The organism is Cellvibrio sp. pealriver (assembly GCF_001183545.1).
Classification (GTDB): domain Bacteria; phylum Pseudomonadota; class Gammaproteobacteria; order Pseudomonadales; family Cellvibrionaceae; genus Cellvibrio.
On record NZ_KQ236688.1, the window covers coordinates 1,842,935 to 1,900,204 of the forward strand.

General features: G+C 47.0%; 61 protein-coding genes and 2 tRNA genes (2 of these 63 only partly in view). 22 read left to right on the forward strand and 41 right to left on the reverse strand.

Annotated elements, in window-relative coordinates:
• On the reverse strand, window positions 1-29 hold the 5' portion of the coding sequence (locus VC28_RS07910; protein WP_049630170.1) for a metallophosphoesterase. Its footprint begins 976 nt before the window's first position; only the first 29 of its 1,005 coding nucleotides appear in the window; it begins with the start codon at window positions 27-29; its stop codon lies off the left edge, out of view.
• Window positions 30-47: 18 nt separating this feature from the next.
• Complete coding sequence (locus tag VC28_RS07915; protein WP_049630171.1) at window positions 48-947, reverse strand: NAD(+) kinase; 900 nt, start codon at window positions 945-947, stop codon at window positions 48-50.
• A gap of 122 nt (window positions 948-1,069) precedes the next feature.
• Between VC28_RS07915 and VC28_RS07920 the strand changes: the two genes are divergently transcribed.
• Window positions 1,070-2,062 (forward strand): DUF1853 family protein, encoded by a 993-nt coding sequence (locus VC28_RS07920; RefSeq protein WP_049630172.1) that lies wholly within the window; start codon window positions 1,070-1,072, stop codon window positions 2,060-2,062.
• Here the strand turns inward: VC28_RS07920 and VC28_RS07925 are convergent.
• From VC28_RS07925 to VC28_RS07945, 5 genes are all read right to left on the reverse strand, one after another.
• Window positions 2,059-3,210, reverse strand: coding sequence for a cyclic nucleotide-binding domain-containing protein (locus VC28_RS07925; protein WP_049630173.1), 1,152 nt, complete (start codon window positions 3,208-3,210; stop codon window positions 2,059-2,061). The genes VC28_RS07920 and VC28_RS07925 overlap by 4 nt on opposite strands.
• 113 nt (window positions 3,211-3,323) lie before the next feature.
• Entirely contained in the window at window positions 3,324-4,277 is a 954-nt protein-coding gene (locus VC28_RS07930) for a 1-aminocyclopropane-1-carboxylate deaminase/D-cysteine desulfhydrase (protein ID WP_049630174.1), read from the reverse strand.
• Between the two features lie 54 nt (window positions 4,278-4,331).
• Window positions 4,332-5,699, reverse strand: a complete 1,368-nt coding sequence (locus VC28_RS07935; protein ID WP_049630175.1) for a hypothetical protein — start codon at window positions 5,697-5,699, stop codon at window positions 4,332-4,334.
• A 572-nt stretch (window positions 5,700-6,271) separates the two neighbouring features.
• A tRNA-Asp gene (locus VC28_RS07940) sits at window positions 6,272-6,348 on the reverse strand.
• 62 nt (window positions 6,349-6,410) lie between these two features.
• Window positions 6,411-6,486: transfer RNA gene (locus tag VC28_RS07945), tRNA-Val, on the reverse strand.
• 237 nt (window positions 6,487-6,723) lie between these two features.
• Here VC28_RS07945 and VC28_RS07950 point away from each other — a divergent pair.
• The 3 genes from VC28_RS07950 (at window position 6,724) to trmA (ending at window position 10,042) form a co-directional block, all read left to right on the forward strand.
• The gene (locus VC28_RS07950) at window positions 6,724-8,127 is read left to right on the forward strand and encodes a two-component system sensor histidine kinase NtrB (protein WP_049630176.1); all 1,404 of its coding nucleotides are present in this window, start codon (window positions 6,724-6,726) and stop codon (window positions 8,125-8,127) included.
• A gap of 22 nt (window positions 8,128-8,149) precedes the next feature.
• Window positions 8,150-8,881, forward strand: a complete 732-nt coding sequence (locus VC28_RS07955) for a hypothetical protein (RefSeq protein WP_049630177.1) — start codon at window positions 8,150-8,152, stop codon at window positions 8,879-8,881.
• 69 nt (window positions 8,882-8,950) lie between these two features.
• Window positions 8,951-10,042: a tRNA (uridine(54)-C5)-methyltransferase TrmA gene (trmA, locus tag VC28_RS07960; protein WP_049630178.1), complete on the forward strand. Its 1,092-nt coding sequence runs from the start codon at window positions 8,951-8,953 to the stop codon at window positions 10,040-10,042.
• Window positions 10,043-10,077: 35 nt separating this feature from the next.
• Here trmA and VC28_RS07965 read toward each other — a convergent pair whose 3' ends face one another.
• Genes VC28_RS07965 through rmuC form a run of 3 tightly spaced genes read right to left on the reverse strand, consistent with a single transcriptional unit; the run spans window position 10,078 to window position 12,634 of the window.
• A complete protein-coding gene (locus VC28_RS07965) occupies window positions 10,078-10,593 on the reverse strand; it encodes a GNAT family N-acetyltransferase (protein ID WP_231591677.1) in 516 nt (171 codons plus the stop codon).
• Window positions 10,594-11,067 (reverse strand): DUF2489 domain-containing protein, encoded by a 474-nt coding sequence (locus VC28_RS07970; RefSeq protein WP_231591678.1) that lies wholly within the window; start codon window positions 11,065-11,067, stop codon window positions 10,594-10,596.
• A gap of 34 nt (window positions 11,068-11,101) precedes the next feature.
• Window positions 11,102-12,634, reverse strand: coding sequence for a DNA recombination protein RmuC (gene rmuC, locus VC28_RS07975; protein WP_053094171.1), 1,533 nt, complete (start codon window positions 12,632-12,634; stop codon window positions 11,102-11,104).
• Between the two features lie 130 nt (window positions 12,635-12,764).
• Between rmuC and murI the strand changes: the two genes are divergently transcribed.
• Complete coding sequence (murI, locus tag VC28_RS07980) at window positions 12,765-13,592, forward strand: glutamate racemase (RefSeq protein ID WP_082191448.1); 828 nt, start codon at window positions 12,765-12,767, stop codon at window positions 13,590-13,592.
• A gap of 175 nt (window positions 13,593-13,767) precedes the next feature.
• On the opposite strand, the gene VC28_RS07985 is transcribed toward murI, so the two are convergent.
• From VC28_RS07985 to VC28_RS08000, 4 genes are all read right to left on the reverse strand, one after another.
• Window positions 13,768-14,079: a BON domain-containing protein gene (locus VC28_RS07985; RefSeq protein WP_049630180.1), complete on the reverse strand. Its 312-nt coding sequence runs from the start codon at window positions 14,077-14,079 to the stop codon at window positions 13,768-13,770.
• A 57-nt stretch (window positions 14,080-14,136) separates the two neighbouring features.
• Window positions 14,137-14,895 carry an OmpA family protein gene (locus VC28_RS07990; protein WP_082191449.1) on the reverse strand — a complete coding sequence of 253 codons (759 nt, stop codon included), beginning with the start codon at window positions 14,893-14,895 and terminating at the stop codon, window positions 14,137-14,139.
• Window positions 14,892-15,293: a DUF4398 domain-containing protein gene (locus VC28_RS07995; protein ID WP_197085497.1), complete on the reverse strand. Its 402-nt coding sequence runs from the start codon at window positions 15,291-15,293 to the stop codon at window positions 14,892-14,894. Before VC28_RS07995 ends, VC28_RS07990 begins: the two co-directional genes overlap by 4 nt.
• A gap of 366 nt (window positions 15,294-15,659) precedes the next feature.
• Window positions 15,660-17,075, reverse strand: coding sequence for an MFS transporter (locus tag VC28_RS08000; RefSeq protein WP_049630181.1), 1,416 nt, complete (start codon window positions 17,073-17,075; stop codon window positions 15,660-15,662).
• A gap of 341 nt (window positions 17,076-17,416) precedes the next feature.
• Between VC28_RS08000 and VC28_RS08005 the strand changes: the two genes are divergently transcribed.
• Window positions 17,417-20,146 carry a PD-(D/E)XK nuclease family protein gene (locus VC28_RS08005; RefSeq protein ID WP_049630182.1) on the forward strand — a complete coding sequence of 910 codons (2,730 nt, stop codon included), beginning with the start codon at window positions 17,417-17,419 and terminating at the stop codon, window positions 20,144-20,146.
• Window positions 20,146-23,787 (forward strand): UvrD-helicase domain-containing protein, encoded by a 3,642-nt coding sequence (locus tag VC28_RS08010; RefSeq protein ID WP_049630183.1) that lies wholly within the window; start codon window positions 20,146-20,148, stop codon window positions 23,785-23,787. Before VC28_RS08005 ends, VC28_RS08010 begins: the two co-directional genes overlap by 1 nt.
• Here the strand turns inward: VC28_RS08010 and VC28_RS08015 are convergent.
• The 6 genes from VC28_RS08015 to VC28_RS08040 all read right to left on the reverse strand — a co-directional run bounded on the left by VC28_RS08015 (window position 23,735) and on the right by VC28_RS08040 (window position 28,811).
• Window positions 23,735-24,802, reverse strand: coding sequence for an NAD(P)/FAD-dependent oxidoreductase (locus VC28_RS08015; protein ID WP_049630184.1), 1,068 nt, complete (start codon window positions 24,800-24,802; stop codon window positions 23,735-23,737). The genes VC28_RS08010 and VC28_RS08015 overlap by 53 nt on opposite strands.
• Before the next feature lie 104 nt (window positions 24,803-24,906).
• On the reverse strand, window positions 24,907-25,332 hold the full coding sequence (locus VC28_RS08020) for a hypothetical protein (RefSeq protein WP_049630185.1): 426 nt from the start codon (window positions 25,330-25,332) through the stop codon (window positions 24,907-24,909).
• A 34-nt stretch (window positions 25,333-25,366) separates the two neighbouring features.
• On the reverse strand, window positions 25,367-26,200 hold the full coding sequence (locus tag VC28_RS08025; protein ID WP_049630186.1) for a hypothetical protein: 834 nt from the start codon (window positions 26,198-26,200) through the stop codon (window positions 25,367-25,369).
• Between the two features lie 67 nt (window positions 26,201-26,267).
• On the reverse strand, window positions 26,268-26,828 hold the full coding sequence (locus VC28_RS08030) for a peroxiredoxin (protein ID WP_049630187.1): 561 nt from the start codon (window positions 26,826-26,828) through the stop codon (window positions 26,268-26,270).
• 13 nt (window positions 26,829-26,841) lie between these two features.
• Window positions 26,842-27,492, reverse strand: a complete 651-nt coding sequence (locus VC28_RS08035; RefSeq protein ID WP_197085498.1) for a DUF1349 domain-containing protein — start codon at window positions 27,490-27,492, stop codon at window positions 26,842-26,844.
• A 215-nt stretch (window positions 27,493-27,707) separates the two neighbouring features.
• Window positions 27,708-28,811 (reverse strand): MBL fold metallo-hydrolase, encoded by a 1,104-nt coding sequence (locus tag VC28_RS08040; protein WP_049632254.1) that lies wholly within the window; start codon window positions 28,809-28,811, stop codon window positions 27,708-27,710.
• Window positions 28,812-29,029: 218 nt separating this feature from the next.
• On the opposite strand from VC28_RS08040, the gene VC28_RS08045 reads away from it, so the two are divergent.
• On the forward strand, window positions 29,030-29,626 hold the full coding sequence (locus tag VC28_RS08045; RefSeq protein ID WP_049630188.1) for a TetR/AcrR family transcriptional regulator: 597 nt from the start codon (window positions 29,030-29,032) through the stop codon (window positions 29,624-29,626).
• Window positions 29,627-29,801: 175 nt separating this feature from the next.
• On the opposite strand, the gene VC28_RS08050 is transcribed toward VC28_RS08045, so the two are convergent.
• A complete protein-coding gene (locus VC28_RS08050; RefSeq protein WP_049630189.1) occupies window positions 29,802-30,008 on the reverse strand; it encodes a cold-shock protein in 207 nt (68 codons plus the stop codon).
• A gap of 534 nt (window positions 30,009-30,542) precedes the next feature.
• Here VC28_RS08050 and fnr point away from each other — a divergent pair.
• The 4 genes from fnr to VC28_RS08070 all read left to right on the forward strand — a co-directional run bounded on the left by fnr (window position 30,543) and on the right by VC28_RS08070 (window position 33,151).
• Complete coding sequence (fnr, locus tag VC28_RS08055; protein ID WP_049630190.1) at window positions 30,543-31,301, forward strand: fumarate/nitrate reduction transcriptional regulator Fnr; 759 nt, start codon at window positions 30,543-30,545, stop codon at window positions 31,299-31,301.
• A 30-nt stretch (window positions 31,302-31,331) separates the two neighbouring features.
• On the forward strand, window positions 31,332-31,922 hold the full coding sequence (locus VC28_RS08060) for a DUF4202 domain-containing protein (protein WP_049630191.1): 591 nt from the start codon (window positions 31,332-31,334) through the stop codon (window positions 31,920-31,922).
• Between the two features lie 52 nt (window positions 31,923-31,974).
• Complete coding sequence (locus VC28_RS08065) at window positions 31,975-32,352, forward strand: SirB2 family protein (protein ID WP_049630192.1); 378 nt, start codon at window positions 31,975-31,977, stop codon at window positions 32,350-32,352.
• Window positions 32,353-32,632: 280 nt separating this feature from the next.
• Complete coding sequence (locus VC28_RS08070; protein ID WP_049630193.1) at window positions 32,633-33,151, forward strand: hypothetical protein; 519 nt, start codon at window positions 32,633-32,635, stop codon at window positions 33,149-33,151.
• An 87-nt stretch (window positions 33,152-33,238) separates the two neighbouring features.
• Here the strand turns inward: VC28_RS08070 and VC28_RS08075 are convergent, their stop codons facing one another.
• The 3 genes from VC28_RS08075 to VC28_RS08085 form a co-directional block, all read right to left on the reverse strand.
• On the reverse strand, window positions 33,239-33,577 hold the full coding sequence (locus VC28_RS08075; protein WP_049630194.1) for a hypothetical protein: 339 nt from the start codon (window positions 33,575-33,577) through the stop codon (window positions 33,239-33,241).
• A gap of 65 nt (window positions 33,578-33,642) precedes the next feature.
• A complete protein-coding gene (locus VC28_RS08080; RefSeq protein ID WP_049630195.1) occupies window positions 33,643-34,656 on the reverse strand; it encodes an oxygen-dependent tRNA uridine(34) hydroxylase TrhO in 1,014 nt (337 codons plus the stop codon).
• Between the two features lie 138 nt (window positions 34,657-34,794).
• A complete protein-coding gene (locus VC28_RS08085) occupies window positions 34,795-35,115 on the reverse strand; it encodes a BolA family protein (RefSeq protein ID WP_049630196.1) in 321 nt (106 codons plus the stop codon).
• Window positions 35,116-35,342: 227 nt separating this feature from the next.
• Between VC28_RS08085 and VC28_RS08090 the strand changes: the two genes are divergently transcribed.
• Entirely contained in the window at window positions 35,343-35,540 is a 198-nt protein-coding gene (locus VC28_RS08090; RefSeq protein ID WP_049630197.1) for a hypothetical protein, read from the forward strand.
• 25 nt (window positions 35,541-35,565) lie between these two features.
• Here VC28_RS08090 and galK read toward each other — a convergent pair whose 3' ends face one another.
• From galK to VC28_RS08105, 3 genes are all read right to left on the reverse strand, one after another.
• Complete coding sequence (galK, locus tag VC28_RS08095) at window positions 35,566-36,717, reverse strand: galactokinase (protein ID WP_049630198.1); 1,152 nt, start codon at window positions 36,715-36,717, stop codon at window positions 35,566-35,568.
• A gap of 7 nt (window positions 36,718-36,724) precedes the next feature.
• On the reverse strand, window positions 36,725-37,783 hold the full coding sequence (locus VC28_RS08100) for a UDP-glucose--hexose-1-phosphate uridylyltransferase (RefSeq protein ID WP_049630199.1): 1,059 nt from the start codon (window positions 37,781-37,783) through the stop codon (window positions 36,725-36,727).
• A gap of 170 nt (window positions 37,784-37,953) precedes the next feature.
• Window positions 37,954-38,325, reverse strand: a complete 372-nt coding sequence (locus VC28_RS08105; protein WP_049630200.1) for a diacylglycerol kinase — start codon at window positions 38,323-38,325, stop codon at window positions 37,954-37,956.
• 142 nt (window positions 38,326-38,467) lie between these two features.
• On the opposite strand from VC28_RS08105, the gene VC28_RS08110 reads away from it, so the two are divergent.
• Both VC28_RS08110 and VC28_RS08115 read left to right on the forward strand, forming a co-directional pair.
• Entirely contained in the window at window positions 38,468-39,010 is a 543-nt protein-coding gene (locus VC28_RS08110; protein WP_049630201.1) for a phosphatase PAP2 family protein, read from the forward strand.
• Window positions 39,011-39,073: 63 nt separating this feature from the next.
• Complete coding sequence (locus VC28_RS08115; protein ID WP_049630202.1) at window positions 39,074-40,138, forward strand: MJ1255/VC2487 family glycosyltransferase; 1,065 nt, start codon at window positions 39,074-39,076, stop codon at window positions 40,136-40,138.
• A gap of 2 nt (window positions 40,139-40,140) precedes the next feature.
• Here the strand turns inward: VC28_RS08115 and arfB are convergent, their stop codons facing one another.
• The 5 genes from arfB to rpoE form a co-directional block, all read right to left on the reverse strand.
• Window positions 40,141-40,557 (reverse strand): alternative ribosome rescue aminoacyl-tRNA hydrolase ArfB, encoded by a 417-nt coding sequence (gene arfB / locus VC28_RS08120; protein ID WP_049630203.1) that lies wholly within the window; start codon window positions 40,555-40,557, stop codon window positions 40,141-40,143.
• A gap of 1 nt (window position 40,558) precedes the next feature.
• Window positions 40,559-41,032 carry a SoxR reducing system RseC family protein gene (locus VC28_RS08125; RefSeq protein ID WP_049630204.1) on the reverse strand — a complete coding sequence of 158 codons (474 nt, stop codon included), beginning with the start codon at window positions 41,030-41,032 and terminating at the stop codon, window positions 40,559-40,561.
• Window positions 41,033-41,092: 60 nt separating this feature from the next.
• Window positions 41,093-42,142, reverse strand: a complete 1,050-nt coding sequence (locus tag VC28_RS08130; RefSeq protein WP_082191452.1) for a MucB/RseB C-terminal domain-containing protein — start codon at window positions 42,140-42,142, stop codon at window positions 41,093-41,095.
• A 76-nt stretch (window positions 42,143-42,218) separates the two neighbouring features.
• The gene (locus tag VC28_RS08135) at window positions 42,219-42,944 is read right to left on the reverse strand and encodes a sigma-E factor negative regulatory protein (protein WP_082191453.1); all 726 of its coding nucleotides are present in this window, start codon (window positions 42,942-42,944) and stop codon (window positions 42,219-42,221) included.
• A 213-nt stretch (window positions 42,945-43,157) separates the two neighbouring features.
• On the reverse strand, window positions 43,158-43,748 hold the full coding sequence (rpoE, locus tag VC28_RS08140) for an RNA polymerase sigma factor RpoE (RefSeq protein WP_049630205.1): 591 nt from the start codon (window positions 43,746-43,748) through the stop codon (window positions 43,158-43,160).
• Between the two features lie 367 nt (window positions 43,749-44,115).
• Here rpoE and nadB point away from each other — a divergent pair, with 367 nt between their 5' ends.
• A complete protein-coding gene (gene nadB / locus VC28_RS08145; RefSeq protein WP_049630206.1) occupies window positions 44,116-45,741 on the forward strand; it encodes an L-aspartate oxidase in 1,626 nt (541 codons plus the stop codon).
• 18 nt (window positions 45,742-45,759) lie between these two features.
• Here the strand turns inward: nadB and VC28_RS08150 are convergent, their stop codons facing one another.
• Window positions 45,760-46,194, reverse strand: a complete 435-nt coding sequence (locus VC28_RS08150) for a protein YgfX (RefSeq protein ID WP_156184301.1) — start codon at window positions 46,192-46,194, stop codon at window positions 45,760-45,762.
• Window positions 46,195-46,249: 55 nt separating this feature from the next.
• Window positions 46,250-46,504, reverse strand: a complete 255-nt coding sequence (locus tag VC28_RS08155; protein WP_049630208.1) for an FAD assembly factor SdhE — start codon at window positions 46,502-46,504, stop codon at window positions 46,250-46,252.
• Between the two features lie 216 nt (window positions 46,505-46,720).
• Between VC28_RS08155 and VC28_RS08160 the strand changes: the two genes are divergently transcribed.
• Together VC28_RS08160 and VC28_RS08165 are read left to right on the forward strand one after the other, a co-directional pair.
• Entirely contained in the window at window positions 46,721-47,677 is a 957-nt protein-coding gene (locus tag VC28_RS08160) for a CAF17-like 4Fe-4S cluster assembly/insertion protein YgfZ (protein WP_049630209.1), read from the forward strand.
• 18 nt (window positions 47,678-47,695) lie between these two features.
• Window positions 47,696-48,532 carry an HDOD domain-containing protein gene (locus VC28_RS08165; protein WP_049630210.1) on the forward strand — a complete coding sequence of 279 codons (837 nt, stop codon included), beginning with the start codon at window positions 47,696-47,698 and terminating at the stop codon, window positions 48,530-48,532.
• Window positions 48,533-48,608: 76 nt separating this feature from the next.
• Here the strand turns inward: VC28_RS08165 and VC28_RS08170 are convergent, their stop codons facing one another.
• The gene (locus VC28_RS08170; RefSeq protein ID WP_049630211.1) at window positions 48,609-48,989 is read right to left on the reverse strand and encodes a hypothetical protein; all 381 of its coding nucleotides are present in this window, start codon (window positions 48,987-48,989) and stop codon (window positions 48,609-48,611) included.
• A 25-nt stretch (window positions 48,990-49,014) separates the two neighbouring features.
• Window positions 49,015-49,713 carry a hemerythrin domain-containing protein gene (locus tag VC28_RS08175; RefSeq protein ID WP_156184302.1) on the reverse strand — a complete coding sequence of 233 codons (699 nt, stop codon included), beginning with the start codon at window positions 49,711-49,713 and terminating at the stop codon, window positions 49,015-49,017.
• Between the two features lie 399 nt (window positions 49,714-50,112).
• On the opposite strand from VC28_RS08175, the gene VC28_RS08180 reads away from it, so the two are divergent.
• Window positions 50,113-50,625: a hypothetical protein gene (locus VC28_RS08180; protein ID WP_049630213.1), complete on the forward strand. Its 513-nt coding sequence runs from the start codon at window positions 50,113-50,115 to the stop codon at window positions 50,623-50,625.
• Window positions 50,622-52,013, forward strand: a complete 1,392-nt coding sequence (locus VC28_RS08185; RefSeq protein ID WP_049630214.1) for a GAF domain-containing protein — start codon at window positions 50,622-50,624, stop codon at window positions 52,011-52,013. The genes VC28_RS08180 and VC28_RS08185 overlap by 4 nt, the downstream gene beginning before the upstream one ends.
• A gap of 18 nt (window positions 52,014-52,031) precedes the next feature.
• Here the strand turns inward: VC28_RS08185 and VC28_RS08190 are convergent, their stop codons facing one another.
• The 5 genes from VC28_RS08190 to VC28_RS08210 all read right to left on the reverse strand — a co-directional run bounded on the left by VC28_RS08190 (window position 52,032) and on the right by VC28_RS08210 (window position 56,645).
• On the reverse strand, window positions 52,032-53,054 hold the full coding sequence (locus tag VC28_RS08190; RefSeq protein ID WP_053094172.1) for a DUF4380 domain-containing protein: 1,023 nt from the start codon (window positions 53,052-53,054) through the stop codon (window positions 52,032-52,034).
• A gap of 101 nt (window positions 53,055-53,155) precedes the next feature.
• The gene (locus tag VC28_RS08195) at window positions 53,156-53,401 is read right to left on the reverse strand and encodes a TIGR02647 family protein (RefSeq protein WP_049630215.1); all 246 of its coding nucleotides are present in this window, start codon (window positions 53,399-53,401) and stop codon (window positions 53,156-53,158) included.
• Window positions 53,402-53,470: 69 nt separating this feature from the next.
• Window positions 53,471-54,760 (reverse strand): valine--pyruvate transaminase, encoded by a 1,290-nt coding sequence (locus VC28_RS08200; protein ID WP_049630216.1) that lies wholly within the window; start codon window positions 54,758-54,760, stop codon window positions 53,471-53,473.
• Between the two features lie 77 nt (window positions 54,761-54,837).
• Window positions 54,838-55,203: a response regulator gene (locus VC28_RS08205; RefSeq protein ID WP_049630217.1), complete on the reverse strand. Its 366-nt coding sequence runs from the start codon at window positions 55,201-55,203 to the stop codon at window positions 54,838-54,840.
• A 149-nt stretch (window positions 55,204-55,352) separates the two neighbouring features.
• Window positions 55,353-56,645: a YihY family inner membrane protein gene (locus VC28_RS08210; protein WP_049630218.1), complete on the reverse strand. Its 1,293-nt coding sequence runs from the start codon at window positions 56,643-56,645 to the stop codon at window positions 55,353-55,355.
• A 78-nt stretch (window positions 56,646-56,723) separates the two neighbouring features.
• Between VC28_RS08210 and arsC the strand changes: the two genes are divergently transcribed.
• Together arsC and wrbA are read left to right on the forward strand one after the other, a co-directional pair.
• Entirely contained in the window at window positions 56,724-57,080 is a 357-nt protein-coding gene (gene arsC, locus VC28_RS08215; RefSeq protein ID WP_049630219.1) for an arsenate reductase (glutaredoxin), read from the forward strand.
• Window positions 57,081-57,218: 138 nt separating this feature from the next.
• Window positions 57,219-57,270 carry the 5' portion of an NAD(P)H:quinone oxidoreductase gene (gene wrbA / locus VC28_RS08220; RefSeq protein WP_049630220.1) on the forward strand. Its footprint extends 545 nt past the window's final position, so 52 of the gene's 597 nt are visible here — the first part of the coding sequence; the start codon lies at window positions 57,219-57,221; the stop codon falls past the right edge of the window.

The following is a 57,270-nucleotide window of genomic DNA, read 5'->3' on the forward strand; positions in this document are numbered from 1 at the left end:
ATCGATTTATCTGGCGACTGTTTTATCATGCCGTTAGCCCCTCCATGCTACTCCTTCAATAGATGCCCGCCCCATCCCAACTTGGAACGGCAACGCTCATAAAAGTTGTAATCAAGAGGATGTAACAGCTCCAACATGTGGGGCTTTTTACGGATCAGGATTGTATCGCCCGTCTGCACATCAACATGCGAGTGCCCATCACAGGTCACCATTGGCTCGGCGCGGTTGTGCTCGCCCACGACAATGCTGATCGCACTGTGCCCCGCCACTACAATCGGACGACTGCTCAAGGTGTGGGGGTTCATGGGAACAACAACTATGGCATCCAGAGTCGGATGCAAAATGGGGCCACCACCACTCAATGAATAGGCCGTGGAACCGGTTGGCGTAGACACAATGACGCCATCGGAGCGCTGGCTGGTGACAAATACATCATCTACCGCTATCTCAAATTGCAGCATGTGGATGAATTGCCCAGGGTGCAAGACCACATCATTGAGTGCATCAGCCGTGGCGATCACCTGCCCGTCGCGTCTGACCTCCATATCCAACAAAAACCGCTTTTCCGATTTGAATTGGCCCGACAACACTTCATCGACCTTATTTTCAATATCTTCCGGGGTGATGTCGGTCAAAAATCCCAAGCGCCCACGATTAACCCCCAAAAGCGGCACAGCATATTTGGCAAGTGCACGCGCACCGCGCAGCAGGCTGCCATCACCACCGACAACAATAACCAAATCACACGCCTGCCCGAGCGTATCCATATCCACGATCTGGTGCGCAGCAGACAGCAAATCAGTATCAACAATGCGCGCAGCCGTTTCCGCCTCAAGGACAAAACGTTTATTGCGGAGCTGTAAAAAACGGATCAACCGTTTGATGGAATATACCGCGCGCTCATTATTGAGATGGCCAATCAGGCCTATGGTTGAAAAATGGGTCATAAAAGTCACTGCATAAAAGTCACGGAGAGTGCGGTTAGTAAAGCGTGCGGTTAATTAAATGAGGAAATATCCCTGGATTTTGTAAGCTATTATAGCCTCCAGATTCCCCAAGGCTGATATTTATGCCGAATTTACCTGATGATCCATCACTATTGTTTATCCATCAACTCCATCACCAGCATGTGCGTGATTTGGCCTGGTGCTGTTTCAGCGCGCCTATGATGCAGGAATTACCGGGCACAGCAACACAGATTTTTCCTTTTCAACAACCGTGTTCACACACCGGCTTTACACCATCAGACACGGCATTGTGGGATTGGTTGCGCACATTAGATGCCGCCCCAGAGGCATTGGATAAGCACCTCGCACAGCGAAAAAGCACACGGCTCGGAATTTATTACGAAGCTTTGTGGCAATTTTATTTTAACCATCACCCGCAATGGCAATTGTTGGATTACAACCTGCAAATTGATCATAAGGGAATAACATTAGGCGCATTGGATTTTCTATGCGGCCGCGATGGGCAGTATTTTCATATTGAGACTGCTGTAAAATTTTATCTATGCAATACACACAGCCAGAAAGATGCTACTGAGTGGAAAAACTGGATTGGACCAAACAACAATGACCGTTTGGATATCAAATTAACCCATCTCATCAATCATCAGTTGCCACTGCACCAATTCACCCAAACACAAAAAGTATTGCACGCGAAATACCCTCACATTCAAAACTGGCATAGTGCTTTGTGTTTGCAGGGTTATTTTTTTTCACCTGCATCTATGTGTTTAAGCCCTGATCATAGCCATCCACATCACGGCCATGGATATTGGTGGCACCTGCGCGATTTTCTGTATTTTTTACAGCAGACAGCACAAACAGAGACGGTCTGGACCCTGCTTGAACATCAGCACTGGTTATCCCCTGCGCACATTGATAGCCCTGATAGATTATTAACAGCGACCGAACTTTCCAAACACATACAATCGCAGCTGGAAAAAACAAAAAAGCCGCTCTTGATAGCGGCTTTGATCGAAATGAATAGCATTACAAAAACGGTGTGGCGAGAATCCATGCGGGGCTTTGTTGTACCAGATCACTGGCCAGATAACTAACCCTGCCCGAGAATGACATCACCATTGCGCAACACATAATTTTGCGTATCGGTTAAATATTGCTGAGCACCAGCAGGACTAAATAATTGCGCGCAATTATCTAATGCCAATGTGCGATAACCATGTTGTGCTAACAAATGCGCTGCCGCACGACTGCGCCGTCCGGTATCGCAATAAAAGACATACAATTTATCTTTAACCAGCAAGCGGGATTTAATGGAAAGTATATTTAATGGGATATTCACAGCGTGCGGTAAGTGCACCTCGCTGTATTCTTCTTCACTGCGCACATCAACCGCCACAACACCTTTTGCCATGGTATCCGCCAATTCGGCTAATGCCAGTGTCGCCACACTCGGTTCTTTCAATAATCGATAGAAATCCTGTTTTTCCAAACGCATCAAGACACCGTCTGTACGCATCATGACTGTTGCGTTACGCACAGTTTCATTTACCAGCGCATCTTCACCAAAACAACGACCAACACCGATGGTCGCTAGATGCTGACGTTTGTTATCCGTATGCCGGGTTACATCCGCCTCACCTTCTTTAATGAAATAACATTGGTCTCCCAATTCGCCTTGACGAATAATCACATCGCCCGCATACACAACCTGGGGAGTCAAACGCGAAAAAATTTGCTCAACATTCAAAGGTGGTACTTTGAAAAATAAATTGGACTTCAAAATAATCATCATCCAATCAATGTCTTCGTCCAGATCACGCTCACGCGAAATAATCAGTTGCAGATAATCAGCAACCTGGCTCCAGGTCAGCATTTTATCCAAGCGCTCGCTGTTGATACGCAACACACTGCAATCTGTTTCGGCCACAGCCGTATACTGGCGTGGTTGCTGATGGGCAATGGGAAGAAGGGATGATCGCCCTTTAATTTGCGTGCGGGTACCATCGACATTAACCAGAGCGACATCACCATGCAGAAGGTAGACATGCTGCTCATCATAACTGCCTGCAGAAAAAAGCGTTTGACCTGCACATACAGTATCGACAACTGCATCATCCAACAAAGCCAGCAAATGGCTTTCGCTCATGTCTTTTAGTGGCACCAATGTGCGTGTCAAGTTCAGATCGAATCCGACGGGGGCAGACACATCAACAGGAACTTGGGCATTTTTTTGAGCTTGCATAACAACATCCTTTAACAGGGAAGCAGTCTCTTATAAGACTACAAAAACGCATTACCAAAACAACTTTTACGGCACGTTATTCGCTGGCTTATCGCAACTCAAACTTCTGTGGTTTAGGGACATGTAAATCCTCTCCGCCCCTGTAATCCTCCTGTGTGTATTGCAATCACACGAGAACCACGCGCCCAATATCCCTGTTGCGCAAGACAATGAATTGCCCAAAACATTTTTAATGTGTACACAGGATCAAGTGATAATCCCGTTTCCTGCTCAAACGTTTGCCAAAAGCGAAACAGATAATCCGGGTGCCTCTTGGCATATCCACCTGCATGAAACCCACTGATCAGTCGCCAATTTTCGGGAGTATCAATACGCAGGCTATCACTAAAAAGTTGGCGATAGTAATACGCAACATTACGCCCCAAATTTCCATCACCTTTCAGACTGGAAAATCCCAATGCCTGCTTTTCCTGACTAATGCCTGCGGCCAAACCCGCCAAGCTAATACCTGTTCCACAGGGGATGCACACCGCAGTATAGTCAGCTTTTACCTGCTGCTCTAGCGCTTGCCCAAGCAACTGCATACCCTGCGCACCAGCGAGATTACCACCACCTTCAGGAATACTGTAAAACTCGCCAAACTGATTGCGCAACGCTTCAATCATTTGCAATTCATTTTTATCACCGTACTCCTGACGGCTGATAAACACCAACTGCATCCCCCAATTTTCAGCATCAATCAAGGTCGGACTTAATTGCACAGGGCGCTCACCGCGCACCACACCTATTGTTTTAAAACCGTATCGCTGCCCTGCAGCAGCCAAAGCATGTAAATGATTCGAATAGGCACCACCAAAACTCAGCAATGTGCTTATCCGTTTCTTGCCTGCCTCATGCAAATTAAAAAATAGTTTGTAGAATTTATTGCCCGATAACTGCTGGTCGAATAAATCATCCCGACGCACCAGTAATTCAACACCTGCAGCAGCCAATACTTTTGTGGTCATATTTTGTAATGGCACAGCACAAGCAGCGGCAAAAAAATCATCGCCAGAATCAATCAACACCGTTTTTTATACCTGCAATACACATCTATTGGTCACTGTTCTGTTTTTAAATATTTAACGCCGCTCTGCTACCAATGAAAAAGTGACCGTTTGATGTTGTGTGCAGCGATCACTTTCCCCAGAGTGAAACTCTAATGGAGTTTCAATCATTGGAATACTTCGGCCACACATATTGCCGCGCGAATCAACTGCACTGCAACAGGGCGATTTATGATGCTCCAGCCACGCAAAATAAACCGCTTGGCTTACGCCAGCTTTTTCTGCTGCATAAGCATCAGGATCTTCCAGATACCGGCCAATATCATCGAGCGCAATCGCAATCTCCCCCACTCCAGGCAGGAAAGCAACCAAATTAACACCCGCTTTAGTCAAACGCCCCAACAATTGATCGCTGCTATTTTTCAAAAGCTGCTGATTTTCACGCTTGATATTCACAATCTCTTCTTTTAACGCACTTTCATTTTGATGCCGATAAAATAGCTCAACTTCCCGCATGTCTAACATCTCACGTAACCCTGCAGTAGCAGCACGGATTTTTGTATCGAGCTCCAATGCAAAATTTTCTTGCAACACCTGCAATTGACTGGATTCATCTTGCTGTGCGGCCTTGAGTTTATGGGCAAAATATTCACGCATCCCTTCCACCTTGGTGGCTTGAATATCAAGACTTTCTTTTAAAGAACGGTTGCGCTCCTCAAGTTCCTTATTTTGCTGCTCTAATTGCTGATACTGCTGTTGATAGGCCAACAAACGGTGTTGGTGCTCATGCTGAAGTGAGTGAAATTTTGCCTGATGTTGATTCATTAGCGTGGCAATACGCAAGCGCTGCTCTTTGATCAATAGCGCCATTTTATCGCGCAACTCTTGCGCATAATGTTCATGTAATTTTTGTTCCAGCGCTGATTGCTCGCGCTCAACTTCAGCAACAGTACGCACAGCTTGAACCGACTTTGAAGCAACAGCCTGTGCCTCCGGTGCTTTTATCGCAAACCCCAATCGATTGGATTTCACGGCTTTGCGCATCGCCACAAAGCTATTACTGCCCGGCTGCATAAGCGGATCCCACAAATTCTTCTGGTGCCAGGCAACAGGACACTGGCTGTAACACACCAGCCGGATTGCCCCTGCCCCCATATCAGGCCCGGAACCAGCGGATTCCAACAACTGGCGTAACGGCACATTCCAACGGCGATCAACCATGCCTTTTGCATCGAACCCCAAAAGAAAAAACACTACGCCGGTAACATTTAGCGACGGGTTGATTTGCACATAAGCCGCCTTGGCTGATGTACCAGAAAAATCAGGAACAGGGATGAAGCCATCCAAAATTGCCTCAAACTCAGGGTAAAGCAACTCGCGTGCTATTTGCCCGTCCTGAAAAAGAAAGACAGCCTCAAGTTGCTCTGCAGGGGAATTGGACATAGGACAGTTGTCTCACACCGGGTGATTTGTGTGTAAAGTTGTAGGAAGTATAAGAAACACATTCACATGAAAACGTGAACAACTGCCATGAAGAGTGACTTTTGCACAGATTTGCGGCCTATTCGACTAAACGATACCACGCTGGTTCCGTCATCAAAACTACTGGTTATAGCGCGCACCAACAACACTAAATCAGGTTATCAAAATCACCGGGGAGATTTTATAAAGAAAGGAATAACCAAACAGAGAGAAAGCGAGGAGTTACCACGAGCCTGCAGCAAAATGCTGCATTAGCCCGGGTTAGATGTCTGAGTAATCTTCAGGGAAATCATCATCAACATCATCAAACTGAACGTCTAGCAGGTCTTCAACATAGTCTTGCATTGTCATTACTCCTTAGATTGGATATTTACTCTCAGGGAAACCCCAGTCTACAGACAGGTATATCGCCTGACTGGTTCCCGGGTTTTACTCCCTGAACTTCAATCTACCAACCAAAGATGACAATTTCATGTAGATCTGCGTTTCTAAGGCAATAAAAAAGCCCGCACATGGCGGGCTTTCTGAAATAGTGGCGGACCGGACGGGGCTCGAACCCGCGACCTCCGGCGTGACAGGCCGGCATTCTAACCGACTGAACTACCGGTCCGCGAAACTAACAACGATACACCTGCCATTTTGTTCAGGCTCTTGTTCAGGGAGCACAAAATGTGGTGGGCGGTACAAGACTCGAACTTGTGACCCATGCCTTGTAAGGGCATTGCTCTACCAACTGAGCTAACCGCCCCTCGTTGAGAGGTGCGCATTCTATCGAATTTGCTTTTTGTGTCAAACGTTTTTTGACGATTTACTTAAAACTTATAAGAGAGCGACCAAGAAGTAAGCTCCTGCGGACAAAAATACAGCGCCAACAGGTAAATTAGCTTTCATGGCACGCTCGAATCCTTATTTAGGTCTATATACTTTGCCAACGCGATATTTCATGGATCCAATTATCTTTATAACTTAATAACGCCCACTGCTTATGAAATCCCCTACTTTAATCACCCAACTGCCAAATAATGATTCCATTCCCTGGATGGGGATTGTGGTGATTCTTCTGTTGGTCTTACAGACGCTCTTGATCATCGGCTTACAGCGCAGCCGCTTGAGCAACAAGCGCGCACGAAAAGCGCTAAAGGAATCGCAAAAAGTATTGGAAGACAAGATCCTTGAGCGCACAGAAAGTTTGCACACCACCAATAATCTGTTGGTGGACGAAGTTGCCCGTCATGAACAAACAGGGCGGCAGCTACGCGAAACCAAGTTGTACTTACAAAGCATGATCAACTCTATGCCATCGATTATTATTGGCGTTAGCGCAAAGGGCGAAGTCACTCACTGGAACGCGGCTGCCGAAAACACGTTTGAAATTTTTTCAAACGAGGCGCTGGGAAAAAATATTACTGATTTATTGCCTTTATTCCCCGTCACAGTTGATTCTATTAAAAACTCGATCCGCAATGGCGAGCCTTACTCTACACAACACACGCAAAGTGATGACGAAAAAAAATGCTATTTTGAGATCACGATTTACCCATTAATTTCCAGCACGCAACAGGGTGCCGTTATTAGGATAGACGATGTCACCATGAAAGTAACAATTGAAAACTTAATGATCCAAAATGAAAAAATGTATTCACTTGGCGAAGTAGCAGCTGGAATCGCTCACGAAATCAATAACCCTCTCAGTGTTATTCTACAAAACGTACAAAATATTTCGCGCCGGACAGATATTAATTTTTCCACTAATCATACCCACGCCAATCAATTGAATCTGGATTTTCAGCAGGTACATACCTACTTACAAACTCGTGAAATACCAAAAATGCTCGACTCTATACGTGAAGCCGGCGAGCGCTCAGCAACCATAGTACGAAACATGCTAGAGTTTTCACACAACTCCCAACGAAAAACCAGCCTGGTTGAAATACAACACCTAATTGAACAGACTATTAATTTAAGCCAAAGCAATTATTCTTACAGCGGCCACAAGGTAAATATTGTTACTGAATTTGAATCGCCACTTCCTCCGGTACATGCATCCGCTCCAGAGTTACAACAAGTCCTATTGAATTTATTGCGAAATGCCAAACAGGCACTTGCCAGCAGCGGAGAAGAAAACCCAAGCATTTGGATCAAAACATACACACAAGACCAGCATCTTGTGATCGAAGTTCAAGATAATGGCCCCGGCATGACCGATACTGTACGCAAGCATATCTTCGAGCCATTTTTCACAACAAAAGAACTAGGCTCGGGAACAGGCTTGGGTTTATCTGTTTCATATTTCATTATCACCGAGCGTCATCAAGGAACAATCGATGTAAAAACAGCGCCAGGCAAAGGTTGCAGCTTTATTATTAGACTACCGTTGCAACAGGCATAACTATCATCCCGCAGGAGCCACAATGACACACAATAAATACTTACTCAAATTAGCATTTGGCATTACTTTATTAACAGGTTGTGCCACACAAACACCGACAATCGATGAAAACTCCCTGGAGCGAGCCGCCACCAATACCCTTAGTGAAGCCGTTTATTTTTCCAATTTATTTACGACTTGTGCAACGCTTGGCGGGGATATAGAAGTTGATGCAATTGATACCCAGCAGAATTGGCTGAATGAAAATGCAAAACTCGTAGCAGCGGCAGATGCATTTTATAGTCAGCTGCATACCAATGATGCGTTTAGCTACAACAATAAAACTGTTTCACCTGCGGCGATCCGTTTGGTACTAGATGCCCGCACGCGTGCAACCGATGAGCTGGCTCTTCCACAACGCAGCCCGGTTAATAAACAAAAAATTTGCCAATTTAGGCTTGCACAGATCAGCGGCAAAGCATTGCCCTTGGCAAACAATCCTAAAATCGCACCATACAAAGCCGAGCTGCTGAAACATTTACCTGCAGACTATAAAATCGTAGACGTTCCCACATTGGCAGCGGGATTGCAGGGCGCTTCCCAAGGCGCAACCTTCTATAGTATTGCAAATGCCCATGAAAAGACCTGCCCTGCTGCATACACCCTGAGTATTGCCAATCAATGGCCACATGAAGTCTATGCGACCTTCTGCGGAGAAAAAGCCACCTCTGTTCTTACGTGTGAATGGGGCAAATGCGAGACGAAGAAGTTATAATGCCGGCTCACGGGCTGTACTAAAGTGCAGCCCGCCTTGTTTAACAAGCAAGCTTTTAATGAGCCCGTTATGACCGCCAACGATTTTTCCCCTGCCAGCTACCAGCATCAACTCAACGAAAAACTTACCCGAATCCAACAGGACTTTTCCGGATTTTCGCACCCTCCAATCCAGGTTTTTACCTCTTCTGAAAAACACTATCGCATGCGCGCTGAGTTTCGCGTGTGGCACAAACAAGACCGCTCTGAATTTGTCATGTTCGATGCAGACAAGAAGCCTTATTCCATCACTGAATTTCCGGTTGGCTCACTGCTTATCAACAAATTGATTGGTCAATTGCTTCCTGCAATTAATAGCGATGAATTATTACGCCACAAACTTTATCAAGTTGAGTTCTTGACCGCACAAAGCGGAGAGTCGTTAATTACATTGATTTACCACAAAGAATTAACTGCGGAATGGAGTGAGCGCGCACGCCAACTTAAACAACAACTAGGGGCTGACATTATTGGCCGCAGCCGAAAACAAAAATTACTGATCGAACGAGATTATGTGATTGAGCGTATGCAGGTGCTGGGGCGCGAATTTGTCTATCAACAAGTAGAAGCCAGCTTCACTCAGCCCAACGCCGGTGTTTGTGAAAAAATGTTGGCATGGGCGGTAGAGAACAGTAAAGGATTTGGTGGTGATTTATTAGAGCTTTACTGCGGCAATGGTAATTTCACTTTGCCGTTATCACAAAATTTTTCCAAAGTACTTGCAACAGAAGTTGCAAAGTCATCTGTCGATTCTGCTCAATTCAATATCCAACAAAATCAAATCAACAATATCCAAATCGCACGCATGTCCAGTGAAGAGTTCTCACAAGCAATGGATGGCGTGCGTGAGTTTAATCGCCTGCGACACATCAATCTGGCTGACTATCACTTTTCGACCATTTTTGTAGATCCACCACGTGCGGGCCTTGATCCACATACCACCAGCATTACGCAGCGTTTCGACAACATTATTTATATTTCATGCAATCCCGAAACACTGAGAGAAAACTTGCACACCATCACCCAAACACACGAGATCACTGCATTTGCGTTATTTGATCAGTTCCCTTACACACATCATGCAGAATGCGGTGTTATCTTGAAGAAAAAAGGGACTGTGTAAAATGTTGAAAACGGGCGTGCGTTCCGCCGTATTTTTTATGGTTTGATAAGATGGCAGGACATGTAGAACGCATTACCGGAATAAGAAGCCAAGTGTTGCTGTTGGATTTCGGGCAATGCCATATACTCCTTAAAACCCAGCTTTTCCCAAAATATTTTTGAGTTTTGCACAGAGACAAGCGCCGCATTTGCCAAGTCGAGAGCACTTGCCTCTTGCAGAGCATGAATAACTAATAATTGCCCCAATCCATATCCTGCAGCAGATTTGCTGATCGCCAAGTCGTGTAAGTAAAGCGTGTCGGCAAAAAGCTTATGGGAAAAGTCGTGCCCCCATGGTGTTACTTCCCCTATGCGTGAACGATAACCCACCAAATAGCCACACACATTTCCTGCGCGCTCAACAACCCAGGATGTATCCGGAGTTTGCGCAAAGCGTTTTTGTATTACCTCATCGCTTTCAATCATTTCCTCACGGTAGGCTTCTACCTGGATGCGAATGACATCTTTAATATCGCAAGCGCGCATAGCGCGACACACAAAGCCATCGGCCATTTAAAAATCTCTACCCTGTATGCGCTTTGCTGCATCCCGTACAAAATCGTGGAAGGTTTCCTCGTGACGCAAACGCTCTATATCAAATTTATTTTGTTCCGCTTTAGACAGGTTCTGCCAAGCCTCCAAATAAGGTATGTGACTGGTTTTTTCACGCAATTGATAAAACGCGGAAAACTCTTCTTTTATAGATGACTGGACATCCAATGCATCCAACAAACCGGATATGCGAATGCTGGCTTCCGTCAAAGTCAGCTCATCATTGTGCAATGCTTGCGCAAGAATCTGTATGCTTTTGTTAAGCCACTCGCGCTGCTCACGCTGCGCTTGTTGGTTGGCCTGCTCCAGCGCTTCCAGTTTTTCTTCACGTACTTTTTTTTGCAGATAAACTTTGTATACCAGATTCGATGCTATAGCTGCCAACACAACGATAACCAAAACACCTGTTACGATAAAAAATAACAACCAATTCATACACTATCTCATCATTAATATGTGAATTTTTTATTTAGCTAGCATCGTCATTTTGCTGTTCGGATAATTCATCCAGTGACAACTCATCAGTGGCAACGCCTGCATCTTCCAACAAGTGACCTGCAATTGTTTTTTTGGTTTTCGCACCCAACCGGCGAATGTCATCAACCCGCTTCACCAAATTTCCACGGCCGGATTGCAACCGCTCGCGTGCCTTGGTGTAAGCAGCCTGGCTTTTACTGATTGCATTACCAATATCATCCAGCGACTCCAACAGCAACACAAACTGGTCATGCAAAGCACCCGCATCTTTCGCAATCCGTTCAGCATTTTTGTTTTGCTTTTCATAGCGCCATATATTTTCTACCGTACGCAAGGTCGCCAATAAGGTAGTAGGACTTACCAGAATGATATGACGATCATACGCCTCGCGATACAAAGCGGGTTCATGCTGGAGTGCAATCATAAATGCGGCTTCAATAGGAATGAAAATAAATACAAAATCCAACGCCTTGATGCCGTCAATCTTTTCATAATCTTTGATACTTAAATTTTTAATATGATTGCGCAGCGAGTTGATATGTGCAGACAAATGTTGTTTACGCTCTGCTTCATCATCACTACTGCAATATTTTTCATAATCGAGTAGTGAACATTTGGCATCAATAACGATGTCTTTATTTTCCGGTAGATGTACGATCACATCCGGCATCAAACGACTACCATCAGTACTGGTAAAGTTCACTTGGGTGTCGTACTCGCGACCTTTTTGTAACCCGGATTCTTCCAGCAATCGCTCAAGCACCACCTCACCCCAATTGCCTTGAGCCTTGGTATTACCCTTTAACGCTTGCGCAAGATTGACGGCATCTTCGCCAATTTTTTGTGCTTGCTTTTGTAACTCCAGCACTTGCCCTGCCAAACGGTTGCGCTCGGCATTTTCTTTTTCATAAACATCTTCTACTTTTTTGCGGAATTCAACTAACTGTAGTTTGAGAGGATCCAAGGTAGAATCGAGCAAGGTTTTACTATTAGCACTGAACTGCTGCTGTTTACTTTCAAAAATTTTGTTGGCAAGGTTTTCAAATTCTTTCACCAGATCCGCTTTGGCGTTTTGCAGCAACGCCAATTGTTCTGCAAAATGTTTGCGCTCCTGATCCAAACGGGTTTGCAATTCTGTAGCCGTTTTCTCCAGCAGTGTCAGCTGCTCATCTTTACGTAATGACTGCTGCTGCACCTGTTCAAAATGACGGGTTTTTTCGCGCAAACCAGCGGCCTCTTGACGAGCCTCCCCCAGTGATTGTTGCAGTTCTTGTTGTAATTGTTGGTGCTGATGCAGCTGAGCTTTGAGCTCTGCCAACTGCTGTTTAGATTGGTTGAGCTCTTGCTGCAGGCTGGCCTCCCGCAGGGCATTGCTGTGTTGCAACTGTTGTTGCACAGATTCCAATTCGTAGGTTTTGGCGATGACAGCCTGATCCAGCCGACGGCCAAACAACCAATACACGAACAATGCACCTATTATTAGGCCAGATAAACCTGCCAAAAACACAATCAAGGATGAACTCACAGAAAACTCCGGATGCAAAACGCCGCTAGGCTTTATCGGCAATGGCCGTTAAAATCGCGGCCATTTTAGCAATAGTTGCCCGTTTGCAGGCGATTGAATTGCCCTATCGTTATCTACTATGAGCCACCCGATGAGCAACGCCACTCAAGCAAGTAACAGCCCACGTATTTTGGTGTTCGACTCGGGTGTTGGCGGCCTGAGCGTAGCTCGGGAAATCCTGCAACGCTTACCCTCGGTCTCACTGGTATACGCCTCAGATAACGGCTTTTTTCCCTACGGCACCAAAGGTGAAGCAGAACTTATTGCCAGGGTCGATGTGGTAATGAGCCGGTTATTGCAGGAATATCCCGTGGATATTCTGGTTATTGCCTGCAATACCGCCAGCACCCTCACCCTGCCGCATTTACGTAGCCGCTTGAGCCTGCCCATCGTCGGTGTAGTACCTGCCATTAAACCGGCAGCAAAATTAAGCAAGACCGGGGTGATAGGTCTTCTGGCAACCCCTGCTACTGTCGCACGCCCCTACACTTATGAACTTATCCGCGAATACGCTCCACAATGCGATGTTATTTCACTCGGTACCAGCGAGCTGGTGCAAATTGCAGAACAAAAATTACGCGGTGAAACAATTGATGATCAATCGATTGCTCACATCACCGCCCAATTGATGCAACATGAACAAGCGGCACAAATGGATGTGCTGGTGTTGGCTTGCACGCACTTCCCTTTACTCAAAGCAGAACTGGCAGCCTCTTTACCTGCAGCGATACAACTGATCGATTCAGGGGAAGCAATCGCCCGGCGGGTGGAATATTTATTGGAAGGAAGAGTGGGCAATACACCCAACAATACGGGACACACGGCTGTCTTTACAAAAAAAACACCGGAAGCAGAGCGTCTTATTCCGGCACTGCACACGTTTGGTATGCACACAGCTGAATTTATCGATATAGAATAAAACCCGCTTATTCAGATTAAAAAATAAAAAAGCTGCCACTTGCATGACAGCTTTTTTATTTTTACTCCAAGTACTTACATAATCACTCCGTTAAAGAAATCCCTCTCATCACATGTCCTTATTTAATCCTTATCCAAAATCCTTATAAGTCACAGTAGGCAAAATCAACCATTTGTCATTTCACACGAATATCATTTTTTACCGATTTTACACCTTTAATTTCACGTGTCACACGCTCTGCTTTTCCGATGTGAGAACGGTCTTCAACAAACCCACTCAACTGAACAACCCCTTTGTAGGTTTCAACCTGAATTTCGGTTGCTTTAAGTTGATCATCTTCAACAAATGCCGCTTTCACTTTGGTTGTGATGACAGCATCATCCAGATACTCACCTGTGCTTTTTTCCTTGGATGTAGACGCGCATCCAGTGATAGCCAGAATAAGCGCCATAACAATAGCCGATACATAAAAATTAATTGATTTCATACAAAGCTCCTTGTTTACCGATTTAGCATTAAGTAAAACGTTTTGCACAACATTGAATTAATTTGCAATCACGATCTCGACACGCCTGTTTAACTGACGACCAGAAGATGAATCATTACTGGCCGTTGGTGCGCTTTCACCTTTTCCTACTGCGGTGATCCTGTTCGCGGCTATGCCCTGCTCTATCAAAAACACTTTGACGGCATCAGCACGACTTTGTGAAAGCGTTTGGTTGTAGCTGTCACTACCCATGTTATCGGTGTGGCCTTCTATCACAACTGAACGCTCAGGTTGTTGTTCAAGAAACCTGACCAATTTGTTCAAATTGGCATGCGCATTGGATTTCAGATCCGATCTGCCAACTTCAAACAATACATCCCCTAATGTGACAACCAAACCACGCTCCGTTTGCTTTGCGTTTAGCTCCGCGATTTGACGGCGTAACGCCTCGGTTTCTTTGGTGCGAGCCTCCAATTGCGCAGCCGTTATTTGTTCGCTCAGACCTTGCCGCTGCTCTTCATAAAAACGTGCTTCTGCCAGGGCTCTTGCTGTCTCGACTTTACGTTCAGCCAAATACACAAAATGTGCTGCCAGTGCTTTATCATCGCGCGGCTCCTCCGCAATACGCACCGCATCTTCTGCTGCTTTTATCTCCACCGGTGCAAGTGTTGCAAGCTGGGGATCTGCCTGTAATTGCGTTAAATTCGCACGCACTTGCGCAGCGGCATCCGGCGCTTTAGGGCTGGCGCAGGCAATCAATAAAGAGGCAGATAAAATCAATGTTGTCAGCGATGTAAATTTCATGATGGGTTTCATAATGCACCTCCTGAATTGCGTTGCAGTTCGCGCTGCAGAATATCGGCATTTTTATCCAACTCTGCATTTACTTCTTGTGCTTTTGCAGACTGTGTTTTCGCTGAAGCCAGCTCTGCATCGGCGCGGGCTTGTTCAGCCAAACGCGCTGCGCGCACCATTTCCTTTTCTGCAACAGCAACACGTGCCGCTGTCAGTTTTTCGCGCGCCTCACTTAACTCTGGCGATGCGTAATCCGCCACACGATCTTGCTCCGCTTTAGCAATCGCCAAGTCAGCTGCCTGCAATGCTTCTGTTGGTGCTTTTGGGGTAGACGCACAACCAACAAACACCCCGCAAAGCATACAAACAGCTAAGGATGGAGCAATTTTTTTATTCCATTGAGCAGATAATGTATTCATGGTTTTTCTCCTCGAAAGTTAACGTGCTCATAAAGTTGACCGTTAGCGTTTTCAGGAGTTCAGAGGGTTTAGGCGGGGACTAAAACGATTTTTATAGCGGCTAAAAATGCAAAATAGACAAATAAATATAAAAATTTCAAACGCTCAAGTACAACCCTCTACATCAAACAATTGCTGGCATGTAACTTTTACATTCGAATATGTGAGCGCTTAAGTAGGGTATTGATAAAAGTTTTATTTTTTACATTATTTTGTGATGCTGTTATCAGGTGATCGCACACAGAGAAGGCACTAAAGGACCATAAAAAAACCGCCGTCAGTTAACTGACGGCGGCTTTCAAGCAACAAACAGGCGGAGTGATGAAATTACAAATCAGTAATTGGCTTGTACTTGGGCACCAACATGCGCATAACAAACCAGGCGATTAGATACGCAGTTGCACAAATGGCAAACATAATGGTGTAACCCATTGCGATATTGCCTACCTTTTCAAAGTGGTCAAACAAACCGCCGCCGAGTTTATTGAGCAATACTCCGCCCATACCACCGGCAAAGCCACCTATCCCGACTACTGAACCCACTGCTTTCTTGGGGAACATATCCGACACAGTGGTGAAAATATTAGCCGACCAGGCTTGATGCGCCGATGCGCCCACCGCAATCAGCAGGATGGGAATCCACACTGAAATATGCCCTAAGGGTTGCGCCAGCAGTACGACCAATGGAAATAATGCAATCACAAACATCGCCGTGCGGCGTGCATTAAATGCATCCATCCCTTTCTTAATGAAATAACCGGGGAAGGCACCACCACCAATGCTGCCAAACATCGTCAGGGTATAAATCAATGCGATTGGCAGGGCGATTTCCGTTTTTTCCATCCCGTGTTGTGCACTCAGGTAAATAGGCAACCAGAACAGGAAGAACCACCACACGCCGTCGGTCATGAATTTGCCAAACGCAAATGCCCAGGTTTGCTTGTAACTCAGCAAAGTGAACCAGGAGGTTTTTACTTCTTCCTCAACGGCTTCAACGGCTTCGACATCGGAATTGATATAGGCGCGCTCGGCCTCGCTCAGGCGCTTTTGTTCACTGGGTTTGTCGTACCACACCCACCAAAATCCTATCCACACGAAACCAATAATCCCCACCACGATAAATGCCCATTGCCAACCCCACATCACACCAATAACAGGTACCGTCAATGGAGCCAGAATTGCGCCGACATTAGCACCGGAATTAAAAATGCCGGTGGCAAACGAACGTTCTTTTTTAGGGAAGTACTCGGCAGTTGCCTTAATTGCTGCAGGGAAGTTGCCCGCCTCACCAAACGCCAGTACTGCACGGGCGATCATAAAACCAGCGACGGAATAAACCGTAATCATGGCAGCGCCATTAACAGTTCCATTGGCTTGATCGATATCCGCCAAGCCAACCCAGCTCAGCATGGTGTAAAAACCGGCACCCATTTCGTAGGAAAACGCATGGATCGCTGCGCCGAACGACCAGATGGCGATGGCGATGATATAACCGTTCTTGGTACCAAATTTATCGATAAAGCGCCCAGCGAAAATCATCGAGATCGCATAGACAAAGGTGAAGAGCGCAGTGATATTGCCGTAGTCATTGTTGTTCCATTTATAGAGCTCCATCAGCTCAGGGGACAACAGGCTTAATACTTGGCGATCAAGATAGTTAACTGTGGTGGCAAAAAATAACAGGCCACAAATAGTCCAACGGTAGTTGCCAACAGATTGCTGGCTGGGGATTTGCTGGTTCATAAGGTCACTTGCTTATAGTTATGGATACAAAGGGAATCATAGCTGTACATGACGATAACGCTAAACTAAAGCGTCATGCGAGCCAGAAACACTCACCTGTTTGTATTGACCTGATGTGCCGGGGGATTATCTGCGTCCGTACAGATGAAATTCTAATGTCGCTTTTTATGGGCTGAAAAAGTAGCATGTTTCCACACCCCAAACAAGCCGCAAGAAGTGTAAAGTCTTTATCCAACAACCACTTATAACCAACCACTTATACACGCTTATAACCAAAAACCTGTTGCATAACGGATACCAGTGCCATAATCGCCCTTCACCTGAAACCGCAGAAAAATATTATGGTTGATACCTACTTCAATATTGCGCCCTACCTGTCTGCCATCCAAAACGGTGAGCTGCTCATCACCGCCAACAACCGTTTACGCAACCATATGTTGCGCGCGTACGGACAACAGCTGCACGACAGCGTTTGGAGCAGCCCGCGTATTTATTCACTCAGCCAGTGGATTGATTTGAATTGGAGTCTATTGCAGCGGCGCGCTTATGAGCCTTGCGCAAAACCGATTATTAATAATCTGCAACGCCAAAGCCTGTGGGAAAAAATTATTGGTGAGTCATCCCTTGCAGCTGCGCTACTGCAACCCGAACCTTTGGCGCAAGCAGCCGATAGCGCCCTGCGTAATCTGGAGTTATGGCAACTAACCGAAGACGATGTTCGCAACGCGGAACCGTTATTAAACACCCTGAGCAATAGCCAATGCTGGCTGACGTGGCTGGGTGAGTTTCGTGCACGCCTCACAGCGCAAGGGTTTATCACTCAGGAACATGCGATAGCACTCTTGGTGGATGCATTTACACAACAACATCTTTCACCTGAGCCGATTATCCATCTAATTGGATTTGATGATATTCCGCCACTGCATCAGGATCTAATCAATCATGCTTGCCATCACCTCAACAACGTAACAAACGAACACACCCAAACTAGTGGCAATCACATTTTGCAACGCACAGAAGTGAATAACACAGAGCAAGAAATTCGCAGTGCAGCGCTGTGGAGTAAAAACCAATTAGCGCAAAACCCGGAGGCGATGATTGGCATTATCGTGCCCAATTTGGGGCAGTGCCGCGCACAAGTAGAACGGATTTTTGTAGAAGTATTTGAACCTTTGGCTGCACTCCCCGATCAACCACGCTACACACTGCCCTTTAACTTTTCGGCCGGTACGCCGTTGGGGACCACACCGGTTATCGCCGCCACGCTCAATTTACTTGAGCTGCACAAACCCAGCTGGGATTTGGAAGCCATCTGCAATCTTTTGCTCTCACCTTTTTTTGGGGATTATGAACAAGAGCTGGCATTGCGCGCCCATCTGATGACTGAATTACGCAAACAAGGCAACTTCACCATCAGCCTGCGTGATCTGCGCTATTGGTGCACCACCTTATCGGCTCGCCTTGCGCTTGCAGAAACGAGCAACAGTTTAAGTGCACGTTTAATTCAACTGGAAAATTATCGCCGCCAAACATTCGGCACTCACACTGCGCAATATTGGATTGATTTTTTTGAACAGCATTTGCAATTGCTCGGCTGGCCCGGCACGCGCCGGTTGGATAGCCAGGAGCATCAGCAGCTAAGCCAATGGAGCAGTGTGCTGGAAAATTTTTTGCAATTGGATTCGCTTGGTATTCAATTTTCGTACATGGGTGCGGTAAAACAATTGCGCAACATTGCTAGCAAAACGCCTTTCCAGGCGCAAACACCACACTCACCGATTCAAATTCTCGGTGCACTGGAAGGCGCAGGTTTGCAATTCAGCCACTGCTGGGTCATGGGCTTACACCATCGCCAATGGCCGCCTGTGCCAGCACCTAATCCACTATTGCCAACCCACTTACAACGCGCCCACAAAATGCCGCATGCCAGCGCTGAACGCGAATTGGAATTTGCGCGCGCACTTACTGCGCATTACCGTCAATGTGCACCGCAAGTCATTTTCAGCTCGGCGCACAGCGATGATGAAAGCGAGCTAAGCCCCAGCGCGTTAATCCGCCAATGGCCACTCACTCCGATTACAAAATTAATCGACAATGAACAAAGCATTAGCAGCCACAACCACCAAACCATTGCAGCGCAGCAATCGTTGCAATTAGTCAACACGGCCAATGCTCCACGTTTTGATCCTGTACAAGAGCCGGTTCGCGGTGGTGCCAGCGTATTTAAAGAACAAGCCGCCTGCCCTTTTCACGCGTTTGCACGTTTGCGTTTGGGCGCGGCGCGTATTGATGATGCCGTTGCCGGTTTCTCGCCGATTGAACGCGGTGATTTATTACACTTGGCGCTTGCCGATATTTGGCGCGAATTAAAGAATCAGTCCACCTTATTGCAACTGGATGATGCTGCACTGCACAGCTTGGTCAACCAGCACACCCAAACTGCGATTGATAAAATTAAACAAAAACGTGGAACCAATATAGGCACAACCTACGCTCAACTTGAACAGGAACGACTGACGCGTTTATTACTGGAATGGCTTGAGCAAGAAAAGCAGCGCCCTGCATTTAACGTCGTTGCTATCGAACAAGAAGTGAAAACCACTTTTGCGAGCCTACCTTTGACCTTGCGCATTGATCGTATCGATCAACTGGAACACAGCGGCGAATACCTGCTGATTGATTACAAAACTGGACAACCCAGTATTAAAAGCTGGCAAGGCGAACGCATGGACGAACCTCAACTTCCACTCTATGCCGTCACTGCCAGCGATAAAATTGCAGCCATTTCATTTGCACAAATTAATGCCAAGGCGATGAAGTGGACCGGCACGGGTGAGTTGCACATAGCACATGACGGAATAGAACCCGGCAAAATCAGCTGGAGCGAACAAATTGAAATCTGGACACAGGATCTGCAAAAACTTGCCAATAATTTTATTCACGGTGATGCACGCGTTGATATGAAAAACCCTACGGTTGCGCAATATGCGGAAGATTTATTACCACTGAATCGCTTGCAGGAACGGGATGCATTGGAAGCGTTTGTCCTGAAAAATGGAGGAGTGAATTAATGTCCATCCCATCCACTGACGTAATAAACCAATCGACAAAACAACCAATAGATCAACCAATAAATAAACCAATAGACCAGCAGGTCCGGATTGATGCATTAAATCCACAGCAATCTTTTGCAGTCGCAGCACCGGCAGGCTCCGGTAAAACCGGTTTGCTTACCCAGCGCGTGCTCACCCTGCTTGCCACTTGCGAGCAGCCGGAAGAAATTTTGGCTATCACCTTTACCCGCAAAGCAGCGGGTGAAATGCAAGACCGGATTATGCACGCGCTTTGGCAAGCAGCAGAGCAACCCCAGCCGCAAGATCCACATGCAGTCCGCACCTGGCAACTTGCACAAGATGTATTGCAGCGCGACCGCGAATTGCAGTGGAATTTATTGCAAAGTCCGCAGCGTTTGCGGGTGCAAACCATTGACAGCCTGTGCCGCTCCATTACCAAACAATTGCCGCTCGCCAGTGGTATAGGCGCACAACCCGACACACTGGAAGATGCAAACCAAGCCTATCGATTGGCGGTGCGCGAATTATTTACATTGCTCGAACAAGAATCGTCCTTGCGTGATGATTTAATGCTCCTGCTGCGGCATTTGGATAACAACCTTGGCGCAGTAGAAAATCTGTTAATCAGCTTACTCGCCAAACGCGAGCAATGGCTTTGCGTGCTGTTGCAAGCTCGTCATGAAGATGCGCGCATTTATTTGGAAAATGTGTTGCAACTGGTGATCAGCGAACATCTGGAATCAGTTGCTACTTTATTGCAATTGCACAGCAGCGAAATTTGCAGCATTGCCGATGCTGCCGCAGCGCACTTACAACAAGAAAGCGAACGCAAAAACCGTATCCATGAATTACTCGGCATCAGTGGCTTACCCGCTACCGAACCAGAAGCAATCCAGGAGTGGTTGGCAATTGCCGATTTATTATTGACCAACAGTGGAACTTATCGCGCGCGCTTAACAAAAGCCGAAGGGTTTCCAGCCGGAAAAGAACATGCTGATTTAAAAAATCGTTTTAGCGAATTAGTCGCAGCAATTAGTGATACCTCGCCCGGCGCAGACCAATTACTGCATGAAATGCGCTCGCTACCCGCGCCGGAATACGCTGCCGACCAATGGCAATTACTGGACAGCCTTACCAGTATTTTGCCGGTGCTTGCCGCACAACTCACCCTGGTCTTCAAACAACTCAGCGCAACTGACTATACTGCCATCAGCCAAGCTGCATTGGTTGCACTGGGCGATGACGATTCCCCCAGTGATCTTGCATTACAACTGGATTACCGCATCCGCCATATTTTAGTGGATGAATTTCAGGATACCGCAAGCCCGCAATTGGAACTCTTACGTAAGTTGACCAACGGCTGGCAAACCGGCGATGGCCGCACCTTATTTATTGTGGGCGACGGCATGCAAAGTTGTTACGGCTTTCGCAATGCGAACGTCGGTTTGTTTTTGGATGCACGCCAACAAGGAATTGGTTCAGTTGCCTTAACCGCTCTGGATTTGCGCGTTAACTTTCGCTCGCAGGCCGGTGTGGTTAATTGGGTAAACGATATTTTCCAACACGCATTTCCCGCACAAGACGATATCAGTCGCGGTGCAGTGAGCTATTCGCCTTCGGTTGCATTTAAACCAGCGATTGCTGGCAATGCCGTCAATTTTTACGCGTGCACTTATTCAACTGATAAAGACAGCGGTAAAGACAGCGATAGAGACAACGATAAATACAACAACAAAGAAAGCAGCGATGACGATGCACCCTCGCGCATTAATGCACAGCAACAAGAAGCCGCAAAAGTCGTTGAGCTGGTTCAACAGGCGCGTCACGAGAACCCAGACGGCAGTATTGCGATACTCGTGCGCACACGCACCCACTTACAGAAAATTTTGCCTGCACTGAGCGCCGCGGGCTTGCGTTATCAAGCCACTGAAATTGACCGGCTCGCCAGCCGCATGGTGATTATGGATTTATTATCGCTAACACGCGCGTTGCTCAACCCTGCAGATCGCATCGCGTGGCTATCGCTATTGCGTGCACCCTGGTGTGGTTTGGATAATTACGACCTTCATACCCTCGTGACCACAGATTTAGGTGAACGCAATCCACGCCTGAATGAAAGAGCGTTTTCGCTGGTGTGGCCGCAATTGCAGCATTACCAACACATTGACAATATGAGTAGCGATGCACAGCGTATTCTTGCGCGAGTTGTGCCTGTGCTTCAGCAAACGCTCGCCCATCGTTATCGCAAACCATTACGGCAATGGGTAGAAGGTTGTTGGCTGGCATTAGGTGGACCCGCTACGGTATTGGATGAAAATGACCGCGACAACATCCAAAGTTTTTTTGCATTGCTGGATAAACATGAGCAAGGTGGAAGCATTGGTGATTGGCAAACATTTAATAATGCAATCGACCGTTTATATGCAGCACCACAAGCGGATGCAGATGCGCGCTTGCAAGTGATGACTATCCATAAATCAAAAGGCCTTGAATTTGATACGGTAATCATTCCGGGATTAGATCGCAGTGCGCGCAGGGATGAAAAACAACTTTTGCTCTGGCAAGAACGCATTAATCATCAGGGCGAAAAACAATTACTGTTAGGGTCACTCGCCCCAACAGGAAAAGAAGAAGATGCGTTGTACACTTTCATGCGCCGCGAGCAGGAAAAACAACAAGCGTTTGAATCCACTCGGTTGCTGTACGTAGGCTGCACGCGCGCGATTAAACAATTGCATTTAATCGCGTGTATCAACACCAAAGAAGACGTGCTACAAGCGCCCGCTAAAAATTCACTGCTGCATAGCATCTGGCCATTTGTGCGCGAGCAGGCGGAATTCATTAACAGCAGCACTAATCCGGCTAACACCACTCGTGTCCACACCGAGCAACCCGGCTTACAACATTTATTGCGTTTGCAACCTGACTGGCGCTTACCAGAACTAAAAACAGTTGATTTATTAAGTGATTATCGCGGTCATGAATATGCAACATCCAGCAGCCAAACACCGGGTGAAATACAAAATTCTGATGCAACGCTACTTAACGATGTAGAGACCGACAATCCACTCAACCTGCCAGAATTTGAAACCACTGCCGCGCGCCTTGCGCGCCACACCGGCACTGTTATCCATGCGGCGCTACAGGCGATAGTGGAAAACAAATGGGTGACCAGCCAAACCACTATCGATGCTGATATTTTTATTGCCTGGCAAAAACCTTTTTGGAAAATCCAGTTACAACAACTGGGTTGGAATGGCGATAATCTCAACAATGCCCTGCAGAAAACAGCAGCGGCGATCCACCGGATTTTAGCCAGTGACACCGGTCGCTGGCTGCTGAACAGTGATCATGAACAGAGCGCGTGTGAGTTATCGCTGATGCAAAAAAAACAGCAGGATATAAAAGAATCCGTTATTGACCGAACGTTTGTCGATAAAGGAGTTCGTTGGATTGTGGACTACAAAAGCAGTGAAGCAGAAAGCGGCTGCACTCTGGATGAGTTCATCGAACAACAGAAAAAAACTTACCAGAGCCAGCTGCAAGGGTATAAAAAATTATTATCCGCCACCGAAAATATGCCTGTTAAAACGGCGCTTTATCTTCTGTCGTACGGATATTTGGTCGAGTATCCGTGACCGACACCGCAGCCGAAACCGACTCATTCAATAGCGCATTCGCCGCTGCCAGACCGGAACAATAGGCAGCTTCAATGCGCCCATCCCCCAACCAATCACCGGCGAGCGCCAAACCCAGTTCGGGCCATACTGATTTGAGATGCGCCGTGCTTGAAGGCGCTTTTGCAAATCGCCAGCGATGGAAATAACGCGGATACACGCCAGGAATTTTGTTGCCCGGCAGCCAATGTGCGAGCAAACGATTAAATTCAGCGAGCATCGCGCTTTGCACCCATTCGGGTGAGGCATCAAGATGCAGGCGCGACCATTCTGCCGTCGCATGCAACAAATAATGTTCTCCCGCTGCACGGCCGGGTTTTCGATTGTTGTGTGCAACCCACCCGAGTATTCCCTCATTCACAAACGCAGCCGCGAAAGGCAAGCCGAGCGGTTTGCTCGCTTGTACCATCAACGCAAGGCACGGTTCCATTTCCACACTGTTTGCCACCAAATACGCTTCTGAACCCGTGGGTAGCAGTGCGCGAGTTTGGGGTGCAGGCAAAGCAATAATGACGCGATGCGCGCACCATACAGAATTGGCCGCTTCAATAATCCAATCATCAGCGCGATGAGTAATCTGCGTGACCAATGCGTTGTAAACAATGTGTAAACCTTCAGCCATATCCAGCAGCGGCGATTTCATGCGCGGCATTCCGATGAACCGCTCGCGTGAACGGCTCGCACTCAATTGTTCACCATCCCACACCGCTATGGGTGATTTCCATTGTGCGACTGAACCCTCAGCGAGCCACTGCTGCACCTGCGCACGAAATTCAACGGACTTGGCGGTAAAGTACTGTGCGCCGTGATCCCAACAGCCTTCCGGTTTATCGCGCGTTGCCATGCGCCCACCCGGATTGTGGGATTTTTCCAATACACACACGCTCCACCCAGCCGAGCGCAAACGCGCAGCAGCAGTAATTCCCGCCATACCAGCACCAATCACAACAACATCAAATGTATTAATGGGTTTCACGGCAAGACCTTAGAGGAAGACTATTTCAATGCTTTTATTCGATTGAAAAAAGAATTGGGATCACACCCGCGTGATGCATATCTATTTTTAAGGAGGAAACGCTATTACTGCTGCTGTTTTGTTGACTGGCTAATGTCATCGCTATCTTTTTTGATTTCTTTTAACGCCGCCAGAATAGCCGGTGGTTTTGCAGCGCTGATGGCTGCGGCAAGTACAATCAGGTCAGCGGTTAAATCGATAAACATAGCAATATTTTTGATATTTTTAAGCCGCTGCTTGGCAGTTCCTATGGTGTCCATCATACTTTTTTGCGACTCAGCCAATTCTGCTACTACACAATTGGCCGCATCGATATACAACCCGTTTGCTTTTTGGCGAAGGATAATCTCATCCTGAAAAATAAGCTGGGCATCAGCGCGCTCAATTTCTTTGCGTTTTATCGCCTTCATTAAACGTTCGTGAATAACATCTGCGCAACCAGTGAGTTCTGCAGCAACTGCTTCGACTTGCGTTGAGGTAGCTAGCGCCATAACGGTCTCCTGTATGTCCTTTTAATTGCGGTTATTACATCGATTCAATATGTTTGTTGATGTCTTTGATATCGCGTGAAAATTGTTTGAGCGAATCCTTAATGTCTTGTTTGGAGAGCTTATCCAAATTGTCAAATAACAATTGGTGCCCTCTCGCAATCGTTTGGATTCCTTTTTTCGCCTCCCGATATTTTTTATCGGCCTGCTCATACTCAAATGCTTTGGTTTGCTGGTGCGCACGAGCAAGTGTTGCAAGAAGCTTTCCCTCTGATTCATCCACAAATGACAGCTCTACCTCCAACAATCCGTTAATGGTCTTCCATTCGTTCTCGTTTGTTTTTTGATAATAATCGACTAATTTTTGCATCCCATCCAATGTGGTTTGCAACGGCTCATTGCCCTCCTTGATAAAATCCCTCACTGCATATTGCTGGTAAGCCGATGTCGCCCATTTTGCGAGAATTTTGGCAAGGCCGGAAATAGCATCGGCTTGGGTTTTATCAATACCTAATTCGGGATAGGATTTTATCCCCGATGAAAGTGAATCAATATTCGGTGAAACATCAAACGATTTATCACCCGCCAATTTGGCCAAGGTCTGCATATACGCAGCGGCAGTTTGATGGATTTTTAGCAGGTCTTCATAAGCTGCTTTGCGACGGGCATCATTCTGCTGCGCCAATTGCGCAGCCTCGCCCGACACATAAGGTTGCTCGCGATAATAAGTATCGCGAAAACGTGTGGTTAGTTCCGTGTATCCCGACAATGCAGCCGACTGGCCAGCAAAATCCTGAACCTCTTTGAGATTCGTGCAGCCCAATAGTAAAAGGGTAAGCGTGAACGCGATGGTAATGCGAAAAAATTTCATTAACTGCCTCCTTGTATATTTTGCGATCTATATTTTGCGATGTAGATTCTGTAAAACGCGATTTGCGTTATTTAAAGCGGGACTTTAACCAATCGATCACATCAGATGCATTTTGGTTGGGCGGAAAGACCGGGTAAAACACTTTGATGACTACACCGTTTTCCACAATCAGGGTCAATCGTTTTATCAGTACCCGCCCGTTATATTCAAACCTGGGCAATGCCAGTGCTGCCGCAAACCCAAGTGAAGAATCGTTCAATAACTCAAAGGGTAAATGCAAACGGGAAACGGCTTCTTGTTGCGCATCCAGAGGTTGTGAGCTCGCACCAAAGACTTGAACGCCCATATTATTAAATTCGCGATTCAGATCCCTGAACGCGCAGGATTGCGGTGTACACCCACGCGCACCCGGGATGTCATTCCAACCAATCATCGGTGGTGCATCCGGGTGCCCGATCAAAGGATAAAAATATACAACAGTAACACCGACTTCTGTTGCTAAATTAATAAGCCGCCCTGATGTACTTGATAGTTGCATCGACGGCAGCTGAAAACCAACCAAATGGTTGCAAGCACCATCATCGATTGGAATGGGCAATCCCTCGGGTAAAACTGATAAGTCTTTCATCCTATTATGTCCATTAAATTCCCATTCGGAAGTCTTTAACGCTTTCGTGAGTCAGGGAGATATTTTCAAACAGGGTTTTGTTGCCATCACCTATCGGTGATTGTGAACTGACACCCACCCAAATAACCTTGGGATATTCATTTTTATATAACTTCGCCAAATTCCAGTTCTTGTTGTCTTGCGAAAAATAAAATGCAATGGTTTTTGAATCAGAGGAAATTTTCAAATACACCGACGGCTGGCCAATGTTCTGGTGATTATTGTCATCCGAGGTTTCAATTGTCCGGACACTGACAATCCGGCTAACCGCCCTTTCATCCCGCTCGAATGCAAATTTCTGCCACAACGTAGACGATACGTATACATATAACGCACCTGCATCATACGTCTGCTTGAACTCGGGGCTCACTTTTGCAGTTAACGTAAATGGTTTTGCATTATCTACTTTGGCAAGCAACACAGGCGCATTACCTACCGCCTCCCCAGTGCCAGGGTCGTTAAAAAAATCTTTTTTAGCGTCGCTCGTTAAGGTGACCACATCACTATCAACCACCGTATTTTTTTCTGCACCATTCAGACATTTGGTAAAGGTCACTCCAGACAACTTGATGGAGCATGAATCACCTGCGCCAGCCATGACACCAGAGGTGATTATCGATAACACAGTCACTCCCAGCATCTTTCTGTAGAAGACTGCTTTCTTGCTTGCCAAGCTGCAAACAGTAGTGATGGCATGTTGTTTTGTGAAAACTCTGTCAGTGCGCATGGTTGACCTCAAAAAAAGATGAATGGATAACCGTAAACCGAGCTTAATTAAAGACTACAGCCAAGCCAGATGCCAGCACTACGCATTACAAATCAAGAATGCGCGCGCACGAGTTAGCCTTGGGGCGCAACTGTCGCTTGCGTTTGCGCTTGCGGTTCCGCTGACAACTCCGGCATCAGTTTACGCCACCATTTAACATTCGCTTGTACACGCTCTTGCAGTGCCGCGAAAGAAATCACTTGGCCAAACACAGGTGTAAATAATCGTGAATTGGTAGCAATTGCTGCGCTATTCACACGCTCTAACGGGTCATACCAACTGTGAAACGCCAGATCAAATGTGCCATTGTGCACCGGCACCATCACGTGACCTTTGAGATCAATGTGTGCTTGCACACTTTCCTCCGGGGTCATATGGATATCTGCCCAGTCATTATCATAAGCGCCCGTTTCGATGAAGGTAATATCGAACGGACCATAGCGGTTGCCAATTTGCTTAAAACCATCGAAGTAACCCGAATCACCACTGAAAAAAATAGCCGCGCCTTCCGTTTTGATAACCCATGAGCCCCATAAAGTACTGTTGCGATCACTCAATCCGCGCCCGGAAAAATGTTGCGTCGGTGTAAACGCGACAAGTGCGTTGGGTGTTGGCAATTCTTGCCACCAATCAAAACGTACAATTTTTTCTGCCGCAATACCCCATTTTTCCAAATCGCTCTCCACCCCCAAAGGTACTAAAAATTGTTGGGTTTTAGCGGCAAGTTTTTTAACAGCAGCCTTATCCAAATGATCGTAATGGTTATGGGAAATAAGCACCTTGCTAATGGGTGGCAGTTCATCTAACGCGATGGGAGCCTGATGGAAACGTTTGGGGCCAAGAAAGCGAAACGGTGATGCACGCTGGGCAAATACCGGGTCCAATAACCAATATTCGCCATAGATTTTTAACAAAATGGAGGAATGCCCGAGTTTGATGAAATGAACATCCGTATTGGATAGCGCATCTAACTGCGCGCGAGTCACCTGCTCGACTGGCACTGTGTGCAATGGCGTTTTATTAACACCTCGCTCAAAGAAAAAACGCTTGGTAATTTCCAATGTTTTCAGTAACCCCGGCTGTGGTGATTCATGGGTGTTGTGAAAACGCCCCTCTTTAAATTGACTTGCCTGGGTTAAAGACTCCGGATTCACACTTGCCATAATATTTGTATTCACAGCTCCAACTCCCAAAATGATGACCACAATGCTGACTGCCAACCCAGCAGTGATTTTTGCCAACCTACGCATGACTGCACCCAATAATCGATAATGTCTGTACTTCACAATAATTAAACTACACCGTGCAGTTTACATATTATTGACAAGAAGTAAACTGACAAGTGCAACTTTTTACGAGAGGCGCTAGAATATCGATGCAAATCAAGAGGTAAGTGATGAAACTGACAGACCAAAAACGCATGCAGATTCTGGATGCAGCAGAAGAGCTCTTCCACAGTGCAGGAGTGGAAAACACCAGCATGGATCAGCTCGCACTGCATGCGCAGGTATCAAAACGCACGGTGTACAACCATTTTGCGACTAAAGACGAGCTGTTTCAGGCCATTTTGCAGCGCATGATTGAAAAGCTATCCCAAGGAGCTGAACTGCGTTTTGATCCAAACATCCCTATCGCGTCACAGTTGACGCAGATCGCCCGTGATGAAGTCGCACTGTTAAGTTCAGACGCATTTTTACGGGTCGCAAAAATCGCCATCATGCAGGTGATGCAGCGGCCTGAATTAGCAAAACAGATGAACGAAAACGCGATGGGATGCAAACGCTATTTGGAGACATTCCTGGCAGATGCCTGTACGGCAGGCATTTTAAAAATTGACGATATTCCATTCGCCAGCAAACAATTTGTATTCCAACTGAAATCGTTTGTGTTCTATCCCTCGCTATTTGGATTGGAGCAACAAACTCACGCAATACATGAAAAAATAATCACCGAAGCGGTGGCCATGTTTTTGGCGCGTTATCAAAAAAGATAATCTGCTATTTACAGCACAAATGCTCCCTACTTCCGTCGGATATGCATTGGTATATCAGGTAACGCCAAACGCAACTTTATGTAGCGTAGAGCTGAAATTGAATAAACCCTCGAATAAAAAACCGCCTCAGTTGCCTGGGCGGTTTTTTTATTTCATCTGCTTTTGTGCTGGCAGATTAGAGAGCGATTACGTTTTCAGCTTGTGGGCCTTTTTGGCCTGGCTTTACGTCAAACTCTACTTTTTGGCCTTCCGCCAGGGTTTTGAAACCTGAGCCAGTGATAGCACTGTAGTGTACGAATACATCTTGACCCGCTTCACTTGCAATAAAACCGAAACCTTTTGATTCGTTGAACCATTTAACGGTGCCTGTACTTCTAGCCATATAAACCTCGATGCTCTTTATCAAATAAAAATGAATACCCCAAGTGGAGCTTTGCTGGCGGATTCAGATGTTACTTATGTAGAACAAACCGAGGTGCTAATAGATTTACTGCTAGAACAACGAGGTGATTTACTATAAATAATGCTGCGAAATGGCCAGCCAACCAAATATATTCCCACCATCCATTCATGTAAAGTGGTTATTTTTACGACCAATATTGAGTATTTGGTTATAAAGCACAGGGATAGCAGCAAGGCATGCGGCAATTTGCCGCGCGCGCATTGTCACCAAGCGCACTAATATGCAGTTAATAGGTATTTACGTATCTATTGTCTTTTCACTTTTACCGGGTTTTCCGGTTAATCTCCTTCGGGCTGGCTTCCAGCCCCTTTTTACCTCTCCAGGATAGCTCTTGCCATCACTAGCATGGTGCTTGCCGTCACCGCCTATTTACCCCCTACCCTAAAGCTGCAACAATCGCTTTATCGCTATTTTCCTCACGTTTTGCAGGGATATACATTCACGAGGCCCCTCATGACCGCCAAACAATTGATTATTAAACCCCAGGATGCTAACTGCCCGCATGACAAACGTGTGAGTTGCGGCAATTGCCGATTGAACACTATTTGCCTACCCATCAGCTTGCACATTGACGATATTGACAGGCTTGATGGCATTATCCAGCGCGGTAAACCTCTGCAAAAAGGTGATTATTTATACCGGGCAAATGATGCTTTTGGATCGGTATATGCCATTCGCTCTGGTTGCGTTAAAGCGATTACCTTGAGCGACAATGGCGAAGAACAAGTGACCGGTTTTTATTTGCCGGGTGAAATTGTGGGCATGGATGGTATTGCCGACAATCGTTACACCAATTCTGTGATCGCATTGGAAACATCATCTGTGTGTGAAATTCCATTTGAACGGATGGAAGAGTTGAGTTTGCAAATCCCCAACTTGCAACGTCATTTTTTCCAACTCATGAGCCGTGAAATCACGCAAGACCAGCAAGTCATTACGTTATTAAGTAAAAGCAGTGCTGAAGAACGGATCGCTGCACTACTGTTGAGCATTTCAAGCCGTAATAGCCGCCGCCAGCTATCGGCGAATGCGTTTCGCTTGCCGATGTCGCGCACTGATATTGGTAACTATTTGGGTTTAACCATCGAAACCGTTAGCCGCATTTTGACGCGCCTGCAAAAACAAGAGGTCATTGCAGTCGATAAAAAAGAAATCCAGATTGTAAACATGGAACAATTACGCAACATAGCTAATGGCAATACAAGCTGCTGATAGCTCAGCAATAACTGACGAGCAACAACTATGATCGACCAAGCACGTTTGGAAAAAACACTCGCCGCATTCGACGCTGCCAATTTACAAGACCCGAATACTGAAATAGTGGATGGAAATGCTGTCGCGAAGGAATGGATTTACGGACAGCGAATGAGTGCACAGCTTGTACTCTTTTGCGAGAACCCATCTGAAGCCCTGCAGCTCGCTGCGCGCAGCCAGCATATTTGCCGTTGGAAGATTCCGCGCAGCGATTACCCGATGGACAGAAGTGGTTATAAAAAGTGGCGGCTCGACCTCGCCCAAATGCACGGCGATATTGCGGGCGATATCATGTCTGAACAAGGTTACGATGAAATAACCATAGCCCGTGTCAAAGATCTTTTACTCAAACGCAGCTTAAAGCGCGACGAAGAAGTGCAAGCACTTGAAGATGTTATCTGTCTGGTATTTATCGAGTTTTATTTGGAAGACTTTGCGCGCAAACACGATGAAGATAAGCTGATTGATATCATCCGCAAAACATGGAACAAAATGTCTGAAAAGGGCCATGCTGCCGCCTTAAAACTGCCACTATCAGAAGGCATGCTTGGGCTGGTAGGTAAAGCATTGGCTGCGTAACTCCTTTTCTCTAATCACCCTACTTCATCAACATTAATAAAAGGAAAACACTGTGTATCTAGCCCTTAAACATTTGCACTTAACGTTTGTTGTTTTATCGTTGCTCGCCTTTTTTATTCGCGGCATCTGGTTGTTTATGGGCTCAAGTATGCTCACGAAAAAGTGGGTTAAAATTCTGCCGCATATCATTAGTTTGGTTTTATTGGCGAGTGGTATCGCTGTTGCTGTACATCTGGGAATGTCACCCGGTAGTCAGCCATGGTTGATGGCTAAAATTATCGGCTTGGTTGTTTATATCGCGTTAGGTGTAGCCGCATTTAAAGCAGCGAACCCAGTTACACGCAAAGCCTGTTGGGTGGTTGCACTACTGGTATTTGCCTATATCACCAGTGTTGCTGTAACCAAAACGCCCTTGGGATTTTTTGGTTAGTATTGCAAAACTCACCTCTTTGCCTCTCCGCTCCCCCGACCTTTTTGTCGGTTGTGCATCAGGATCCAGGATTCTGATGCACAGCTCCCTAACACTTCTCCCTTTCCCACTTATCTCGCTGCTACTTCTATAGTATTCACCAGCAATTTGCGTGTGCCTTATCAGGAAACGCTCTATGCAAAGACAATTTTATTTACAATACTTGACGTATCTTTAAAAGTGATTTATATCACAGTCTAGTGAACAAGCCTTATATAACTTTAATAATCGGTGAGCCCTAATGAAAAAAATAACTTTGACCATTCTCTTATTAGCATTGTCCCCACTAGGCTTTGCCTGTGATGAAGCATGCAAACGCGCAAAAGCAGAAGCGGCCAACAACGTGAAGTTTGCCAGCTACCTGAACGCAAAATACTGCAAATCAACAGGATTGGATTTTTTGATGCAAGGCCGCAAGAGCTTGCAGAACTACCGCGACAAACAACTTGCAACCGCACACCGCGGCGGTGCCAAGAATATCCGCAATTTTATTTTGCAACGTAAAGATTGGCTGCAAGAATGCGATAACTATTTAACGTTGACAGAGCAAGGCCGCATTTTCCGCGATAAAGAGAGTACCGATAAAATCATCTCTGCAATGACCGGCACAGCAGATGAGTTACAAAAAATTATGATGCGCCCTAAATCCGATGTAGAAAGTTTGGAATTGGTTACAGCCCCTGCAGCATTGAAGTTTGATGAGCTATTCAAAGCAGTCGATGCACACTATCTGGAGCTGCAAAGACGCGGTTTGCTTTAATCTGATTGGATCTATACGAAAACACCATAAAAAAACCGGCAAAAGCCGGTTTTTTTATGGGTGATTTTGAACATTATCGCAGCGCTATCATGAACTCTTTTTCAAGGACAGTACCGAACGCTGCGGTTTGTCAGGGCGCTCGGCAAAACGTTTGGCCAACTCCTCACGCGCTTTGATTGCTTCCGACTTTGCATCTTGTTGTGGACTTGATTGCCATGACTTGGGCGCATTACCACCGGCTTTTGCCAGAAACTCCAAACCCGAGCGCAATAGACGGGCTTGATCCACAAAACTGATCCCGTCCGGGAATTTGCCAGGATAAACTTCTGAAGGATCTTTTGGATTACCTTCAATGCGAATGCTAAATCCGCTGGCATGAGTTGCGGTGCCGCTCGCTACATCCGCTGTCCAATCATCAAAATTCATAGATACCACTGAGTTTTATTAAAAGGTTCGGCATTAAAGCATAATCTAATTATGTGACAAAATAGCTAATTGTCATTTGTTAATGAAACTTTTACAGCAGTGGTCGAGCGACGGCGCTGCTCCTCACGATGCTCCAATTTTTGTGCACGACGTAATTGACGCTCGGGTGGCAGTACACCTATGTGACCTTGATTGCGCTGTTTAGCTAATTCAATTTGTTTTTGTCGTTCACTGAAACGGGTCATCTGTTCCGGGGTCAGCTTGTCGTAGCAACGCGGGCAGCAAACACCCAGCATGTAATGTTCTGAAAGCTTATCTTCTTCCGTGATTGGAAAACGGCAGCCGTGGCATTGATCGTAAATACCTTTTTCCAATTGATGATTGACCGCCACACGGTTATCAAACACAAAACATTCACCGCGCCACAAACTTTCTTCTTGCGGCACCTCTTCCAGATATTTCAGGATACCGCCTTCAAGATGGTAAACCTCTTCAAACCCCTGCCCTTTTAAATAGGCAGTAGATTTCTCACAGCGAATACCGCCGGTACAAAACATCGCAACTTTTTTGTGTTTGGCAGGATCAAGATTTTCGGCAACGTAAGCCGGGAACTCACGAAAAGTTTCGGTTTTAGGATCTATCGCACGCTCAAAGGTACCTATCTCATACTCATAGGCATTACGAGTATCGATGACCACGACATCCGGATCACTGATCAATGCATTCCAGTCTTTTGGTTTTACATAGGTGCCTACAATCGCCTGTGGATCTATACCTTCCACGCCCATAGTGACGATTTCTTTTTTCAGTTTGACCTTCATACGATAGAACGGCGGCTCATCATAGAAAGACTCTTTGTAACTGAGGTTTTCAAAACGGCCATCTGCTTTCAAAAAAGCCGCCAAACCATCAATGCCTGCACGGGTTCCGGATACAGTTCCATTAATGCCTTCTTCGGCAAGCAACAAAGTTCCTTTGATTCCCAATTCATCGCACAGTGCTTTCAAGCGAGGAGCAAGGGTTTCGTAATCTGGCAATCGAACAAACTTATACAGGGCAGCAACAACAACTTGACTCATAGGGATCACTTATACGGGTTTCTATTTACAGACACTAAATTTACGGGCACTAAATTACAGGCAATTAAGGGCTGACGATGGCCGGTTTTTCGCAGGACGCGCATTATAGGCGTTTATTTTTTGCACAACCAGAAAATTTTACTGATCGTGTTTACTCCCGCCAAGACACTGGGGTGATGCAGGAAACTGACCATTGGATTGCCATTCTTCCGGGCTGAAGGTGTGTAATGCCAAAGCATGAACACCGGTTTTCAGCTCATCAGCCAGGCAGGCATAAATAGACTGATGGCGCTGCACCTGGCGCTTACCGGTAAAATCAGGTGATACAAGAACAACCTTGAAATGCGTTTCGGAACCGGGAGGCACCGAATGCATATAGCTCTCATTGATGACTTCGAGATGTGCAGGCTGAAAGCCCACACGGAGTTTATCGAGAATACGCGTTTCAACAGGATTCATAGCAGGCACCATCACACAAGATCAACGACCAGGTCAGTCACCCAGACCAGTAACATAAGGCAGCATGCTGATCGGAATAGCATTTTGCTATCCAACAAAGTCCGCCTATGCAAAAAAATATGCCGCATTTTAACGGCAAAGATCTACACTGTGTTGACTTGGAACAAGTCGCCGCTGTTTAAATTCAGGCGATGATGCTCCCCTGACTGTTATCAGACACACCGACTATGAGCGACCATAAGTTTTTTATCGACAGGCGCAAAGGCAATGACCGCAGGTTGGATAGCGACCCCTGCAAAAACATGCCATTGGATTTGTACCATCGTAAACGCCGCAAATCCACGGAACGCCGCAGTGAGCGCAGCATCGCCGAGGATTATCAGGCGTTTTTAAACAGTAGCGAAACTAACCCGACCAAGCACTGATCGGGCTAAGCATGAAGAAGCGGGGCTAACTGAATGCACCCGGACTTGCGATGGCGCGGATTAATGTCGGCACGCAGCCTGTCTGCTGTTGATATTGCGCCTCTACCGCCACCATAAGCTGCGCAATTACTGCTGCAGGCGCAACGGCAACAACACAACCACCAAACCCCCCACCTGTCATACGCGCACCTGCTTTGCCATCACCGGCTTTTTGCAGGATTTCCACTAATGCATCAATCGCCGGTGTAGTGATGTTGAAGTCGTCGCGCATGGATGCATGTGACTCCGCCATTACCTTTACCAAGCCAGTCAAGTCACCCGCTGCCAATGCATCTGCAGCAGCCAATGTGCGCTGGTTTTCAGTCAGTACATGGCGCGCACGGCGGAAGCTGAGTTCATCCAATTGCTGCTCTGCAGCCAGAAGCTGATCCAAACTCACACCACGCAGGGAAGATTGGTTAAAAAATCGGGCAACCTGCTCACACTGCAGACGACGCTGGTTGTACTCACTATCCACAAGGCCGCGTTTGACACCACTGTGGACAATCAGGATTTCCCAATCGGCAGGTACAGGAACTGTGCGAACCCCAAGATCCTGACAGTCGATTAGCAGGGCCGCATTAGCTTGGCCTCGCGCTGAAATCAGTTGATCCATAATGCCGCAGTTACAACCGACAAAATGATTCTCGGCTGCCTGGCCTATCAATGCCGCTTGCGTAGGCTCTACTGATTCACCGCTCAAGCTGGTCAGCGCGCGGATCAGAGCCATTTCCAGTGATGCGGAACTACTCAGACCTGCACCCGATTGCAGATCACCGGCAATATAAAGATCTCCACCAGCAAGTTGGAAACCCGCTTTGCGCAGCTCCTGCACAACACCGCGGATATAATTATTCCAGGGCGCATCCTGGTCATGCGCCTGCTGTGCATCCAAATCAACAAAAGCAATTTGTTGATTAATGTTATGTGCCACTACACGTAACTGGCGCTCAGCGCGCGGCGCAAACGCAATGTAAGTGTGGTAGTTAATAGCCGCAGGTAGTACAAAACCACCGTTGTAGTCAGTATGTTCTCCAATCAGGTTTACACGGCCGGGAGCCTTTACGCACCCACTGGGTGCGACATCAAAATACTGTTCAAATAATTCGCTCACACGAGCATTGGATAGAGTCGTCATGCTCGTCTTACCTCAAGCGAAAATGGATAGGGCTTTGCTCACGTAAACGTGCAGCAGCTTGTTCGGGGGACAAATCGCGCTGCGGCTCGGCTAACATCTCGTAACCGACCATAAATTTACGCACACTCGCGCTGCGCAACAGTGGCGGATAAAAATGCGCATGCAATTGCCAATGTGCGACAGATTCGGTATCAGCAGAGCCAGTATTAAAAGGCGCGCCGTGCCAGCCCATCGAATAGGGGAATGAGCACTCAAACAGATTGTCATAACGCGCCGTCAAATCGCGCAGAATCTTGCCCAAACTGAGTTGTGCTGCATCGCCCAACTCGGTAATACGCGCGCAAGGCCACTTGGGCAATAACAGGGTTTCAAATGGCCAGGCCGCCCAAAAAGGCACCACCACCAACCAATCATCATTTTCCACGACTACCCGTTCACTGGCAGCCGATTCTTTGCGCGCGTAATCCAGCAACAGCGAAACACCTTGTTCATGCAGATATTCTTGTTGCTGTTGATCTTCTTTGGCGACAAGGCTGGGCAGCTGCGACTGAGCCCAAATCTGCCCATGAGGATGCGGATTGGAACATCCCATCACCGCACCTTTATTCTCAAAAATTTGCACACTGGGGTAGGTTTTCCCCAAGTCTGCCGCCTCATTTATCCAGGTGTGAATTACTGCCTGCATTTCCTCATCGCTCAACAGCGGCAAGGTTTTGCTGTGATCGGGCGAGAAACAAATAACGCGGCTGGTGCCGTGCTCGGCTTGAATCCGGAATAAAGGATCAGATGTGTCTGGCGCATCGGGCACCGATGGCATCAGCGCCGCAAAGTCATTGGTAAATACGAATGTGGTTTTGTAATGAGGGTTCAGCTCCCCGCCTGCGCGCGCATTCCCCGCACACAGATAGCAGGCAGGGTCATGCGCAGCCGATTCAGGCCATTGGTTCAACTCCTGCTGCCCCTGCCAGGGGCGCTTGGTTCTGTGGGGCGAGATCAACAACCACTCACCCGTAAGCGGGTTATAGCGGCGATGAGGATGCTCATTGACCGAAAATGTCTCTTTCATGTTGGATTCTTATCTGCACATATAAATATGATAATTAACAATATGCGTAATTTACAGTAAAGCTTTATTACCTGCAATCCGTCAAAAGAGATTCATCCATAAATTTATTTTGCACATAAAAAAACCCCGGCAATAATCACATTGCCGGGGCTTGTTGCAATTAAGCAAGATCAAGCAAAACGGTTGTACGCGATGATTCCCCACACAATCGCCAACAGCATCAAACTGATAAACACCAGTGCTGAACCAATATCTTTGGCGCGCCCGGATAATTCATGGCGCTCTGATCCCGTGCGATCTACCACCGCCTCTACAGACGAGTTAGCCAACTCTGCCATTAACACCCAAACCACGCTGCTAATTAATAGTATGAGTTCAATATGGGTCTGCGCCAGCCAGAATGCAGCCGGAATCAAAATAATTGCCAGCACCGCTTCCTGACGAAAAGCAGCTTCATATTTCCATACCGCGGCAAAGCCTTTCATCGAATAACCAAAAGCATCGATGATGCGCGCCACACCGGTTTTGCCTGGCTTACCCATTGGTTTATCTCCCGATAAAAATTTGTAGATAGTGAGTGGTTTTCAAGTTCACAAAATAGTCACACAAGAATGTTACTAATACATGGACGCCAGTGATCCGCTGGCACGATTTCATCTGCAACTCATTTACAGGCGGTGAATCATGAATACTTTTTTACAGCGCGTCCACCATTTGGATACATTGGCATTCTTGTGGGTACATGTGACTAAAGGGTTTCAATGTCGTCGCTCTATCAGGCTGATTTCACACACAGGCGATGGCCCGGTTTATTTTATTATTGCGCTCGCATTACTGATGTTTGAGCCCTACATGGGCGCAACATTTTTTTGGGCCGGGATTATTGCGTACACGTTTGATGTGAGCTTGTATTTACTCCTGAAGAATCTCATCAAACGCGATCGTCCTGCAGTAAAAATTTCCAGCTATCAAGCGTGGATTACACCTTCTGACCAATTCAGTTTCCCTTCCGGGCATACCGCTGCTGCGTTTTTATTTGCTTGTCTGGTTCTGAATTTTTATCCCGTTTTTGCCATACCTTGTTTCATTTGGGCCAGCGCAATTGGTATTAGCCGTGTGCTGTTAGGCGTGCACTACCCGACTGATCTTGTTGCAGGCGCATTACTAGGTAGCGCTTGCGCTTTCTGGGGAATTTACTTGCATTCATTGATGGTAGCACTGCACTGATTTTATTTAATGCATGTTTAATCCACTTCATCAACTCCGAAAATTTTTATCAAGTGAGAACACATGAAAATATTGTATGGGGTTCAGGGGACTGGTAACGGCCACACGACTCGCGCCCGTATTATGGCGAAAGCATTTGCAGCCGTTGGTGCCCAAGTTGACTGGGTTTTTTCAGGGCGGGAGCGCGATAAATTTTTTGATATGGAAGTCTTTGGTGATTTTCAGTCTTATCGCGGTATGACCTTTGCCACCCAAAACGGCAAAATACAATTTTTCAAAACCATGATGACATCCAATATTGCGCAGCTTTATCAGGATGTTAAAAAAGTGAATGTCGAAGGCTATGATTTCATTATCAATGATTTTGAACCTGTATCTGCCTGGGCCGCCAAACGCGCAGGCAAAAAAGTCATCGGTATCTCTCACCAAAATGCCTTTTTTTACAATATCCCCAAGGTAGGTAACAATCTCATTGTAGATTGGTTTATGCATAACTTTGCGCCCGTGACACTACCTGTGGGTTTGCACTGGCATCATTTCAACCAACCGATATTACCGCCTTTGGTAGAAGCATCTCACTACCCTAATGTGTCCACTCCCAAGCATTATCTGGTCTACCTTCCGTTTGCCGGGCTCGATGACATAATGCCGCAATTGCGCGAATTTCCGGAATACGATTTTTTTGTTTATCAGCCTGTTGATGCCGCTTACGATGACGGACATATTCATGTACGCCCGTTTTCGCGCGAGGGTTTCCAGCTGGACTTGCACCGCTGCGAAGGTGTTATTTGCAGTGCGGGATTCGAATTACCCAGTGAAGCGATTCATCTGGGGAAAAAATTATTGGTGCAACCCGTGGCCGGACAAGTTGAACAAAAGTCCAATGCCATCGCACTTGAACAATTAGGTTATGGCAAAGCAACAAAACGTTTTGATGTTGCAACACTGCGTGAGTGGCTACCGCAAAAACCACCAGCACAGCCGCGCAACTATCCAGATGTTGCCAAGGCATTAGTGAATTGGTTGATGCAAGGTGGCAGTGAAGATATCAGCGGATTGCAGCAACAATTATGGCAGGAAATACTCGCGCAACCGACAGCAGATTCGCGTTTGGTTGAAAGTACTTAGCGTTAATCGAACGAAATTTTTTGCCGATTGGATTTGATGGTGCTGCGCTGGGTTTTTGCATCCATCCGACGCTGCTTTGATGAAAATGTCGGCTTGGTCGCACGGCGCAGTTTTTCAACTTTTACTGCCTCAAGAATAATTTCCTGTAAGCGCGCCAACGCGTCTTCACGGTTTTGTTCCTGGGTCCGGAAACGCTGCGCTTTAATAACGAGCACACCATCATTGGTGATGCGCTTATCGCCTAACGCCAACAAGCGCGCTTTACAGAATTCACTGAGTGATGAGCGAGGAATATCAAACCGCAAATGTATCGCACTCGACACCTTGTTGACATTTTGCCCGCCCGCGCCTTGTGCGCGCATGGCCGTGCATTCAATTTCGTTCAGGGGAATAACAATAGAGGCGTTCACGCGCAACATATCAATGCTGCTCAACGGCCTGATAAATATGCAGGGGCTCGCGGTCATCAACCAACACTGGTTGGAGTTCATTATCCAGACGCGTACGCTGGGAATACCAACGCACAATAAGACCACCGATCACCAATCCAGCCAAACCACTCAGCGTGGTAATACCTTCATGGGCAAATTGGTAATGGGCAAGCGCCGTTGCAATCACCAATGTCAGTAACGGCAACATATACGCAAGCATCGCACCTTTAGCGACAACCTCTTCCGGAATACCGATCTGGATTTCATCGCCCAGCTGGTAATCTGCCGGATTGCGCCCTTCCAGTAACACCCAAAGATACGCCGTGTGGCCATCCCACTTGTTTATCAGCGATTGGCCACAACCCTTTTCTGCCTTGCATGAACCACAAGCGGATTTTTGGATGGTTTCCACCCAAACACCGTGCGGTTCAATCGCCATAATACGGCCAGTTTCGAGGATCATATTCCCCACCCAAAAAAGAAAGTGCCAACAACAAGAGTTAACGGACGCAAACCAAGGTGATTAACGCCCCTTTATATTTTGCGCAATTTTTTGGGCGGTGACGACAGGTATTTCCCCCACCACAGTGATGCGGTAATTTTTTCCTTGGATACTCAACGAATCCATAACTGCCAAAGTTGCGCCGCGCTGCGCCACACCTTCGGGAATAGCAGCATCCGTAGGCTCAATAAATACCGAAAATGTCGTCAAACCGTCGGTATACATCAACATCTCAATTTGATTGCGCACCTTACGTTGCCCAACGAAGGCAAAACCTGATGGAACCCAATCAATGAGCCAATGCTCAGGCTGTTTTAGTTGGGCAGGATTACATTCCGATAACTGGGAAATAGTTGAGCGCTGGGTTTGCGCAGCCGGTTGCTGCTGCAGCGAAGTGATATCGGGATTCAGTTCCAGATCGATAAATTGATAGCGCTCAAGCGCGCGAGCTGATTCATCTACCAGCCATGACTTCAGCACCAAACCTGTCTCGTTATCAATCGTTAACAACAGGCTATGACGAAAACCATCTACCGGTAATGCCAGCAACGCGGTTGCATCACGCCCGGCAACGCGTTCAGGGCCACGGATTTCAAAACGGTAAAGCTGGTCGAGGCGCGCAATGTTCGCCCCTAACTGGCTGACCTTACCTTGCAGTAATTGATCGCCCAGCGTCTCGCAACCTATGGCTTTGCCAGAGCGTAAAAATTCGCGTTCCGTACCATTGAGCTGCTGCAAGCGTTCGTGCTCTACCCCGTTTTCAACCCAGTGGAGGATCCGATAACTCTGCAGTGCAGGATTGTCTTTGTGTTGATACGTAAATGAGCCTTTGTAGTTCAGCGTATGGGGAACACTGGCCATTTTCTGCAAAAGCTCGGCAACCGCAGACGATTGAGAATTTTCCGATGACTGCTGTTCATGCTGTGCGGAAGAATGAGTATCGGAGGGAGTTACAACACCTGTTTGCGCCCAGGCACTGGAGGCAAAAAACACAGGAAGCAGCAGCGAAACACAGCAGGAAACACGTAAACCGGCACAAAAAGATAAAGGGAAACGGGCGATGGTAAACATTCTGGGCTCGATGGAGAGTGGATCAAGGGAGCAGCATAACCGCTCCACCTGTTAATGCAACGAACCGGGCGTAAAACTATTCTTCTATGAGAATGACACGGGTATACGGCAGCATACCTTGGACGCTGTTGTGGGAAGCGTTATCGGTATGTTCCTGAATAAGCTGGTTGACATAGGTGCTGATGTCTTCGTTGTAAACCGGCGCAGCTTCTTGGCGAGGCACATACATTACCCGACGGTTTTCCTGCGGGCGCGACTCGTAGCCACTTTGAACTGCAACGGTACGTGCAGATAATGCAGGTGCATTAATACCTGATGGCAAATTCACGCCTTTGGTTTCAACACTTGGGGCGGGTGTTGCTGCTGGAGTATTGGCAGCCATTTGTGCTAATTGTTGATCGACTGATTGATACTGCTGGACACCTACAATCAGTACACCGGCAACCGAGGCAGCCACTGCAACACGACCCGCTTGTTGCCACCAGCGCAAAGGCAAGGCAACAACATTTCCGCTTTCGGTAATGTTTGGGTTTGTAGCAGGAGTTGTTTTGGCGGTAGCAGAATATGCTGGTTCTTCATCAATCGCCGCACTGATCCGCGATGCAAAATCAGCGGATGCCATCACGGGCAAATCCCCTTTCAGGCCTGCACTGGCAATCTGGAAACGCGACCAGGTGGATTTAATCTCGGGGTCGGTTTCCAATGCCTTCAACAACCGTTGAATCTCCAGTTCGGATGCCTGGTTATCCATCAGTGCTGATAAGGATTCTGCAAGCATTGGGGATTGGGTTTGCTCTGTCATTCTCGCTGATGCCTCTTAAAAGATACTAGCTAGCCTGTACAAACTATTATTAATACATTGCATTCATATTTAGCCGGGAAACTGCTCCAACAAGGTGCAGCTCAGTTGCTTTTTATGACTGGACGATAGCCGATTAGTTCAAAGAATTACAAAAAATTGTGCAAATTTTTCAGGGGACTTGCATTACCCCTGCACCCTATGCTCGAAACATGATTAAAAATCTTCGACTAAGGGTTTGATACGCTTATCAATTGCCTCTCTCGCCCGGAAAATCCGCGAACGCACAGTCCCCACCGGACATTCCATCACTTCTGCAATTTCTTCATAGCTCAAGCCATCCATTTCGCGCAGGGTGACTGCTGTACGCAAATCATCCGGCAAATCCTGGAATGCCTGGGCGATCGTATCCTGCAGCTCATCGCAAAGAAGATTGTGCTCCGGAGTATTGAGCTCATGCATGCCATCGTTGCCATCAAAAAACTCGGCATCTTCGATTTCAACATCACTGGTTGGCGGACGACGGTTGCGCGCCACTATGTGATTCTTGGCTGTGTTGATCGCAATGCGATAAATCCAGGTATAAAACGCGCTGTCGCCACGAAAGTTGGGCAACGCGCGATACGCTTTAATAAACGCCTCCTGCGCCACATCTTGCGCCTCGGCATGATCACGGATAAAACGACTGATTACTGCCAATACCTTGTGCTGGTATTTAATTACTAGCAAATCAAACGCGCGTTTATCGCCTTTTTGAACTCGCTCGACCAGTTGCTGATCAACATCAGGCGCCAATTGCGCTGTCATTCTTTAACCCCCAAGTGCCCAACCAAATTGGTTACAGGCCAACTATACCAGTACACCGCCACTTATTGGCTGCTGTACTGGTTTCATCAATTTTACCCACTCGTTTATCCAGCTCGGTTACTTAACGTAATTAACTATAGTGTGAACCAAAAGTGCTGAACCAAAAGAGCATGGCTACGCGTATATGTGATTGTCAGGTTATCAGGTAAACCTATTAGCAACTGCTCGCCCATAGACCAAACCTGCCATAAAAAGTTCATCATACGATTATACGGGGTTATTAAACCGGAGGCTTGGTATACTGCGACCAAAGCCACATCCCTTTTTGCCTCGTTGTGGTTGAGATTCCTCTCATCGGATTCCTTGAATGAAAAAACACTATCAATACGATGTTTTGGTCATCGGTTCAGGTGCCGCAGGCCTTACCTTGGCACTCAGTCTGGCACAACAGGCCAAAGTTGCCGTCTTAAGTAAAAACGAAATTAATTTGGGGTCAACCTGGTTTGCACAGGGGGGGATTGCCGCTGTACTCGATGATCAGGACTCTATCGATGCGCACGTCGCCGACACACTGGTTGCTGGCGCAGGCTTATGTCATGAAGATGCCGTACGTTTTACCGTCGAGCGCAGCAAAGATGCGATCCAATGGCTGATTAACCAAGGCGTCAACTTCACCAAAGAACACAATAATGGTGATTACCATCTCACCAAAGAAGGCGGCCACAGCCATAGACGCATCATCCATAGCGCCGATGCAACCGGCCAAGCCGTGCATTCCACGTTGATTGAGCGCGTCCAAAATCAAGCCAATATCGATATTTTTGAGCATCATGTGGCGATCAACCTGATCTCCCAGGCCGATGCCAACTCGCGCAAACTGCGCTGTAGCGGCGCTTATGTGCTCGACAACAAAAATGACGCGGTTCATGTGTTCCAAGCCAAAGTGGTGGTATTGGCAACAGGCGGCGCAAGCAAGGTTTACCTCTACAGCAGCAACCCCGACAGCGCTAGTGGAGATGGCATCGCTATGGCGTGGCGCGCAGGTTGCCGTGTCGCCAACATGGAGTTCAATCAATTCCACCCGACCTGTCTGTATCACCCACGCGCGAAAAACTTTCTGATTACCGAAGCCTTGCGTGGCGAAGGTGCTTACCTGCGCCTGCCCAGCGGCGAACGTTTTATGCCGCGTTTTGATGAACGCGAAGAACTGGCTCCGCGCGATATAGTTGCACGCGCGATTGACCATGAGATCAAACGCTTGGGTTGCGATTGTGTTTATCTGGATATCAGCCATAAATCCGAAGAATTTATCAGCGAGCACTTCCCCACCGTGAAAGCCCGTTGCCTTGAGTTCGGCATTGATATCACCAAAGAGGCCATTCCTGTAGTTCCAGCCGCACACTACACCTGCGGCGGGATTGTGGTGGATAACAATGGCCAAACCGATTTACAGCATTTGTATGCGATTGGTGAAACCTCGTTCACCGGATTGCATGGTGCCAACCGTATGGCGAGTAATTCCCTGCTGGAATGCATTGTGTACGCGCAGTCAGCAGCGCAGCACATCCTTGCCAAGCTTGGTGATATCCAACCACCCGATTTATCGCCCCAATGGGATGCCTCACGAGTCAGGGATTCCGATGAAGATGTTGTGATCTCACACAACTGGGATGAGTTGCGTCGCTTCATGTGGGACTACGTGGGGATTGTGCGCACCCACAAGCGGCTGGAGCGCGCGACGCATCGCATCAAACTGTTACAAAAAGAAATTGCCGAGTATTACAGCAATTACAATGTCAGCAGCGACTTGATCGAACTGCGCAACCTCGCAACGGTGGCAGAGTTGATTATCCGTTCAGCCAACGAGCGTAAAGAAAGCCGCGGTTTGCATTTCTCACTGGATTATCCCGATAAATCACCTATTGCACGCGACACTATTCTGGTGCCAACCAATTTTGCCGGGCAAGACGTGATTGTTAGTAAGGACTATTAATTAACAGGTAACAGGCGATTAACCTTTCGGTATCAGGCATGCGTGCAGCCATCGGCGCAAGCAAGCATTGTCTGATGCCGTCAGCGCATCGCTAAAAATAGGCAGTGTGATTACTTTTCCGGTCTGTGGATTACGCAGCGGCAAGATGATGATCCAAGGCCAACATAAAACCGGGCCTGCTAGCTGTAGGGATGCCGGCGTATGAGCACTTGCAGAACCATACATCCAGCGCCCTCCCTCGCCATTGTCTCCTGTAAACGCTAAAAAACCTGTTGGCTCTTGCGCAAGCGAGCGGGTATAAGCGCGCCACAATCCCCACCACAGCACTACCAATAAAATTAACCACGCCGGTTGCGCAACGATAAATGGATACAATGCCATTAGCAGCGCGAGCGCGAATGCGCTGTAGGCACAGCGATAGAAGCGCACTAAAAAGCGGGAGGAATGAAACACGACCGCCGCTAATTGCGGCAGCGGTTTGGAAGTATGAGCAGCATCAGCGGTTGAATCAGCTGTCTTTTTTCTGAAGCCCGGTATTTGCACGAATAATATCCACAATCCGTTGTAGTTCAGGGTTGGCAGGATTTTCACGACGCAGGAACCAGGCAAACAAATCCTGATCCTGCTCTTCCAGCAACAACCAATAACGTTCCTTATCGCTTTGTTCCAATGTCGGGTACACATTTTCCAGAAATGGCATCAACACCAAATCCAACTCCAACATGCCGCGCCGACTACCCCAAAACAAACGATTGATATCCACACCAGTACCTGTATTTTGCTTTAGTAAGGGCCGGCATTATAAACGAGCAATAGGCTCACCGCGCCACTGTTGTGGTCAACATGTGTAACCAACATGCTGGACTTAAACATGACAGCTATTAAAAACCATACTGCGTTGCGATAATCTTCTCTTCGTATTTGCTTTTATTCATTTTTATCCGTTATTCATGATTCATACTGCTGGTAATTATTTGTTATGACATCCCCCGCTGCTCACCAAAATATCCGGGTAAAACTGGAAAACAGTCAACTGCTGCTCATCTCTGGAGCGGATGCAGGAAAATTCCTGCAAGGCCAAGTCACCTGTGATGTGCGTGAGCTGGCCAACCCCATCACCCGGCTTGGCACACAATGCAACCCCAAGGGCCGTATCCTGTTAAGTTTTCGCGCGCTGCAGATGGATGCGGAAACCATCGCTTTGCGAATTCCAACATCAATGTTGGATAAAGCAAAGGTATCGCTCGGTAAATACATTGTGTTTTCAAAAGCCAAACTGGTGGATGCGCGCGACCGTTATCAACTGCTGGGGCTTTATGGTGAAACCGCAGACGAGGTTGCGGCGCAATGGTTTGGCAAACTGCCCGCTGAAATCGACGGTTGGGTTGAGAAAGATGGCAGCTACCTTATCCAATTGGCAGCAAACCGCTATGAATGCTGGATGTCATCGGAACATATCGAACGTATTACCCAAGGGTTTGCAGCACAAACGGTCGAGCAGGACATCAACGCCTGGCAATTGCTCGATATACAAGCCGGTATCGCCAGCATCATTCCCGAGACCATTGAACTCTTTACGCCGCAAGAGATTAATTACCAGTTAATCGGCGGGGTTAATTTTCGCAAGGGCTGCTACACCGGCCAGGAAATTGTGGCGCGCCTGCATTATCGCGGCAAACTCAAACGCCATATGTACCGCTTTGCCAGTATCGGACAAACATTACCCGCGCCAGGCAGTGTATTGGTCAATTCAAAAACCCAGCAAGCATGTGGTCATCTCGTTGCGGCTGCCTCCACAGAAGGCAATTCATTTGAAATGCTGGTATCGCTTCTGGATGAACAATTGGATGAGGTACAACTGGAAGGCCGCCCGGAAAAATTAAGCCTGATGCCGCTTCCCTATGCTATACCTACAGCAGAAGAAAAAACTGAATAGGCTTATGTAGGATCAAGAATGAACCCCATTGTTGAGAAAGTCCGCCAGGAAATCATCACAGCGATCAAAAACGATCAGCTTGTATTACCCACCTTGCCGGAGGTTGCCCTAAAGGTCAGGGAAGTCGCCGATGATCCCGATGCCGATATTGAAAAATTAACCACTGTAATTGGCAATGATGCTGCATTGAGTGCGCGGATTATTCGCGTTGCCAACAGCCCGCTTTTACGCGCCAGCCGCGCGATTGAAGATTTACGTACCGCGCTTATGCGCTTGGGCATTCAGTACACCTGCAATATCGCGACAGGTTTGGCGATGGAACAAATGTTTCAGGCGACATCCGATTTAGTCGATATGCGCATGCGTGATGTCTGGAGCCGCTCCAGTGAAGTCGCAGGCATTAGCCATGTATTGTGCAAACATTACACGCGCCTGCGTCCGGATCAGGCAACCCTCGCAGGCTTGGTGCATAAGATCGGGGTTTTGCCAATCCTGACTTACGCAGAAGACCACCCGGCATTACTCAAAGACAGCCTGACACTCGATGCTGTTATTGACCAATTGCACGCACCGGTTGGCGATTTGATTTTGAAAACCTGGGGCTTTCCCGAAGAAATTGCGCATATTCCTTCGCAACACATCAATTTCACGCGTGATGTACCAAAAGCTGATTATGGCGATATCGTCACAGTGGCTATGCTGCAAAGCTATTTGGGCACAGATTCCCCGATGGGCAAAGTGGATTACAACAAAGTAAAAGCCTTTGACCGGCTCAAACTTGACCCTAATATGCACATTAGTGAATCTGAAGATTTGAGTGGCGAGATGGAAGCGGCGATGTCATTGTTGCTGTAAACGAAATGTAATAAAAATATGGGCAGGCGGTTCCAACCGCCTGCCCATTATTTTCTTTTTTGTATTGCAATATCACTCAAGCGCGCGTTGCATCCGAACGGATAAACAAATACACCATCGCGATTAATGCCACCAAAACCAACAGTGAACCTCCACTCAACAAAGGCTCAAGTTGTTCGCCCGAAGCAAATTTTCCGTACAGAAGAAATAACCCGGAAAGCATCGCGAGCACACCAACCTGATGCAGATAAAATTGCACGCGCGCCAAAATACCGTGTCCGTTCGTCAGCCATAATTTATGACACAGCGCATAAATAAATGTCACTACAAAACCCAGTAACATAATGTGCGCATGGGTAACCAACTGGCTGTGATTGTGGGTTGCTGCCATCACAATTCCCAACAGTATTCCCAATACTGCGTAAATAAATCCAGTAATTGCAAACTTCCTATCCATTGTAAGCTCCACGTTTATGACAACATTATAAAATCGCGGCTTCTGCGGGAAGCCGTTCATCTACTAAAGTTTGATTGAGTTTTTTCCATTCGCGCTCATTAATAAGCGGCTTCAGCATAGTCACCAACATAGCCACCGCACCTTCAGGTGCCGCTTTGGCAACAGACGATAAAACCTCTACACGCTCACTATGGGTAATGTTTGGCAACATCATCATTAATGATTGCAAATTTTCTTCCGGTGTTAACGACGCAACCAAACGCTGATGAATATCATGAATTTGCGCATCACTAAAATGTTCCCATAGCAATTCAGCATTGTAGGTTTCTTCCTGATTCATATGCATGAAATTATCAGCAACGAACAGCGAAAAATCGGCATAAAATTCTAACAGTGCTTGTCGTCTACGCAGTGAAGGCAACTTTTTAATGAGCGCGATATCTTGACGCAACGTGGCGATTTCACGCTCATGCTGCACATGATCGATTTCAGTCTGGAGCGGAATTTTATGCAAATCATTTATCGCAGCATGAATAAATTGGTTTTCATGCGCTAAATGATCAAGGCAAAACTGTAATAAATGCTCGCAAGCATTAAGCTGTTGAGTAACAGAATCAGTATCAGTGTCATCAAGTCGCCCTAATTCCACTAACTGTTGGCATAGACTGGCACGCAGTCCTTTATGGATCAGCGTATAAATATTATAACGGGGATCTTTCATCATTAACCTCAGGTTCCATTGAGTCTGTATTCGCTGTGAATAAGTGGTTTACGAAATGGGGGTGTTTATTGCGTTATCCGGCAATGAGGTCATATTAACAAACTGATTACCACTCACTTCCTAAATCATTCATAACAGTTTCCTAAAAATTCCCTAAACAGCAATGCCAGAGTGCCTTCATATTGCAGGAGAATCTGTAATAAATTGTGTTTTTAGAATGGGATTGATTGAGCATGTTTGCTAACAGGAATATGATCTTTACTCTCGCTAAAGCACTTGCGCCAGATACATATTATCTGGCATCAATAGACTTCAGATAGTCTTACCACTATTCAGACGATCTTAATAATTAATAGAAAGACGTGTAGCCGCACAAAAATAGTGATTATCGGATAGACATAAATGGATAGACCTGACTTGCCCAACAATACCTACCGCAGCCTGTCCGAAGAGCAGGCAGCATTTATTTGCTCTGGTTTGTCTATTACCGCAAGCTCACGCGATGGCCGTTTTATTCCCTCAATCTGCCGGGTGTTAGCCTGTGCGGTTAATGACTCGCGTAATCAGTTGCGTATTATTGTGGTGAAATCCCAAGCCTTGCAATTGTTGCTCGATATTAAAGCCAGCGCCGAAATTGCAGTTGTTTTCAGTCAGCCGTCGAGCCACAGGACACTGCAAATAAAAGGAAAAAATACGCACCAAAGTGACATTCAGGATGGGGATATCGCCTTGATTGATCAATGTATTCGGGGGTTTGCCGACAATCTGGCATCTATTGGTTATCCGCGCGAATTCGCCCATGCCTTTCATCACTACTCTCCTGATGATGTGGCTGCTATCAGTTTTACACCCGTCGCACTATTTGAACAAAGCCCGGGGCCGGATGCGGGCAAAGCCTTGGCGTTTGGCTCATGATAAGGCTAGATCAAATCCGGATTTGTCTGGAGGGTTTATTGCCATCCATGCTTGCTACTTGCGGTGCTGATGGCACGCCAAATATTACCTATGTATCGCAAGTACACTACGTTAATCCGAATCATGTTGCGCTGACATTTCAATTTTTTAATAAGACACGACTAAATATTTTAGCCAACCCCCAGGCAACCCTGCTGGTGATTGATCTACAAACCGCCGCAATGTATCGCCTCGCGCTGCTCTATCGCCACACAGAAACATCCGGCCCGTTGTTTGAAAGTATGAAAGCACGCCTTGCCGGCATTGCCAGCAGCTCGGGAATGGAAAATGTATTCCATCTGCAAGGTGCTGATGTCTATCAGGTGATGGATATAGAAGCCGTTCCCGGAATGCAAAAACCGGTATTGCCGCCGGCTCGCCAATCACAACTTTATTTGCGTGAAGCCTTTTGCGCAATGAGCCGCGCACAAGACATGGCCGAATTATTTGAATGCTGTATGAATTCGCTTTCGCAACAACTTCAAATCGAATACGCCATGTTATTGCTAGCCGATGGAACAGGAAAAAAACTGTACACGTTGGACACACGCGGTTACTCACAATCAGGAATAGGCGCAGAAGTGCCAATAGGTTATGGAATCATAGGCACAGCCGCACAATATCGCACCCCGATTCGCATTACGCATGTGGCGATGGAGTACACCTATGTACAAGCGATGCGCGATTATTTACAACACGAACAAGACACTACAGGACTGGAAACACATATTGCATTTCCCGGATTAAAGCTGCCCCGCAGCCAGCTTGCCATGCCGATTTTAGATAAAGACAAGTTATTGGGGATTATCTACGCGGAGAGCCCTAAAGATGAATTTTTTCACTACGACCATGAGGATATGCTTGCCTGTCTTGCCTTGTTTTTAGGCCAGATGATCGTAAAACTACAAGCGTCTGAATGTTTGAATATTTATCGTGGTGATTCTGACAACCACAACTCTGATCAAAAAATTACTGCTGCATCGGCAAAAGAATCCAATCAGACACACATTCGTCCGCAAACGCCGGTGTTGATTCGTTACTACCGGCAAAACCACAGCATTTTTCTTGATCAGGATTATTTAATAAAAGGGATTGCGGGTGCCATTTTATGGCGTTTATTACAGTTGCATACTCATGAAGGACGCTGTCATTTTAGTAATCGTGAGTTGCGCCTTGACCCGCATTTAAAACTACCTGACATTGATGACAATCTTGAAGCAAGATTAATTTTATTGCGCCGCCGTTTGGAAGAGCGCTGCAGTTTTATGCGTTTGGAAAAAGCCGGGCGCGGTGCTTTTACACTGAACCTGAATACACCGCTCACCCTGATTGAAGTGGATAGCCTTTAAATTTTCCGCACCCGAACATCAGCGTGATGCGGGCAATGTGTTGGCTTGCGCCAGTGCTTGTAAAAATGCGTGATGAGCTTGTTGGTTATGCTCGCCCGAATAAGGCAACAGAATCCAGGTTTCACTTGCTGACATGCTTTCTTGTGGCTTGAGTGTTTTATAAGGGGCATGCACTTCCAGCTCCAATAAACCCTGCTCAGGCCGCTCGTTTAAAAACTCCTGATATAACTCCACCTGCCCCTGCTCTGGATGAATTGCGCTTTTAGGCTGCAATGCAAAAGTAATCAGCAACACTTGCTGATCACGGAATGCCGCCAACCAACCTTGTGCAGGCTGGATAAACACTTTGCCCCTGCGGCCTTTTTGTTCAGACGCGTCATTTTTTAATGAAAAAAATCCATCGCGGTAATCGTGTGCCAAGCGGCCATAGGTCGCGTCAATAAAATGTTCAACCCGAACATCATCCAACGTAGCAACCGGAACATAGACAAACGTAGTGTGGGGAACACGTGTATTGAACCAGATATCCCACGCCACTTGAGTATCACGGATATTTTTGGCGCTCACATTTAATTGCAGCTGGTTAGGTTTTCCATCCATTAACGCAAATTGTTTTTGAAGGGAAACACCCGATATCGGGCTATTGGAACCCAGCATGGTGACCTGCTGTGCTGTCTGTTCCACTAATTGATTTTTGGTCAACACCAAATAGGGATCGGGCGGCCATATTGCTTTTGCGGTGCGCCGTTCATCGTTCAGCAATTGATGTTGCCACCACTGGCTCTGCGGCCCCAACCATACCTCATGCCCCATATAACCAATGTTATAAGACTTGGGCGATACGGGTGGGTTGGGCATTGTTTTCACTGCATCGCCTACAAGCAAAAAATTGGGCTGCCCTTGCAGGTTAACAGACAACACACGGCCACCTATGTCAGGCGTTATTTCTGCCGCAATCGTATTATTGCCCAGTGTAATGCGGGTTACTTCAGCATCTTGCGCTGCAATTGCAACATTACACACAGGTAAAGAGAACGACATAAATAAAATCATCCTTTGTAAAAAAGAGTGGGCTTTAGTCATGTTTGATCTCTTCTGTATTTGTCAGGATTAAGGCGATTAAAAGCGGAAAAAACTGCGTATTAAAGTAAAGGTTTTGAATTCAAAATCTGTAAAACCTGTTGCAGATGCACAGAACATTCGTAACCCAAAGGAGTCAAGTATCCGCCATCGATCTGGCTAATCAATTGTTTTTCATGCAAGCGGCGAGTGGCATTAATGATATCGGGTGAGGCATCAGAGTGAACTTTCAAACCAGATTGGTTAGTGCTGGTATCAAACATACGCAGGACTTGCATTTCAGTAACAATTTCAGGCGATAGTGGCATTTTGTTGCTCCATTATTATTAATAAATAAAAAGTTATTGATGAATGACACGCTATTGGTTTATGAAAAATTATTGATTACGGAAAACATGTCGCACTTCATCAGCAATAATAGCAGCTCCCTGCTCTACCGTAGCGGCATCCTGACAGTAAGTCACACGAATGCATTCATGTTTGTGCTGCCAATCATCTGCAAGCCCGGGAAAGAAATGATGACCAGACACCACCAATACACCGCGCGCTTTTAAGCGCTGATATAGCGCTTCGCTGCTAATCGGTAGCCCCTTAAACCACAACCATAAAAAAATCGCCCCTTCTGGTTTGTGGATATAACACGGCAAATCACTCAGGTGCTGCTTAAAGGTAGCCACAGCATGTTCCATGCGTGCGCGATAAAACGGCGCAACGATTGTGCGCCCTAACTGTAAAATTTTTCCATCTTCCAACAAATGCCGCGCGATAGCAGGGCCAAAATTTCCGGTCGCCAGACTTAAAATCGTATTGGCTTTGGCAAATGCATCGATAATTTCAGGGGCTGCAATCACGATGCCTGTGCGCGCACCAGGCAATCCCAATTTGGACAAGCTCAACACCAAAATCGTATTGTCATTCCAATGGGGCTGCGCATCGGTAAACAGGATATTGGGGAATGGTGTGCCGTAAGCACCATCCACAATAAATGGAATTTTGTGTTCGCGCGCCAGGGTATCCAGTTTAAGTAACTCATCGTCGCTGATGACATTGCCCGTGGGGTTAGTCGGGCGGGATACACACAGCGCACCGGTTTCAGAGGTGATTGTTAGTTGCGAAAAATCCACATGGTATTTGAAAAAACCATTAGGCAACATTTCAATACTGGGACGGGTAGCGGTAAAAAAATCGGGATGGATACCTTGATCGCTATAGCCCAAGTATTCCGGCGTGAGCGGCAGCTGAATACGTTTGATGCTGCCGTCGGGATATTCCCCCGCAAACAAATTAAACAGCACAAAAAAAGCCGATTGGCTGCCGTTGGCCAACGCAATATTCGCGCGCGTAATTGGCCAACCATATTCATTGGCTAACAACCCGGCCAGTGAATCCAATAATTGCGCATCGCCCTGAGGGGGCTGATAAAGCCCCAGTAACTGATGAGTTTCCTGAGGGCTCGCCAGGGTTGCACGTAAGGCATCTTCAAATACCTGCTCCATCGCCGGAATACGTGCCGGATTACCGCCACCCATAAAAATCATATCGGGATTAACGCGCAGGGCTTCGCCTAAATCGTCCATCAGCGAGACAATGCCCGCCTCTGTGCAAAGTTTTTTACCAAAGCGCGATAATTGAAGCGGGGACGATTGCTGGGGAGGAAACAATTGCATGGAGAAAAACCAGATTGTGGAGGCAAATAGCCAGTGGCGCGCAATCTAGCGGGTACAGCAACAAAACACTAGCGCGATTAAATCAGGCCAAACTTCTTCAGGGTTTCTGACAACTTTTCTGGATTGACCGGCTTCTGGATAAAGTCCATTGCGCCTAATTGGGTAACACGGGCATGGGCAGTCGGTTGGATATCACCAGAAATGACGATGATCATCGCATCAAGCCCTTCTGCTTTTACCGCTTCCAGTACTTGGTAGCCATCCATCTCAGGCATTGTCAGGTCGAGAAACACCATTTCGCCCTTGCCTTCGCGGATAGCCTGCAAGCCCTCGGCACCGTTGGTCGCGAAGGTGATATCAACATCCCAACCTTCTGGCAGGGAGCGCGCGACTTGTTTGCGCGCCATCATAGAATCATCACAAATAAGCAGTGGTGTCGCCATGAAAACAGATTATTCTCAGTAATGGACGCAAACCGCATCCGTTGATCACAGTTATCGATGAGTATAGTCAGGGTTTTTGAGCCACGAAGTTTTTTTACCCTCCTTTGCGCTTGATTCATTTATTTATTCGATAGAATCATTGCGGCAGATCAAATTTTGATCTTATGCAGATTTGCCGCACCCGGATCTTCTGCAGCGCTGAATAAGTCACTCACCTTACGGTTCAGTATCGCTGCTTTGGTCGTGTCCACCTGCCCCAACAGCTCAATTGCCTCTGTACCCCAAGGTAATTTAGCCAGATGGGCGCGTTCTTGTGGTAATTGGTGCGGCAAACCAAGAATGTCAGCGAGCTGCTGGATCGTCAGGTGGTCAAGGTTCTTACTGAGCAAATAGTGCCCTTGATAGTTGGCACTGATCACTCTGTGTTTCACCAAAGCATCGCGGATCCGCAACCACTGCTCTGCCGCCAGCCCCTGATGCAACAACTCGCGCTCAGGTACCGCAGTGCCATTGATCGATGCACTGTAACAGCGCCAGAGCACAAGCAGGCTCGCCAGCAAATCGGGATAATTGCGATCCCTCAGGTCTATTTGGTGGGCACTGATGGTATGCACAAACACAGCCCCACCGAGCACCATAGTCCAAATCAGGTTAACCCAGAGCATAAAAAGCGGTAGCGCCGCAAAGGCACCATAGACAGATGTAAAAGACGAGTGGCCGACGATCCAGCCAAATATCGCCTTTAATCCCTGAAAGCCGAGCGTTGTCACCAAGCCGCCAATCAAGGCGTGCCTGACAGATACCTTGCAATTGGGCACAGCAACAAACAGGAGCGTGAAGGCCGCCCAGGTCAGGAACCAGGGAGCCAATTGGAATACCCACTCAACTACACCCGTACTGTCGTAAGTCCCCATAAGTAAACGCAACGAAGCAAGGTAAGTGCTCATCACCAGCGCTGCACCTAACAACAAAGGCCCCAGACTTAATATCGCCCAGTAGAGTAAAAAATTCGCCACCCCACGCCGCCCGCGCGATACCCCCCAAATTGAATTGAAGTTTTGCTCGATGTTCTTGAGCATCAAATAGGCAGAAACCAGCAAAAACAGCAGCCCGAATAACGTCAGCTGCCGGGCCTGCTCGGAAAATGTGGTGAGATAGCTGCCTAACTCTTGCTGGCTGTTAGGTAAAAAATGCTGGAACAACAAGGCTTGGAGTTCATCGCCAAGATTTTGGAATGCCGGGATGATCGAGAACATGGAATAAGTCACGGTCATCATAGGGACAGTTGCAAAGAGCGTGACATACGTGAGCGATGCGGCACTTTTCTGGCATTCCTTGGTTTGATATTGCCTCACCATCAAACAAAAAAATCCTCGCAGCCAACGATAATAGCGGCGCAAGTGATCATGAATAGACAGGAGCCGGACGTGCAACAAGGGCATAGCGTAAATCCTTAAACCAAGTCAGGGCGCAACCGTTATAATCGGCTGCACGCATTTGAATATGAAATAGAGACACCTATGATCACACTTTATCACAACCCCCGTTGCTCAAAATCGCGCGAGGCATTGGCCTTATTGCGCGAACATGGGCATGAGCCTGAGGTCATCCTGTATTTGGAAACACCGCCCACCAGCAAAACATTAAAAGCGTTGCTGGCCGTGCTGGGAATTAGCGCGCGCGAGTTGTTGCGCAAAGGGGAAGAGGTTTACAAAACGTTAAACCTTGCGGATGAATCACTCAGTGAAGCCGCGTTAATCAAGGCAATGGTAGAAAACCCGAAATTGATTGAGCGCCCCATTGCGGTCAATGACGATAAAGCAGTGATCGGACGTCCGCCCGAAAACGTTTTACAGATTATTAATAGTAAGAATTAATTGTCACTCTGATCGGTATGCGAGACCGTCTGCGGCATGGATGCCGCAGTCGAGCCTACATGGATGTATTCACGGCGTGTCTCGCATACCGATCAGAGTGATGATTGATTCTTATCACATTGAATGAACGATATTTCTATGACGCCTTATATTTTAATTTTGTATTACAGCCGCAATGGTTCCACCTTTG

Excerpts from the sequence above, each read along its gene's own strand:
- VC28_RS07915 (WP_049630171.1), bottom strand. The coding sequence starts at position 947 with ATGACCCATTTTTCAACCATAGGCCTGATTGGCCATCTCAATAATGAG.
- VC28_RS07920 (WP_049630172.1), top strand. The coding sequence starts at position 1,070 with ATGCCGAATTTACCTGATGATCCATCACTATTGTTTATCCATCAACTC.
- VC28_RS07925 (WP_049630173.1), bottom strand. The coding sequence starts at position 3,210 with ATGCAAGCTCAAAAAAATGCCCAAGTTCCTGTTGATGTGTCTGCCCCC.
- VC28_RS07935 (WP_049630175.1), bottom strand. The coding sequence starts at position 5,699 with ATGTCCAATTCCCCTGCAGAGCAACTTGAGGCTGTCTTTCTTTTTCAG.
- VC28_RS07950 (WP_049630176.1), top strand. The coding sequence starts at position 6,724 with ATGAAATCCCCTACTTTAATCACCCAACTGCCAAATAATGATTCCATT.
- VC28_RS07955 (WP_049630177.1), top strand. The coding sequence starts at position 8,150 with ATGACACACAATAAATACTTACTCAAATTAGCATTTGGCATTACTTTA.
- trmA (WP_049630178.1), top strand. The coding sequence starts at position 8,951 with ATGACCGCCAACGATTTTTCCCCTGCCAGCTACCAGCATCAACTCAAC.
- VC28_RS07965 (WP_231591677.1), bottom strand. The coding sequence starts at position 10,593 with ATGGCCGATGGCTTTGTGTGTCGCGCTATGCGCGCTTGCGATATTAAA.
- VC28_RS07970 (WP_231591678.1), bottom strand. The coding sequence starts at position 11,067 with ATGAATTGGTTGTTATTTTTTATCGTAACAGGTGTTTTGGTTATCGTT.
- murI (WP_082191448.1), top strand. The coding sequence starts at position 12,765 with ATGAGCAACGCCACTCAAGCAAGTAACAGCCCACGTATTTTGGTGTTC.
- VC28_RS07985 (WP_049630180.1), bottom strand. The coding sequence starts at position 14,079 with ATGAAATCAATTAATTTTTATGTATCGGCTATTGTTATGGCGCTTATT.
- VC28_RS07990 (WP_082191449.1), bottom strand. The coding sequence starts at position 14,895 with ATGAAACCCATCATGAAATTTACATCGCTGACAACATTGATTTTATCT.
- VC28_RS07995 (WP_197085497.1), bottom strand. The coding sequence starts at position 15,293 with ATGAATACATTATCTGCTCAATGGAATAAAAAAATTGCTCCATCCTTA.
- VC28_RS08000 (WP_049630181.1), bottom strand. The coding sequence starts at position 17,075 with ATGAACCAGCAAATCCCCAGCCAGCAATCTGTTGGCAACTACCGTTGG.
- VC28_RS08005 (WP_049630182.1), top strand. The coding sequence starts at position 17,417 with ATGGTTGATACCTACTTCAATATTGCGCCCTACCTGTCTGCCATCCAA.
- VC28_RS08010 (WP_049630183.1), top strand. The coding sequence starts at position 20,146 with ATGTCCATCCCATCCACTGACGTAATAAACCAATCGACAAAACAACCA.
- VC28_RS08020 (WP_049630185.1), bottom strand. The coding sequence starts at position 25,332 with ATGGCGCTAGCTACCTCAACGCAAGTCGAAGCAGTTGCTGCAGAACTC.
- VC28_RS08025 (WP_049630186.1), bottom strand. The coding sequence starts at position 26,200 with ATGAAATTTTTTCGCATTACCATCGCGTTCACGCTTACCCTTTTACTA.
- VC28_RS08030 (WP_049630187.1), bottom strand. The coding sequence starts at position 26,828 with ATGAAAGACTTATCAGTTTTACCCGAGGGATTGCCCATTCCAATCGAT.
- VC28_RS08045 (WP_049630188.1), top strand. The coding sequence starts at position 29,030 with ATGAAACTGACAGACCAAAAACGCATGCAGATTCTGGATGCAGCAGAA.
- VC28_RS08050 (WP_049630189.1), bottom strand. The coding sequence starts at position 30,008 with ATGGCTAGAAGTACAGGCACCGTTAAATGGTTCAACGAATCAAAAGGT.
- fnr (WP_049630190.1), top strand. The coding sequence starts at position 30,543 with ATGACCGCCAAACAATTGATTATTAAACCCCAGGATGCTAACTGCCCG.
- VC28_RS08060 (WP_049630191.1), top strand. The coding sequence starts at position 31,332 with ATGATCGACCAAGCACGTTTGGAAAAAACACTCGCCGCATTCGACGCT.
- VC28_RS08070 (WP_049630193.1), top strand. The coding sequence starts at position 32,633 with ATGAAAAAAATAACTTTGACCATTCTCTTATTAGCATTGTCCCCACTA.
- VC28_RS08075 (WP_049630194.1), bottom strand. The coding sequence starts at position 33,577 with ATGAATTTTGATGATTGGACAGCGGATGTAGCGAGCGGCACCGCAACT.
- VC28_RS08080 (WP_049630195.1), bottom strand. The coding sequence starts at position 34,656 with ATGAGTCAAGTTGTTGTTGCTGCCCTGTATAAGTTTGTTCGATTGCCA.
- VC28_RS08085 (WP_049630196.1), bottom strand. The coding sequence starts at position 35,115 with ATGAATCCTGTTGAAACGCGTATTCTCGATAAACTCCGTGTGGGCTTT.
- VC28_RS08090 (WP_049630197.1), top strand. The coding sequence starts at position 35,343 with ATGAGCGACCATAAGTTTTTTATCGACAGGCGCAAAGGCAATGACCGC.
- galK (WP_049630198.1), bottom strand. The coding sequence starts at position 36,717 with ATGACGACTCTATCCAATGCTCGTGTGAGCGAATTATTTGAACAGTAT.
- VC28_RS08100 (WP_049630199.1), bottom strand. The coding sequence starts at position 37,783 with ATGAAAGAGACATTTTCGGTCAATGAGCATCCTCATCGCCGCTATAAC.
- VC28_RS08105 (WP_049630200.1), bottom strand. The coding sequence starts at position 38,325 with ATGGGTAAGCCAGGCAAAACCGGTGTGGCGCGCATCATCGATGCTTTT.
- VC28_RS08110 (WP_049630201.1), top strand. The coding sequence starts at position 38,468 with ATGAATACTTTTTTACAGCGCGTCCACCATTTGGATACATTGGCATTC.
- VC28_RS08115 (WP_049630202.1), top strand. The coding sequence starts at position 39,074 with ATGAAAATATTGTATGGGGTTCAGGGGACTGGTAACGGCCACACGACT.
- arfB (WP_049630203.1), bottom strand. The coding sequence starts at position 40,557 with ATGTTGCGCGTGAACGCCTCTATTGTTATTCCCCTGAACGAAATTGAA.
- VC28_RS08125 (WP_049630204.1), bottom strand. The coding sequence starts at position 41,032 with ATGATCCTCGAAACTGGCCGTATTATGGCGATTGAACCGCACGGTGTT.
- VC28_RS08130 (WP_082191452.1), bottom strand. The coding sequence starts at position 42,142 with ATGTTTACCATCGCCCGTTTCCCTTTATCTTTTTGTGCCGGTTTACGT.
- VC28_RS08135 (WP_082191453.1), bottom strand. The coding sequence starts at position 42,944 with ATGACAGAGCAAACCCAATCCCCAATGCTTGCAGAATCCTTATCAGCA.
- rpoE (WP_049630205.1), bottom strand. The coding sequence starts at position 43,748 with ATGACAGCGCAATTGGCGCCTGATGTTGATCAGCAACTGGTCGAGCGA.
- nadB (WP_049630206.1), top strand. The coding sequence starts at position 44,116 with ATGAAAAAACACTATCAATACGATGTTTTGGTCATCGGTTCAGGTGCC.
- VC28_RS08160 (WP_049630209.1), top strand. The coding sequence starts at position 46,721 with ATGACATCCCCCGCTGCTCACCAAAATATCCGGGTAAAACTGGAAAAC.
- VC28_RS08165 (WP_049630210.1), top strand. The coding sequence starts at position 47,696 with ATGAACCCCATTGTTGAGAAAGTCCGCCAGGAAATCATCACAGCGATC.
- VC28_RS08170 (WP_049630211.1), bottom strand. The coding sequence starts at position 48,989 with ATGGATAGGAAGTTTGCAATTACTGGATTTATTTACGCAGTATTGGGA.
- VC28_RS08175 (WP_156184302.1), bottom strand. The coding sequence starts at position 49,713 with ATGATGAAAGATCCCCGTTATAATATTTATACGCTGATCCATAAAGGA.
- VC28_RS08180 (WP_049630213.1), top strand. The coding sequence starts at position 50,113 with ATGGATAGACCTGACTTGCCCAACAATACCTACCGCAGCCTGTCCGAA.
- VC28_RS08185 (WP_049630214.1), top strand. The coding sequence starts at position 50,622 with ATGATAAGGCTAGATCAAATCCGGATTTGTCTGGAGGGTTTATTGCCA.
- VC28_RS08190 (WP_053094172.1), bottom strand. The coding sequence starts at position 53,054 with ATGTCGTTCTCTTTACCTGTGTGTAATGTTGCAATTGCAGCGCAAGAT.
- VC28_RS08195 (WP_049630215.1), bottom strand. The coding sequence starts at position 53,401 with ATGCCACTATCGCCTGAAATTGTTACTGAAATGCAAGTCCTGCGTATG.
- VC28_RS08200 (WP_049630216.1), bottom strand. The coding sequence starts at position 54,760 with ATGCAATTGTTTCCTCCCCAGCAATCGTCCCCGCTTCAATTATCGCGC.
- VC28_RS08205 (WP_049630217.1), bottom strand. The coding sequence starts at position 55,203 with ATGGCGACACCACTGCTTATTTGTGATGATTCTATGATGGCGCGCAAA.
- VC28_RS08210 (WP_049630218.1), bottom strand. The coding sequence starts at position 56,645 with ATGCCCTTGTTGCACGTCCGGCTCCTGTCTATTCATGATCACTTGCGC.
- arsC (WP_049630219.1), top strand. The coding sequence starts at position 56,724 with ATGATCACACTTTATCACAACCCCCGTTGCTCAAAATCGCGCGAGGCA.